Consider the following 57671-nt stretch of genomic DNA (forward strand, 5'->3'; position numbering starts at 1 on the left):
AGCGCTGTACATACTCATAGTTTCACTGAAAAACATCACTTGGCTGGCAAATATAAAAATAATAACCAACGAAACAGTAGAAACCGCGTTAAGTACTTTGGTAAATACAGAGCTGTCAATTACTGGCTTTGGAATGTCTTTAGCCTCAGCTGCTTGATATTCTTTAATATCACGTTGCTCTTGCTTTTCTGCTGCAATTTCTTGTGTGTAATCGTCACCAGCGCCGTATTTTTTAGCTAAAAGCGTGTAAACAACAATGGTGAAAATCCATGTAGGAATAAATAAGTAGTAAAACGACATTACATCAATTGCGTTTAAGCCAAAGCCAAACACAAGTGCTAACGCCCAAGATGCTATAGCCGGTACGCTGCGGGTAATATGTTTATATTTAGCCCAGTAACGTGTTAGGCCAATTTTAGGAAATAACACATGCTCAGCAAACACAATGCCGCCTACTGGTACAACTAATAAGCCTGCGTAAGTAAGTAGCGGAAGCATTTGAGAAAATACAAACGGGAAACATGCAATAATTACGGTTACAACACCTACAATAGCGGTGGTGCGTTCACGTGATTGATTAAAAAATATAGATTGCGCTGCAAGGCCTGCACGGTAAAGGTTTGCGTTAGCAGTAGTCCAACCGGCAATAATTACAATAACAAAACCAGTCCAACCTAATGCATGGTATGCAACATCGCCCGGATCAAGTGATGAAATAGTTGTTTTAAGTAATACCGCAACACCTGCGCCCATAATACCGGCAGAGATCCACGCTAAGTAATGACCAAAAAACATGCCCACACCTGAAAACAAACCATAGCTTTTGCGTTTAGCAAATCTAAAAATAGCCATGTCGATTAAACCAAAGTGAGTTATTGAGTTAGCAGCCCATGCAAAGCCAATCACTTCTAATAGGCCAATGCCCTTTTCACCATCGGCATTGTTGCCCGTCCATATAGAGGAGTCGCCTATGGTCATAAAGTCGCTAAAGCTAGTTAAAGAGGTAGAACCTAATACGTGATTTGAAAGCTCAGGGAATAACGCGAACGAGCCTGCAATAAATATAACAAATAGCCACGGCGCACACAGCTTTGAAAAGTCAGCAACCGTAGAAAAGCCATACATCGCAACAAATACAACAATAGAGCCAACAGCTAAAACAATGGCTACAAACCAAAAGCTATTTGGATACCAATCAAGTTGCGCAGGTATATCAAACAAAAACCGCACGGCGGTGGAGGATACCGTGATCATCGCGGCCGATATAACACTAAAAATAACCACGTTAGCCCAGTTATAGAGCTTGGTCATAGAGTTACCAGCAATTTTGTTTAAGTAGTTATATAAACTTAAGCGGGTTTCTACTGCAATGGGTGCAGTAATCAGCCACCAAGAACACATTGCTAACAGGTTACCTATTAATAAACCCAGTAGAATGTCGATGGTTGAAGCGCCTAATGCAACAAACGTTGCACCAATAACAAATTCAGTAGCCGCAACATGTTCGCCGGCGTATAGCCCTGCAAAATGCTTCCAGCCGTGAAGCTTATTATTAGCAACAGGAAGTTGCTCTTCGTTTACATCTTTAAATGTTTGTGTGTGTGGACTCGTTGCCATGGTATTTCCTATTGTTAACAGCAAAGCATTTGATACCAATCTGCATAACTATTTAGATAATTTAACGAGTTAAATTATCCCATAACGTCGTTAAAAATTTTATATTTAGAACAACTAGATATAAAAATTTTTGCCTAGTTACAGTGCAATTTTCTTATCGTTAAATAAACCCCATATTCAAGCAGATTGGTATAGAACCTAAATACTTTGCCTTTTATAATTTGGCTTATAAACGCATGATGTTTTGCCACGTTTTGTTTTATTTTTAGTAAAGCAAAACCATCTACATTTATATTTTGCGTTTGCTTGCCTGTCAGTGTGTAAGGCGAGCAAATCACGTTAAAAACTTTGTTTATTTAAAAAGCTGCGTGTTTACTGCTTTTTAAGTGCAGGGTATGCACTAAAAAAATCTTGCCAATGCGTTAAATGATCAACATTTGGGTAAGCACTGTGTACATGATTAACAGAGCCTTGCATATGTTGCCCACCGCTGTAATGCAGTACTTGCATATTGGCGTCAATCCCTGCATTTACGCCGGCTTTACTGTCTTCAATTACTAAGCAATGCTCTGGCTTTACACCCATTTGCTTAGCTGCATGTAAAAATAAATCAGGCGCCGGTTTACCACGCTTAACCTCGCTGCTGGTAAAAACCGTATCGCTAAAGTACTTACTTAAACTCACTACGCTCAACGCTTTTGCGGTGCGTGCTGGGCTGCTGCTAGTAGCAATACAAATAGGCACAGCTAAATTGTTAAGTACGTCTTTTATACCGTCAGTCGTGGTTAGTCCGGTTTCAAATTCGTTTAATAGTGCCTCGCGGTAGTCACCTTCAAAGCTCTCAGGAAGAGTGACATTAAATGCATCCGCTATTTTTTGGCTTACTGTTTTAAAGTTGCAGCCTAAAAAGTGTTGTTGTACATAAGCGCGGTCAATCTCAACGCCTTTTTCAACAAGCATATTAATGAGTACTTGTGCGCTTAAAATTTCGCTATCAATAACAACGCCATCACAATCAAATATCACTAGCTCAATATTAGTATTCATCTTGTCACCTTATTAACACTGTTTGGTTTAGCTAATTTAAATATAACGAGTTAAGCGCGATTAATATTGTGCAACTTTTTAGTGCAACCCAGTTGTGGGCATAAGCCCAATTGTTGAGCATATTCCCTTTATTGCGCGAATATGTCAACACACTGTAAGTATAAAACGCACCAGCTTGGTGAAAATACCGCCAGATAAAACTAAAAACCTTTGTATTTAATAAATTTTATAAAAGCGTGTTGCGACTAAGGTCGTAGTAAAAAAATTACATTAATGTAAAAAGTGTATCTGCAAATTCATTTCATCTGTTTTACAAATCACATCAATCTAATTAATCAGTTTTACCGAAGTTAATAAAATTAATACTATCGTTAACAGATTAACAGCCTGCATCACTGCCGGCACTTTTAAATAGATGAGGTCGACAATGAATACTCAAATAAATAAAACAAAATTAACACTAACTGCACTGGCACTTGCAATGGCATTACCGGCAAGCGCAGCAACAACTCTTACTAAAGATAACGGCGCAGCTGTTGGCGATAACCAAAATTCAATTACTGCTGGCGAACGTGGCAGTGTATTACTAGAAGACGTGCAACTAATTCAAAAACTGCAACGCTTTGCACGTGAGCGTATTCCTGAGCGTGTTGTGCATGCTCGTGGTACTGGCGCACACGGTGTGTTTGTAGCATCAAAAGAGCTAGATGATTTAACAATTGCAGCACCGTTTGCACAAGCTGGTAAAGAAACAGACGTATTTGTTCGTTTTTCATCGGTAATTCACTCAAAAGGCAGCCCAGAAACACTGCGTGACCCACGTGGCTTTGCAACTAAGTTTTACACAGACCAAGGTAACTGGGATTTAGTAGGTAACAACTTACCGGTGTTCTTTATTCGCGATGCGATTAAATTTCCAGACATGGTTCACTCGTTAAAGCCATCACCGGTTGATAACATTCAAGATCCTAACCGTGTATTCGATTTTTTCTCGCACGAACCAGGTTCTACACAAATGCTAACGTGGGTTTACAGCGACTACGGTACACCAGCAAGTCTTCGTAAAATGGACGGTTGGGGTGTACATGCATACAAAATGATTAACAAATCGGGCGATGTTAAATACGTTAAGTTTCATTGGGTAAGCCAACAAGGTATTGATAACCTTGACGCAAAAGAAGTAGCTAAAGTGCAAAGCCAAGACTTCCAACACTTAACACGCGACCTTTACAGCGAAATTGGCAAAGGCAACTTCCCTAAGTGGGATCTGTACATTAAAACGCTTGATCCGTCGCAGCTTGATGACTTTGATTACAACCCGTTAGATGCAACAAAAATGTGGTTAGACATTAAAGAAACTAAAGTAGGAACAATGACCTTAAACCGTATGCCAACTAACTTCTTCCAATCTACGGAACAAGTAGCAATGGCACCGGCAAACATTATTCCAGGTATTGAGCCATCAGAAGACAGACTATTACAAGGTCGTATGTTTTCTTACGCTGATACACAAATGTACCGCCTAGGTACTAACCACCAGCAATTGCCAATTAACCGTGCAAAAGTTGAAGTGGTTAACTACAACCAAGACGGCGCAATGAATATTGGTAACACAACAAGCAATGTGAACTATCAGCCAAGCCAAGAAAACGTAGCTGAAAACCCAATTGCACGTAGAAGTAACACAGAGCTAAAAGGCTTTGTACAACAAGCCGCGATTAAAAAGCAGCAAAACTTCGCGCAAGCAGGTGTTATATACCGTGGTTTTAGCAAGCAAGAACGTACAAACCTAATTAATAACCTAGCAGGCGATTTAGGCAAAGTGCAAAACAGCAGTGTTAAACACAAAATGCTTAGTCACTTTTACAAAGCTGATAGCGAGTACGGTACACGCTTAACTAAAGCTGTAAACGGCGACCTTAAAATGGTTAAACAACTAGCCGCTAACTTATAAGCAACTAGTTAAAAGCAATTAGTCCCAACTAAATAGCTATTTAAACCACAACCATGAGGAAGGAATAAACCCCTTCCTCTTTTATAAGAGACAATTGTTATGCGTAATTTATTAATTATAGTCGCTCTATTTCTGAGCTTTACCAGTAGCGTTTACGCTCAAAATACATCAGATACACAAACACCCAGTACGCAAGTTGAAAGCCAACATTCTGCAAAAACTCAATACGATAGCTTATTTGCTTATTACTTTGCCGCAGCACGCACAAACGACACAGCTGTAATAGAGCAGTTTGTAGATGCCGGTATTCCTATCGACAGCTACAACAATAAAGGCTACACCGCGTTAATGATTGCTACTTACCATGGTAATAAAAACACGGTTAATACACTTTTACACTTAGGCGCTAATGCCTGTCTAGAAGATAACCGTGGCAACACAGCGCTAATGGCCGCTATTTTTAGAGGTGAATTTAGTATCGCTAAAACACTCGTATCACTTGATTGCGACAACGCGCATCAAAACAAAGCCGGTCAAACAGCAGAGCAATTTGCACAAACATTTGGTCAACAAAAAGTTATAGAGTTACTAGCGCAGGTAAATAATGCAAAATAATCTGCACGCAACAAAAAGCCCTAAAATAATAGGGCTTATATTTAATAAAATTAGTCTTATGTTGCAGACGCTATTTGAGGTTGTTTAGGCTTTTCTCGCGTTACAAAGTAACAAATTAGCGAGCCCACTGTTACCAGCACAACCCCCTGCCAAAACGAAGCACTCAGCGTAATAGATAAATACAACGCCGAAATAATAGTAGAAAACACCGGTGTAAAGTACGAAAGCGTTCCCAAAAGCATTAAGTTACCGCCAATAATAGCTTGATTCCACAGTGCATAACCGCTCCCCACGACTACACCAGCTAATAGCAATGTTATGCTTGAGCTGAGCGAAAACGTTAATGGCGCTTCATTACTAAAACCATATTGCGCCCACAAACTCATTGCCGTAACAGTAAAAAATAACGTAATGGCATTTTTACCATTACTCAGCTTTTGCGTTACTACGCAATAAATAGCCCATATAAACGCTGCAGCTAATGCCATTAAATAAGTAGCAGGATTATCAGAAAAGTTAGTCACAAGCGTATCGAGTGACATTTCTTGATCGCCCGTAATACACCAAGCAACGCCTAAAAAAGCAATAATCATGCTTGGGTAAACCCAGTAACTTACTTTTTTACGGCCAATAATAATAGAGAGCAGTATAGTCAGTGTGGGCCATAAATAATTAATAACCGCCATTTCCATTGCCTGATGACGACTATTTGCCATACCAATAGAAAGCGCCAAGCAAATTTCGTACGCTACAAATAACAAAGTACCTATTACCAAGTAACGTTTTGAAAACCCACTAAACTTGGGCACTCCCATAACCAAAATTAAAAATACCGCACTGACAGAATACATAGCCGCCGCACCACCAATGGGGCTAAACAACTCAGAAATATCCCGTAGTAATGCAACTAAGCAACTCCACAGTAATATTGCAGCGACTCCATATAGTGTATATTTATTTTTGCTTATAAAATCCATTTGCCAATCCAAAAGTACTACTCGTAAATTTGAAACTAAACTAACAGTAATTATTTAATTAAACAATTAAAGTTAATAGCTTAAACCTCTCGCCTGTTTTTAACATTCACACTTTTTAGTAATTGACCTTTTGGTCAGTAAAGCTACAATCAATCAATACGTTAAACACGCAAACTTTATAATGACCACACAAATAAAGCCAAATAAAAAAGAAGTCACACGCGAGAAAAACCAAAAACTAATTTTAGATGCCGCCGAGCAATTGTTTTCGCAATTAGGTTACGACGGAGCAAGTATGAGCATGGTTGCTAAAGAAGCGCAGGTGCCAAAAGCTAATATTTTGTATTACTTTAAAAGTAAGGATGGTCTGTACGAGTCTGTAATTGACCGCATAATAGCTAATTGGAACTTAGGGCTCGATAACGTCACAATTAACGACGATCCAGCTACCGTGCTTTATAACTATATTAAAAGCAAAGTAATACTGGCCGTAAATCAGCCAATGCAATCTCGCTTATTTGCTAGTGAAATACTGCGCGGTGCCCCTTATTTACAAAACTACTTTAGAACCAATACCCGCCCTTGGGTTAAACAAAAGGTTGATGTACTTCAAGCATGGATGGACGCAGATAAAATGGATAAGGTTGACCCCTACCATTTGCTCTTTACTATTTGGTCTACCACGCAATATTACGCCGACTTTCAGGCTGAGGTTTTACTCGTAATGAACAAATTAGAGTACGACGAAACCGATGTGGCACAAATTACGCAATCAATTGCCCACATAATTTTAAAAGGTATTGGTCTTAAAATACCTGAGCAAAGTGAGACTTAACCCATGACACCCTTTACTACACCCGATTTATTTGACGATCATCGCGATAACGTGCAAGTAGCAGACAGCGGCCTTTACCACTTTGGTAAAAAAACCACGTTTTATGGCAAAGTAGTTACCGTTACCTGCCCAGAAGATAACTCTTTTGCCGCCGATATATTGCATGAAAATGGTGAAGGTAAAGTATTGGTTATAAACGGGTTTGCGAGCAAACGCTTTGCGTTTATAGGCGATATTATGGCTGAGCGTGCCTTAAGTAATGGCTGGGAAGGCGTAATAATAAATGGCTGTTGCCGAGATATAGAAATACTCGCCACGATGAACTTACCTGTAATGGCGCTAGGCTCTACACCGCGTAGTACCTTAAAGCGCGGCTTTGGTGATAAAAACCAAGCTGTTACCATGCTTAGCACCACCATAGAACCTAACGATTGGGTTTACGCCGATATTAACGGTTTAATCATCAGTAAAACGCCCCTTATTTAGCACTCAAAACTATATAAATAAAGACCAACTTGGTGCATCTGCGCACCAAATTGGTTTGTTTTAGCTCATTTTAATCTCACTATTTCTACAGCCCACATTTACAAATCTCATACAACCCAATAAAACCTGACCAGTTGGACAGGATTTTAATTTATGGCATTCCTCTTGCTTAGTCTAAGCACTATAAAATCAAAACTACCGATTAAAAAGCACAGCTTTAGCAATTGCATTAAATTAGTGATCTATTATAACGCGAAGAAAATGACGCAGTGAGTGCGCTATTTAATCCGATAAAATGATCATGTTTTTAATAAAATTGGTATTCATAATAATAACCAGCCCGCTTTTTAATCACTCTTAACTTAATAAGTAAGTACTTGGTCAGTTTTATAATAATGAGCTGCAAATGAGTGATAAAAAAAACAACAAAGGTATATTTTGCAATCACGGTCCTACCCTGTGGCAAACAAACCACTCTGGAGTGCTTGCAAACAATCGCTTAGCTGTAAAAGATGTATTTGCAGTAAAGGGCGAGCGTAACAGCGCAGGCAACCCAAACTGGTTTAAAACAGCTAAACCGGCTCAAAATACGGCAAGCTCGGTTAATAAGCTCATGACCGCTGGTTGTAACTTTATAGGCTTTACCCATACTGACGAACTGGCTTATAGCTTAGAGGGTAATAATATACATTATGGCGCTGCGCAAAATCCTAAATTAAAAGGACATGCTTGCGGTGGTTCGAGTATGGGGTCTGCTGCTGCAGTTGCTGCAAACTTAGCTGATATTGGCTTAGGCACCGACACCGGCGGCTCAATTAGAATACCCGCCAGCTATTGTGGTTTATATGGCATAAGGCCAAGCCATAACGTGATTGAAAAAGACGGCCTAATACCGTTGGCTCCCCCTTTTGATACCATAGGTTGGCTTACCCAAAGCGCCGAGCTATTAAGCAGCGTTGGCGATATATTATTACCACATCAAGCAATTAATAAAGTAAATACGCTGGTTATTTGCGAAGCACTATTTGAACTCGTTGACCCTGCTTTACAAGCCCCACTTAAACAATTGCTTGAAAAAACCAAGCCTAATTTTAAGCACCATAAAGAATTTGAACTACCTAACAGCAACTTATTAAATGAACTTGCTGATAGTTTTAGAGTACTGCAAGGGCGAGCAATCGCAAAAACGCATAAAGATTGGCTTCAATTGCCGGGGCAACTTCCCCAGTTTGCTCCAGCAATTGCGGCACGTTTTGATATGGCGCTTGCCCTAACTGATCAAGAAGAACAAGAAGCACTAAAAGTGCAAACCCAATGGCAAACACTAATAGCTAAAAACCTAAATACAAACAGCTGTTTATTTTTGCCAACCACCCCCACAACCGCACCTAAATTAGGCGCCGACACAAGCGCCTTACGCATGCAAATTATTACGCTTTCGGCAATTGCAGGGCTTAGTGGCTCAGCGCAAGTGCATTTACCGCTAGCTGATTTAGCAAATGATCATCCGTATGGTTTTTCATTAATGATGAGCCACGGTAACGATAAAAGCCTACTTGCTTGCGTTAAGCACCTAGCTGCACACTTTAAACAGGACACACCGGCATGACCACACACAACATTGCATTTACCGCGTCTCATTTTTCGGCCACTGAGGCGGGTATAAATATACTAAAACAAGGCGGTACAGCTACCGAGGCTATGGTAGCGGCTGCCGCTGCTATTAGCGTTGTATACCCACATATGAACTCAATTGGTGGCGACAGCTTTTGGCTTATCGATAACCCAAACCAAAAAACGCCCACAGCTATTGACGCCTGCGGCCGCGCAGCAACTAATACAACGGCATATAACTCGCTCACGCAAATACCAGAGCGCGGCGGATTAAGCGCACTTACTCAAGCGGGCACAATACGCGGCTGGCAAAAGGCGCTTGAACTAGATGAGCACGCAGCACTACCACTGTCACAAATTTTAGCACCCGCTATTGAGCTTGCGCGCGAGGGTTTTACCGTTACAAAAAGCTTGCAAGCAGGCTGCGAAAAGCTAGCCACTGCTAACAATACCAATGACGCGTTTAAAAACCTCTACATACCCAATGGCAAGCCCTTACAAGCAGGTCAACATTTTAAAAACCCTAAACTTGCAGCAATGTTTGAATACCTAGCAAAACATGGTTTAAACGCATTTTATGAAGGCGCACTTGCCAACTCATTTGCCGCCGACTTAGCAAAAGCAGGCAGCTCAATTACCGCAGGTGACATTGCAAATACTAAAGCCGAGGTAGTTACTGCGCTAAATGCAAACCTCAGTGGTATTGATTGCTACAACTTACCCGCGCCAACACAGGGCGTGCATTCACTACAAATAATTGGTGCCGTAAATAAGTTAAAGCATTTAGCTAAAACCGATGCCGACTGGACGCACTTAATTGTTGAGGCAACTAAGCAAAGCTTTACCCATCGCCCTACCCTTTGGGCTGACCCTGATGTGTTGGGGGATGATTATAAAAACGCACTAACCGATGATCGCTTAAGCGAACTTGCTAACAATATTGATATGAGTAAAGCCAAAAAATGGCCATTTAACGCAGAGCCTGGCGATACTGTGTGGATGGCAGCCAGAGATAAAAACGGGCAATTAGTCAGCTTTATTCAAAGTATTTACTGGGAATTTGGCAGCGGAATATTAATGAGTGAAGGCGGCTTTGTGTGGAATAACCGTGGTTTAAGCTTTAGTTTAAACAATCAAGATATTGCTGCGAGTAACAATAATAATGCCCTTGCTCCTAATAAAAAGCCCGCTCATACACTTAACCCAGCACTGGCAAAGTTTAGCGATGGTCGTCGACTTGCTTACGGAACAATGGGCGGTGAAGGGCAGCCACAAACTCAAGCCGCTGTTTTTGCAGGCTACGCATGGCGAAATAAATCTATTAAACAAGCAATTAGCGACCCTCGTTGGTTACTTGGACGCACATGGGGCGATACGAGTACAAATTTAAAAATTGAAAAAGGGTTAGTTTTTCATATAGAACATGAATTAAATCAACGTGACCACGATTGGGTAAGCGTTGATAATAATAACGAAATGATGGGGCACGCTGGGGCGATTTTAGATACACCTACAAGCCTTGAAGCTGCAACAGATCCTCGTTCAGATGGACGTGCAACAGTAACTACAGCAGGAACACAATGTCAGAAATAATAAATCAATGGCCAATTATAGTAGCCTTAATAGCAACCGGTATTTTTGCCGGTATTTTAGCAGGACTTTTTGGTGTAGGCGGCGGTATTGTTATCGTCCCTGTGCTGTATTTTTTACTGCAAGGTTTTGGCGTAAGCCCAGAATCGGCAATGATGATAGCCACCGCCACATCACTTGCAACCATAGTGCCTACTTCGCTTTCATCTATTCGCTCGCATCATAGCAAAGGGAATATTGACCTTGCGCTAATAAAATACTGGGCACCATTTATTTTAGTTATGGCCGTTGTAGGCAGCTACTTAGCGCACTCAATACGCGGTAATGCACTGGTACTTATGTTTGCCTGTATTGCTATTTTAGTCAGTTTAAACATGCTATTTAGAGCCGGCGCACCCGCGCTTGTAAAACAACTACCAGGTAAATTTGGTCAAGGCGTTATGGCAAGTATTGTAGGTGGTTTGTCGGTAATGATTGGCATAGGCGGCGGCACTATTGGCGTACCTATGCTAAACGCATTTAATGTACGTGCCCATGTTGCAGTAGGTACTGCGGCCGTTTTTGGTTTATTGATTGCGCTACCTGGCGTTATTACCTTATTAAGTATTGGCACAACGCCAACCGATGCTCCCCTAGGTACGTGGGGGTTGGTTAACCTCCCGGCCTTTTTTCTTATTATTCCGCTGACTATTTTATTTGCGCCTATTGGCGTAAAAATTGGTAGCAAGCTGGATCAAAAACAACTAAAACGCGCCTTTGCCGTTGTATTAATGATAACCGGCATACGCATGCTTATTCAGACTCTGGGAGCCTAAAATATGTTTAATAACACGCAAGTTCAAACCTTAAACCCACCACAGCGTTTATTAATGGGACCAGGCCCAATTAATGCCGACCCTCGTGTTTTACGTGCTATGTCGGCGCAGCTTATAGGCCAATACGACCCAGTAATGACCGGTTTTATGAACGAAACCATGGCACGTTACCGCGAAATTTTTAAATCTAAAAACGAATGGACCATGCTAATAGACGGCACATCGCGCGCAGGGATTGAAGCCGTATTATGCTCAATTTTACGCCCAGGCGATAAAGTACTTGTGCCAATTATGGGGCGCTTTGGCCACCTACTTGCTGAAATAGCAGAACGCGTTGGCGCAAAGGTGCACACAATAGAAGTACCGTGGGGCGAAGTGTTTACGCCAGAGCAAATCGAAAAAGCCATTGTTGATGTAAAACCCCATGTACTTGCTATGGTACAAGGCGATACATCCACCACCATGAACCAACCTCTTGAGCATATTGGCGATATTTGCCAAAAGCACGATGTACTATTTTATTGCGATGCCACCGCCTCTATTGTGGGTAACGAACTTCCTGCCGATGAGTGGAAACTCGATGCACTTTCGGTTGGTCTGCAAAAGTGTTTAGGCGGACCTTCTGGGTCTGCGCCATTAACGCTTAGCGACAAATGCGCTGATTGGATCCAAAAACGCAAAAAGGTAGAAGCAGGCATTCGCACGGCCGATCATACCGACGGCACAGAACCCTTTGTACGCTCTAACTATTTTGATTTAGGTATGATCATGAATTACTGGGGAGAAGAGCGCCTCAACCATCATACCGAAGCCACCAGCATGCTGTACTGTGCCTCAGAATGCGCCCGCATAGTCATTGAAGAAGGCGTGGATAACTGCGTAGCGCGCCACAAATTACATGGAGATGCCATGCTAACGGGTATTCAAGCGCTCGGCTTAAATGTATTTGGTGATTTAACACATAAAATGAACAACGTACTGGGTGTGTATATACCCGAGGGCATTAATGCCGATCACGTACGCGGACAAATGCTAACCGATTTTGGAATAGAAATTGGCACCTCATTTGGACCACTGCATGGCAAAATTTGGCGTATTGGCACCATGGGTTACAACGCCCGTAAAGATGCCGTATTACAAACATTGGCAAGCTTAGACGCTTGCTTGCATGCCAACGGTTATAAAGGCCCTAAAGGCGAAGCCGCTATTGCCGCCCTTGCCCATTATAAATAAAAAAAGGATTTAGCATGACGATTGAATGCCCACAACACAGCCCTTTATTAGATAAAGAACTTGCTGATGAATACGCAACACGCGCTTTATCTCGCTGTAAAACCCTCAGCGCGCTATCGCAAATGCAAGCCGGTATTCACCGCGTGTACTTATCAAAAGAGCACAAAGAGTGTAACGCTGTTACTGCATCGTGGATGGTTGAGGCAGGCATGCAATCGTGGCAAGACGAAGTGGGCAACCTTTGGGGTCGGCTTAAATCATCAAACCCACATGCTAAACGTTTAATTATAGGATCGCACCTCGATACAGTACCAAACGCAGGTGCGTTTGATGGTATTTTAGGTGTGTTACTTGGTATTGAAATAGCCGCCCTTGCACATAAGTTAAAGCTCGACCTGCCCTTTCATTTAGATGTAGTGGGCTTTTGCGATGAAGAAGGCACCCGCTTTGCCACCACTTTAATTGGCTCAAAAGCCCTCGCTAACGAATTTGACCCACAGTGGCTAAATATACAAGATACAAGCGGTATAACTATGCGCCAAGCCATGCTCGACTTTGGCCTAAACCCTAACGACTACGCAAAGGCCGCACTAAACAAAAACGAATTACTTGGTTACTGGGAAACTCATATTGAACAAGGTCCTGTACTCGAATCGGTTAATCAGGCGTTAGGGGTTGTAACGGCTATTGCAGGGGCAAAACGCGCCATGCTTACCCTAACAGGCCAAAGCGGTCATGCGGGTACAACCCCAATGAACTTGAGGCAGGATTCACTAGCAGGCTGCGCTGAATTAGTAACCGAAATTGAAAAACTAGCAAGTAATGCTAAAAATGGCGAAGTTGCCACCGTAGGGCAAATACAGTCTCGCCCTGGGGCTACAAACGTGATTGCAGGCAAAACAACCATAAGCCTAGACGCACGCGCACAAAGCGACACCGATCTCGCTAACTTACTAAGCGCCATACAAAGCAGCGCACAATCTATAGCAAGCAAACGCAATTTAACACTTGATTGGCAATGGACTCATGCCGCCGGTGCCGTAGCGTGCGATACTCAAATTCAGCATTTGTTTTCAAGCGCATGTAAACTCAATAACCAAGCATCGCCTCCACTTGCCTCAGGCGCAGGGCACGATGCAATGGCTATAGCTCCAATTTGTCCCGTTGGCATGTTGTTTATACGCAGCCCTGGCGGTATAAGCCATCACCCAGCAGAAGCGGTTATCGACAGCGATGTAACAAAGGCACTCAGTGTAATGTACAGCGCGCTTTTACTTTATGTGAAAGAGTGTGAGTGATTTAAGGTAATCGAGTAAACCAAGTATATTAACTTGGTATGCTTAGGGGCTTAAACCTCCTCAAAGTCATTTAGAGGTTATTACTGAAGGCAGGTAAATGCAGGAATATACGTTATTTAAAGTAGCTTTATCGGGCTGCCCTTTGCTCTTTTAGGCTAAGGCGTTTATGTGAGCTATATACATGTTGAATGCTTGTACCATTAACCAAATATGCATCCATTTCGACGGTAATTAAACCCGATAATGGCTTGATTTCTAGAACACCCAACTCACCTAAATTTGCAGATAGTAAAGTATTATTCCTAAAAGCGAACAAAGTTTTGTCAGTATCTCGTAAGTCGCCATTCACATATAATTTAGCACCACTAAACCAAGCGTTAATTATTTTAACTTTGATTGACTTAACAGTAAATTCAAAGGATTTTCTCATCAGATCTCCATACCCAGAAAATGTAATTATTATACTTTATGTTCTTATGTGTTTGGCGCACAACCATTTTCGTTTAATACCCGCTTAGTCGATGCTGGGTAATTTTTTAGTGCAGCCAAAGGGCGAATTGGCCGCTGAACCAAATTACCTGAGCAGTTTGGGCACACGTTATTTAACAGCGTTTGAGCACAGCCAGAACAAAACGTGCATTCAAATGAACAAATAAAAGCCTCACTGGACTCTGCAGGTAGATTCTTATCACAACATTCACAATTAGGTCTTAAATCTAGCATTTAGCGCTCCCTTTTATCCACCCAATGCTGAGTAAATATCTATTACCTTTTATAACTTTTGATACCTGATGCTCACTTACATCAGGGCGGAATAGCTTAACCCGCTTTGTTTCAAATATCGGATTACTGCAAATAAACTCACCACCCAAATCTGCTTCTTTAAGCACTATATTCAATCGATAGTGTTTACCAGATTCAACTTTGTCTGTGTGTGGTGCTATTTCACTTCCTTGTGGGAATTTAAGCAAGTAAGTATCAAATTTAATTGGCCACGTAGCACCACAAATCAACATTTTATCGTAGCCTGATTTTTGTCGGCCTCGCTCCCAACAAAATAATTTACTCAAAAAAAACATACAATCCCTCGAAACAGCTAACAAGCTGCAGGTTAACTCGTTATTTTATTTTTCTTGATAAACAAACCATAGCCGAGTTCATATTTTGATTCAATCGTTTACTGTATTTTACGTGGGATATAAAAGGGAGTTTTAATGGTGCTTTGATTGGCGTTTTAAAAGGCATTATGGTGGCTATAATTACCTAGCAAATCAAAATATAGCCACCCGTTTTACTTTAATGCTTATTTAAAGACTTATTTAATCGTTACCTTTGCATCACTTACCCATGTTTCAGTTATAGCTTCATCATTTTTATCAACTAAATACGCGCGTATGTTCACCGGATTATTGTTAGCTTGTTTGTAGTCAAATGCTAATCGCCATTGGTTTGTACCAACTACCGGATAAACCCCAATAGGCTCTAGTATTTCGCCGTTGCTGGCTTCAACAATCGGCTTTATACCACTTTTGTTATCTAAGCCTTTAAATACTGGACCTTCAAAATCAATCACCATCTTGTTAACACCTTCAGGAATAGGCTGGCCGGGAATTCCGCCTAAGCCTTGGCGAGTATTTACAACGCTTGCAAGCGTTTTTGATTTTGGATCGAGTGGACGCCATTCAATATCATAAGAAAAGGTAAACTCATCACCTTTGCGCGCCTCTTTTTCGGGCACCCAATAGGCAACAATGTTGTCAAACGTTTCATCTTTTGTTGGAATCTCGATTAACTGAACTGCGCCTTTGCCCCAATCGTCAGTAGGTTTTATCCACGCTGATGAACGCTTATCGTAAAATACGCCGTCGTCTTGGTAGTTCTTAAAGTCACGATCTCTTTGGATTAAACCAAACCCTTTTGGGTTCTCATCAATAAAACTATTGGTCGACACCGACTGAGGATTATTTAATGGGCGCCAAACGTATTGACCCGATCCTGTGTGAATAGCCAGTCCATCACTGTCGTGAATTTCTGGGCGCCAGTCTTTAGCTTCTGTTTTATCTTTTTGTGAGTACCAATACATACTAGTTAGCGGTGCTACACCTAAGCGTTCAACATCGGCGCGCATATACAAATTAGCGCTCACTGAGGTGATATGGCCTTTAGCTTCTTTGTTATCTTTACTTAAACCAAACCGATAAGCACCAGTGATAGAAGGCCCTTCAAGCAATGCCCAAACAGACACACTTTCACCTTTTCTCTCTGCGGGGCCAATCCAAAATGCAGAAAAGCGCGGAAATTCTTCTGGCTGATTCATACCCGTATTAATTGCAATACCTCGAGCCGACAGTCCATATTGCCCCTCTGGCCCATCAGTTCTAAAATAAGACGCGCCTAAAAAAGATATCCAATCTGGTTTCATATCTGGGCGCATTATTCTAAAGCCTGCAAATCCAAACCCTTCTGGGAGATCGTTAGCAGGGCTGTCATCAGGCATATCAAAAACATCATTACTAAAAGGTACATTTTGTACCTGATTTTCATCGTCTCTGATGTAAATACTTACTGGCTCAGGGAAGTATCGGCCAGGGTAAAATAATTGTACAGGTGCCTTTTTTCCACTTGGATATAAAGTTTCATCTTCTTTAAAGCGTATTTTCCAATGTTCGTCATACGTAATTTTATCGATTAACTCCGGCGCTGGTACTGCAGTTGGCGTATAGGGCTTTTCGGCTGAAGCTTTTGCTAGGGCTTTTAAGTCTTCGAATGAAAACTGCGTTTTATCTATTGCTTCTGTCGCGTAAGACGACATCGAAGTGCTAAAAATAATTGCGATAAATAACTTTAATTTCATAAAAAGAATGTCCAATAAATTGAGTCAAATAAAAATGGGAACGCTGCTCGAACGTATGTTTAACTTAAAGTTCTGTATGGATATTACGTGACGAAATATGAACTCGCGTTTACTAAAATATTGTTATTTGATTCTTAGTTAATTTGTTTTTGGGGCGGCGCGTTTGGTGATGTCACTGAAGTGAAAATAAGTGGGGATAGAGCAATTTATTACTAGATCGCTGGTATTCAAATGGATAAGGCTTGTATTTAGGTGGTGGAAAACGAAGAGGCTCACCACTTTTAAAACTTGCAATTAATGGCTGAATTTTACTTGGGCCTCACTTCAGGGCATGTTTTGAAGTTAATTTTTCAATGGCGTCTTTAGCTTCTTTCAAACTTACACCATGAACAGATCTATAATATTTTATTGCTCTAACTTTATGACCTGATTTTAAAGCAACAATAACATCACCTTCAGTTACGCTGCCATGTTTAGGTATTGAGTTACCAAATATTAATATAAATAAAACTGCAATAACCGCTAAAACACCCCAAATATATTCAATTTCCATAAATATCCTCGATGTTCGAAAAATAATGAGCCTGTAGATTAACTCGTTTTTTATTTGTTTTTATTGATAAACAAACCAGAGCTGAGTTCCTATTTTGTTTGTAATAATGTTCACCAAGAGCAAAATGTATTTTTATCTTATTTTAATTATTCTTATTGGCTACTGGTTAAATAACCTTTCGCATTTTATTTAATAACTCGTAGCATGCTTTATACAACAGTATTTCCATGTCTTCGTTATGGTACAAAGGACCCCAACGAAAAAAGCCTCTTAAGCTAAATTTTTTAGCTATGAATTCGAGCCACGTAACAGATTTAGAAACGCTGAACGTTTTAATCGTCTTATTGTGTTTAATGTTATACAAGCGCGATACTAACTTAACTTTTGGTCGCCAAAATAGCGGAATAATAGCTGTATCAAAATCTATAGTGAATGCATCACCACCATGCAAAGTAACTATAACAACATCTAAACCAATATCTGACTTTTTAGGATCTTTAATAGACGAAATGCTGTGAAGACAAAAAATATCTTCAAGCTTCTTGTGCATATGATCTTGTAGTGAATCGCCCGTTATATAAAAAAACGACTCTACCTTAGAAAAATGGCTGTTATTAGCTACAGCTAACGATCCCAAATAAACATTTGGCTTTTCAGAGCTAAACCAATCGAATAGCAAATTTAAATTCCTTTTTATTTATGCCGAATAAATAGTCCGTAAGGTTGTTATCTAAGGTTAGGATGAAGGCGCAAAAACCAGCTGTTTTTGTTCTGCTTTACGATTTATTATTTACGCTCAACTCTTTTACGACGTAATTGAATACCAAGTAATGTACCTAATAAAACAGCAATAACATGCAGCAAAGCTGAAATTAAATATATCAAAAGCTCCATTGGTATTTTTAACAAAATGTATAGTAAGGCACCCACACTCAGATCAATAAACCAATAAACCGCCGCAACTAAAAAGGCTTGCTTATAGGGACTCACTGTTTGCTTATAGCCTAAGTAACAATACACGATTAAAGAGGTTAAAAATCCGAGGACATAATGAGTAAAAATGTATGATGTACTTTGAGTCATCTCATCAAAGCCAACAATATTTGTTGCTATTGTTGATAAAGCAATTAGCAATAAATACAAGCCTACTGAAAAGAGTACAATCCTAGAGTATTTCACGATAATCCTTTAGCAATACAACGAGGCTGTAGAATAGCTCTAACAGCCAAATTTAATTAAATAATGAGTTTCTTTAATTAACTCTAAGCATGTTAATACAATATGTAATAAATGTATTACCGATTAAACAGGCTGTTTTCTTAAAAAGAGTAATTCTACAATCTCAACGCCCGCATAAGGGGCTGATAATAACTTGTAGTAATGTGTAGCAAAGAGTACTAAGCAAACAGTTAGTAGTCGCTTGTTAGTAGTTTATACCACTAACCTCACGTAGAAATTTTTAATAAAAACAAACCTAACCCGCCGAATAAAGTTAAAAATACCACCAACATTATAATCAGCGTTTTGGATTCACCTAATGATTGCATTAATCCCATTTCAGTCGGTAATACTTGCTCAAGCAGACTTGGCTCTTTAATTTTGTTTTTTTGACCTCTATCCATAATACACATTCCATATAGAACTAATACTGCTAACGAGCTTGTAGATTAAATCGTTTTTTATTTGTTTTTATTGATAAGCAAACCATAGCTGAGTTCCTATTTTGGTTCAATCTTTTACTGTATTTCACGTGGAATATAAAAAGAGTTAGCTGTTGTTTTAATTGGCATTTTGGAAGGTATTACGGGAAAGTTTAGTGTGGTTGGCTTTTTACTCTTTCTTTCATTGTAGCTCAGCTTTTTGCGTGACAAATAAAACCTAACCAACTGATATAATTTATTATTTATGTAAAAGTTAGAATGTATTTCATCCTAACTCTTTAGCTTTTTTTTAACTCTATTTTTGAAACGTAAAATACAATACCAGCAACAAGACCTACTATAGAAAATAAAAACAATTGTAAAAAGCTATATCCATAACCTATTAACGTAATTGAACCATTTTCGACCAATACCTTACCATTAATAATTGAGCTATCTAAACCTGAAGGGAAAACAAAAAAGAAAGAAACTAAGCAAGTAGATATAACTGAAGATTTGAGCACTGTATTTAGCGAATAACCACCGCTTTTAGTGATAAATTTATAAATGGGAAATGCTGTTACTGGAACCAAAATTAGAACAACTATTAACGTCCAAATAAATATACCAAAAGGCATAATAGTAAATTTCATTTCAATTGCCATTGGCACTAAAAATACAACAATTAAAGAGGCTAAAATAAAGCTAAATATTGTTCTCAACTCGAAACCTTCTTAGAAAGCCAACGCCTGCCATAACCGATTTGTGGCGCTCTTGCACAAATCCGGTTAATGGTTTTGTTGTGTAACGTCACCGTCAAGTCCAAATTTTTTCCTGTTCAAAACTAGCGCTGCCAGCACAGTTACTCCTAACACTGTACCCACAGGGAACATGAAGAGTAACAATGTTGAATATATTATTAGTGCCCAAAAAAGCCACTCAGTTCGATAGTTTAAGCCCACAACGGAAAATGTTAAAAAGCAAAGCGCAACTAAAAATAAGATGAACCCTGTTACTGTAGACAAAGCTGTTGATGACATTTCTTCTTGTGATATTTTAGGTTCATTATTACCAAACAGCGTTATCTCTTGAAATGAAGAGGACATAATTAAATACGAATCAACAATCCCCCAAAGTGGTGCCCAGAAAAGCAATAATCCCAAAACTGCGACGTATTTCCCTATAGTTTCCTTGTTCATCATCTCTCCTCACGTAGTTATATAACGAGCCTGTTAACAGGCAGAAAATAGTTGGTTAAATTAGTAAAAAAGGAGCAAAATCAACTATTTTTGTCCTTGTTTAACAGCCTGTTATGCATTGTTTACCCTACAGTCAATTGTTGCGTTAATCTTTGGTGGGTAGACAGAACCAAACTGACTATGCGAGCCATAAGTACCCATTTTATATTTTTTTACGTATATATCACTTGGTTTGCATAACTCTTTTCCTTTGAGCTCTACCAATTCGAGCATATCTGTTTCATTGAGATCGGTATGACCAAGAACCTCAATTGAATACGTCCCATCAGAGTTTTTGCTTACATCGCTATATTGGACTATGACACCTTTATAAGTTTTCATACCAACACAACCAGAGATTATTAATATGACTAAAGGTAGATACTTTTTCATGCTTATCCTTAAACACCTAACAGCTTATTGAACACCACTTTGGGGATTTATAGCACCCCAAAACGGCGTATATTACAGTGTTCAATAATTCCACTAAATAACTTTAATGTAAACAAGTAATTAAATATGTTACAAAAAGCCCTTTATTATTTTTCACCAAAACGGTGTTTAATAATGTTATTGGACAAAACAAAAATAGAGCTTTATTTATGTAGCTACCTTTACAACCATAATTTACAAACGGACGGATACTAAGGGCTAGTTAAGGCTTATTGAGGCTTACTTATACTGGTTTAGCATTTTTATACGCTTTAATAGTTGGCGTTTAGACTTGTTCGGTGAAAAACTCGAGTAAAGAACAAAAGAAAGTTGTAGGAAAATTTTGGCTTTATGTATTTAGCGCGTAATTAGCTAAAGCATTGGTGAGATAAGCGAGCCATAAACATATTGATTGATACAGACTCGCTGAGATATTTATGATAAAAACGAATGAGTGAGGTATTTACTTTACTTCAAAATTCACATGATCAAAGTATGGGTTTTTCTCACGCGCTTTAAGTATACTAATTGTAGTGAGCACAATGAGTTGCAACTCGCTATTTACGCTAACAACTATGCATTCGTCTCTATTAGCATTGCGCTTTGTGTCAGTTGCTATCCCGCATACACCATCACCATTTTTTAATATAAGCTCAATGCTTAAATGGTGCATACAAGCAATTTCGATGTAGTCGTATTGGTTGCAACTGATCATAACGTCCTCTTTATTTAGTCGGTTTAAAAACCATTAAAAAAGCAATAACAACAAGGTTGGCTATATACCACAAATCTTTAATTACAAATTGCCCTAAGCGTTCCAGTAAAGTGGAAGAGCTAAATGCACCGGTTGCAGTAATTAAGAATGTTTGGGTCATCATAAATACGCTAAGCCACTTACAATAATTAGCTTTTTATTATTTAAAAATAACCCTAAGCCCAATAACACAGCAAATAATACATCAAACCCGCCAATCACGTTAGACGCGCCTTGTACGCTAAATACCGTGTATAACCATGACATAAACGGTGAGGTTTCTACTAAACTTACAATGCCTTTTGCTTCAAATTCATAAAACTTCATGCCGCCAATCCACAATAAAACCATAGCAACCGGTATAAAGTTTAAAAGTACGTGTTGTTTGTCGGTAAGTTTGTCTTTATAAAACAAAAACAAATACAAAGGCACTACAGCAAAGTATTTAATTATGCCCTGCCCGCTACCAATGATTGGAAAGCCGCCAAGTTGAGCCATCCAACGGTAACTGGCAAACAAGGTAAGTAATGCAACTAAACTTATAATTGCTGCAAGTAAAAGTGCTGGCGTAGGTTTCATTAGTTTAAGGTGAGCGAGCACGGTGGCAAACGCTAAGGCAATCATAAAGGAGCCACTAATTAAACCTAATGCAGATACAGACATTAGCGAGTCAACGCCATAAAAACTAAACGTAGCCCTTAACGTATTAGGGTTTGATCCTAACGCAAACGACAAGCCAAGTAGCAAAAAGCTAGTCGTTAATAAAAAAGTAATCACGTTATTGGTTAGTTTTAAGTTCATTGTATTTCCAAGTATTCGTTGAGGTTTATAAAGACCTTACGAACCTATAAAACAATTCAAGCTAACTCTTAAAAATCAGAGTTAATTAAGCACACTGTAAGCTCTTATCGGGTAATGTAATCAATCACTTTAGTTTATAGTTTATTTCCTCTTTATTAATAAAATTAAATAAGTCTAATATTCATATGATGTGCGTCATCTTTTTTATTATTAAATGAAGTAGAATAACGTCGCCTTTTCAATAAACAGAATGCAAGCATTTCTAAAACTTAGGGATATTTTAATGAAGGGTACTGATATTCGAGTTACCTCTGGACTGATTTCTATAGCCATTGTTTTACTACTTTGGTTTGCTGTACCGCCTCCGCAAGGTGTTACCGAAAACGCATGGCATTTGCTCGCTTTATTTATTGGTACTGTTGTTGCCATTATTGGTAAAGCAATGCCTATTGGCGCCATTGCTATTTTAGCTATTACTTCTGTTGCGTTAACCGGCGTAACTAATGACAGCCCATCTGGCGCTATTAAAGATGCATTAAGTGGCTTTTCTAATTCATTAATTTGGTTGATTGGTATTGCTATTATTATTTCTCGGGGTTTAGCTAAAACTGGTTTGGGAAATCGTATTGGCTATAATTTTATTTCTCTTTTTGGTAAAAAAACAGTTGGTATTGGCTATGCACTCGCACTTTCTGAACTTGTTATAGCACCTGTAACGCCAAGTAATACCGCGCGAGGCGGCGCTATTATTCACCCAATTATGAAGTCGATAGCAACAAGCTTTGGCTCTTCCCCTGAGGAAGGCACCTCTCGTAAAATTGGGCACTACCTTGCTTTAGTTAGCTACCATATAAACCCTATTACATCAGCTATGTTTATTACAGCGACTGCGCCAAACCCTCTAATTGTAAAACTGATTGCTGATGCTACCGGTGCAAATATCAGTATTACTTGGAGTACGTGGGCGCTGGCAGCGCTTGTTCCTGGTTTGCTATGTATTGCCCTTGTGCCTTTGGTTGTTTATGCCATTTACCCACCTGAAGTTAAAAGTACGCCCGACGCTAAAACCTACGCAGAATCTAAATTAACTGAAATGGGCCCAATGAGTTATGGCGAAAAAATAATGGTGGGTGTTTTTGCTATGCTGCTTGTTTTATGGGCCGGCGTACCTGCAATGATTTTAGGGGCTGACTACGCAGTTAACACAACCGCAGTGGCCTTTTTAGGTTTATCGGTTTTATTAGTGACTGGTGTATTAAGCTGGGACGATGTACTTAAAGAAAAGTCTGCGTGGGATACCGTTGTTTGGTTTTCAGCATTAGTAATGATGGCCACTTTTTTAAATAAACTAGGTTTGGTAACGTGGTTTTCAACACTTGTTGAGAGCAATATTGCGCAACTGGGCTTTGACTGGATTGTATCGGCCATTATATTGGTAGCTGTATATTTTTACGCTCATTACTTTTTTGCGAGTACTACAGCACATATTACTGCTATGTTTGCCGCATTTTACGCCGCAGGTTTAGCGCTTGGCGCTCCGCCTTTATTTTTAGGTTTACTGTTAGCTGGCGCTTCATCACTGATGATGTCGTTAACGCATTACGCAACAGGCACATCACCCATAGTGTTTGGCTCAGGCTATGTATCGTTAAAAGACTGGTGGGTAATGGGCCTTATAATGAGCGTTATTAATTTAAGTGTATGGGGAATTGTTGGCGGGCTTTGGTGGAAAGCACTTGGGTATTGGTAGTATTGCCTTTGTTAGCTTGGCTTGCACATTTAATACTGCGCACTTATCTTGATTAGTTCTACAAATATAAACATTAAGGCTGTTGCAAGGGAGCACTATGGTTTTTAAATTCATAAAAGCAGCATATTCAGACAGAGACTACTTATTAAGCCTCAGAAAACTAACTATGGTTGAACACTTAGAAAATGCCGGGTTATTTTTAACAGATCAACAGCATGTTTTAAGGCTTAATGATCAATATGACTGCTCCCATCTTATAGTTATAAATGAGGTACCAATTGGTACTTTAAAATACCAAACGCACGCTCAACACGTTGAAATAATGCAATTACAAATACATCCATTGCACCAAAATAAAGGGTATGGGAAAGCGGTTATTGAACAAGTTATTACAAGTGCGCAGTCAAAACCCATTAAACTCACCGTGCTTAAAAACAACCCAGCATTAGGACTTTACAAGCGGCTGGGTTTTACTATAACGGATGAGGATAATTACGAGTACCACATGCAAACGCGAGCTACTCGTAGCTAAAATTAGTCGCTTTGATCTCTGAAGTCTTTTTTTCTGAAAATAGTTAAATGCCAACCCCAATGCAAAGAGCCTAATCTTAAAAAGATAGTCGTGAAAAATGAGCCTAAAATACACCAAATGTAATCTACATTAAGGCTAAATAAAGCGGCATAAACTGCACCACCCGCTAAACACGCAGAGGCGTAAGGTTCGCTGCGCATAACAGTTGGCACCTCACGGCAAATTACGTCGCGTATTAGACCACCAAATATACCTGTAGTGATACCCATGGTAATTGCGACCACCATGCCAGAGCCATTAATGAGTGCTTTTTCTATCCCCATAATATTAAATAACGCCATACCCACAGCGTCTACCAATAAAAAGTAGTAGTTATTAACGCGCGGTAAGTATCGAATAAATGCAATTGTTGCTATAACGGCCCCATAGGTTGAATATAAATACTCTGGGGTAGCAATCCAAAATACTGGTTTGTTTAAAAGTATATCTCTGAGGGTACCGCCCCCTAATGCTGTAACGGTTGCAACCACTACGACGCCAAAGCCACTAATGTTTTTTTCATACCCAAGCAATGCCCCTGCAACAGCAAAAAATGCAACACCGAGTAACCCTAGTACCATAAAGTATTCAGCAGTCATGGTAATTCCTTTTTAAAGTTTATTAGGAGTTGTATCAACTTACGTGCCAAAAAACTAAGTAAATACAAATAAACTCATAATTTAAGTAACTGAAATTTATAAGCTTATTTCATTTATTAAAAAATATTAGCTATGTGATATTTAGTGAAGGATTAACAAGAGTAATTATTTTAATTATGGGTAGTTTTTACACGTTAAAGTACAGAGGGATTTTGTTACAGAGTTGCAGTCGAGCACTTTTAAATTTTAAGCAAAAATTAAATGAACAATAAAGCTATTACCAATATTACAAAAATAATAGGCAATATTGCATGTTGCCAGTTTTGTTCTTTATTTTGATTATAGAGTGTTTGCATTGAGCTTTTATCATTATTGGTAAAACTATGCTGGCACTGCATACAGTTTTGGGCTTTTATGCTCACCCAAGTACCACATTTAATACATGCGTAACACCTCGACAGTTTATCAAACTCGTTTGTGTTCCTAAATATTCTCATTTATCACCTCATTGATTTTCGCCGCAGTAAGAAACCCAATGAATAATATATGCTCTTTAAATTCATTGTTACTTCTTTACTTTATTCAATAATTTTTACATTTGGAATGTTTTGTAAAAGGTAGGATTTTAAAGATTCAAACGCATCTTTATTAAAAATAAACTCAGTTGTTTTACCATCAACTTGATTATACGGTAGTGCAAATACACCGTGCCTTTTAGTTTTGTCGATGACAACTTTGTTAATATCGTTAATATTAAACACTTGCTTATAAACGTATAATATTTGCCCCTCAACGCGTACAGCCTTTAACGGGCTTTGCTCAACATTGCGCGAACGAATAAACACAAAATATAAAATAACGGGAAATAAAAACAGGTTAAGCGCTTGCAAACTAAAAGGTTTATCTATCAATACAATATATGTTGAGTAACAAATTAAAGAGGCCGCTAGTGCTAAAATTAGCTGTGTGTTGTTTTTCATAATCATCCTTGGTTACTAGTCAAAAAAATCGGTAAGGTTTTTTAATTATATTACCAATTTAGCGAAATACGCCATTGTGTAACTTTTGCTAATCAAACAGCGTTTGATACATTATTAAATCCGCAATAAAATATTATGCTCTCGCTGATGAGTAAAGTTCATCTAAAGTGTAGGTAGAAAAATCTATTTCAGAGTCCATGAAAAAAATCCGTCATATAGTGTTATTAAAAAGCAATCTAACACAACTAATTTAAGCTATTCAATTGTTTAAGATTATCAAATAAAAAAACTACTAAAAAGTAGCCTTTAATTATTAATTACCCTTCAGCTTTTTAACTGTGCTGCCTTTTTAAGCGCCCACCAACCAATTACTAAGCTCATTAATATACGTACAGGAAAGTAAATAACAGCTGGTAGGCCAAATAACCAATTGGCAAAGCCTTGTGGCATTACATAAAATGCGACCCGCTTCACCCAAAATATAAACTCAACATACTGCGCTAAAAAGTCATTAAGCGATAAGCTTAGTAGCGCTAATTCATTACTTATTAGAACACATAAGGCATATAAACCAAGCAGACCATCACCCATACTACCAATATAAGATGAGTAGCCTATAAATAATAAAAAACTGCGCATGGTAAGTCCTTCTTAGCTGTACCAACAAGTTAAAATACAAACTAGCTAATCCAAAAAATATTAAAAATGGCTTTGTTAATTGCACCCTTTAGACGTTTTAACTAATTGAATATTATTAACACTTGCATGTACTCCACAGTAAAACATGTAGTTAGAGCAATGATAGTTTTCATCCATAATATTCAAACCATTCTCATCAAATTCTAGCTCAAACTTACAGTTAATATCGTATTCGGGCTCTTGCTCTTCAAACACCAGTTTTTTACCCTTTAGTACTAAAGGTAATGGTTCTGTCGTCCCTTCTAACGGAGCTGTGATAGTGCAAATATGAAAGTTAAAGCCCCAGATAAGACCTTCTGTAAAATATCTATCGTCTTTTTTAAATATATTTATATAGCTCGTTTTTAATTTAAAACGCTCATCACTTTCGCTACCATCGTCGTTGAGCATAGGGGTCGCGCTAGTTATTTTGTCTGTTCTTGAATAGCATCCTTCAAATGAGTCTGCATGTGAATATCCACTAAAGACCGCACTTGCTAGCATAAAAGCTGTTTTAATCATCACTCGCTCCTTGCTGTAACGTTAAGTTCGCTCAAAAAAACGCCCTGTATCGTCTGTCATTTTTACTGGTAAACCGTTACCAACCATAAAGTGATAAAAACGCAAATCATCAATCAAGTCAGGGGCTGATATTTCTATGTCTCGGTAAGTCGCGTCTCTAAATTTAAACCTTAAGGTATGCTCAAACCGCTTCGTTTGACAGTAAAGTAGTTCTTCTAGCTCAGATACCTTTATATTTATACCAAGTAATTTAAATTCACCATTGGCAATATCAATAGCTTGTGATTGCTTATTATTTGTAGATAGCCATTCAATAACCACTCCTAAAGAAGATAATCCAAACAAATATAAAAACTGATGCAATAAAGGTTTTTCGTTAATTACTTCCATGTAAAATAGCAAAATGACAATAAATAATGCTGATAAAGCCAAACTATAGACTATTTTAAATCCGGGTAGTTTTTTTGCCTAGGCAAAGCTGCCATAATTAATATCCTGATTAATCTACATAACTCACTTTTGTTCCCGCTAAATGATCATGTAAACATCGTTTATCTTTTCCAAATATAAATAATGGATTAACAAAACCAGCTATAAACTGACCTACCGAAGGGACAAGTGATAATAGTTGCATACAAAGCATCCGTTTAAAGTAAATTGTAGTAAAGCTTGCTTGTGTACCATCTAAATTTTCAATACGGATAGACATTAAAGATTTACCAATTGTTTGTCCGCGTTGGTACATAAGGTAACCATGAAGCACTAACGTGCTTAATATGCCATAACCTAACAAACCTGCAGATAAAGTAAGTGTTGGTTGGCTTAAATTATCAAACCCTACAAGTATGAATACAGGTATAAAACAAGCAACACCTAAAACGCCATCAACAATAGCAGCCACTAGCCTATCTGAGCGCGTTGCTTTTTCTCCTGCTACTTTTGATACAATATTTTCAGATGGGTTCTGTGCTTCTCGCGTTTCAATTAAGTCGTCTATTTCTTTTGCTCGTTCTGGGTAAGCTTCGCGATCTATAGCTCTCGCTGATGAGTAAAGCTCATCTAAAGTGTAGGTAGAAAAATCAATTTCAGAATCCATGCAAAAAATCCATATAGTGTTATTAAAAAGTAATTTAACACAATTAATTTAAGCTATTCAATTATTTAAGATTATCAAATAAAAAAGCTACTAAAAAGTAGCCTTTAATTATTAATTAAATACCATTCAATTTGCTGTTAAAAATGCCATTTAACTAGTAAGTTTGGATTATGTTCGGTTTGCCCATCTACACCAAATTTATTTTTCCAATATACATACTCAACACCCACATCAAGGCGGCCTGTATCTAAGCCGAGCATAGGAGCAATGTTGTATTTAATCTGTGAGGTAAAGTTAAAGCCACCTTCACTTTTACCAAACATTGTGTCGGTGCTATCTACAATATCTAAAAAGCCATCGTATCTAAAGTTACCTTTGTTATAGCCCCACGTGACTGTTATTTGGTTATTATCTTCACGTTGAATACCTATATCATCTTGAAAGCGACGATAATAAGCCACATTAAAATATTGAAAGCCAGGTACATCAAGTGATACACCGCCCCCTAATAAATAGTTATTTTGATCCGTATCTCCCGAGCCATACTCTGTTTGTAGGCCTAAAAACACCTCTTTAACAAAGCTATTTTGTGGCTTGTAAAGAGTAGGGTTTATGTTTAGCTCACCGTACACTTCATCGGGATTACTTAGCCTATCCATAAAGAAGAACGTACTGCCCCATGTATGTCCCGATGCATGCTCTATAGTAACAACACTTCTATCATCTTCAGTACCTGAAAACGGCTCTAGGTAGTCGGCTCCTGTCATTGCGGTAATACTAAAATCAGACCAAAGCTCTTTAGCCGATATACCTGTAGAGCACATTGCAATTGCAGTTACTAATGCTAATTTTTTTATTGTTTTGATTTTCATTGTTAATCCCTTTTATGATTTTTATTAGTTTAGTTAAGATGATCCGTACTTGCTGAGTAATTTTCTGGTAGTACCAACGTCATTATTATTGCGGTGATACCCGACACCGTCACTGCGCTACCAAATATGGCAGTAACTAACTTAGGTGCGTTTGCAAACAACTCCGGTACAAAACTAACACCTAGCCCTAGTCCCAAACTCACCGCAATAATAAGTAAGCTTCTGCGATTTATTTTTTCGCTGGCTAGTATTTTGACCCCTGCAGCTGCTACGGTGCCAAACATTACAAGCGTTGCACCGCCCAAAACGGGTTTAGGTATATTTTGTAATACAGCGCCAATCACAGGAAACAAACCAAGGATGATTAAAATACCGCCGATCCACAGGCCTATGTACCTGCTGGCAACACCTGTTAGCTGAATAACCCCGTTGTTTTGACTAAAAGTAGTATTTGGAAAAGTGTTAAATAAGGCCGCAATCATCGAGTTAACGCCATCACCTAGAATACCACCGCGTATGCGTGCTAAGTAAGTAGGCCCTCTAACAGGTAACTTAGAAACAGCACAATTGGCAGTAATATCGCCTGTCGATTCAATTGCAGTAATAAGGTATAAAAAGCCAAAGGCTATGAGTGCACCAAAATCAACATTAAAGCCGTATTTAAAAGGCAGTGGGATAGCAATTAGGTCAAATTCACCTAATTTAAAATTAGCGATACCTAATACAAACGCAAGTAACCAGCCAAGTATCATTGCAACTACCACAGCCGTTAGCCTCACCCATTGGTTTTTACTTGCATTAAGCAGCACCACTAAAGCAACAACCGAAAAACCAACAATTAAGTTGCTCGTTGAAGCAAATTTTTCAGGCATATTAGTAAGTAGCCATTGCCCGCCACCTATATCAGTCATGCCTACTTTAATTAGGTAAATACCAATAGTAGTGATGACCACACCAGTAACTACTGGCTTAATTATTTTGCCTAATTTACTAATAAAAAAACTAATAAATACTTCAACAAAAGCGGCCAAAAAGCACACTGCAAATATAGTGGCAAGGACCTCGTCGTTATTGCCTCCGGTGGCTTTAACGGTAAAGCCTGTTGCTAAAATAGTCCCTAAAAAGGCAAAGCTTGTACCTTGCACACATATTAATCCTGAACCCACAGGGCCAACACGCCGCGCTTGTATAACCGTGCCCACACCAGATACAAATAATGCCATACTAATTAAATAAGGTATTTCAGCAGCTAAACCAAGCACACCACCAATAATAAGCGTGGGTGTAATAATACCTACAAAGCTTGCGAGTACGTGCTGTAGTGCGGCAAAAAATGATTCAGTTACGCCTGGTTTGTCATCAACTGCATATATAATATCGTCAGACGAGCTTGTATTTATTGACATATAAACCTCTACGTTTTGCGAGTTAGCCACTGTATTTGTCTAAGTGATTAACTCATTGTTATTGCGTTAACCGCTTATTTAAGCTGCCCTTCAACGCCCTCAACATAAAAATCCATACCCAACAACGTTTTGTCGTCTATTGTTTTACCCGCATCAATAATCAGCTCACCTTGCTGATTTTTTATAGGGCCAGTAAATGGATGAAATTCACCTTTACCAATTTTCTCTGAAATAGCATTTACTTCACTTACTACATCACTTGGAATGTCTTTACTTAGCGGCGCTAAGCGAGTCATCCCTGAGCCTATCCCTTTCCATATATCTTGCGATTGCCATTTATCGTCAAGTACTTGCTGTACGCGCTCTGCATAAAATTCATCCCAGTGATGAACCGCAGCTGTTAAATGTGCTTTTTTACCGTATCCGCTCATATCTGAGTGGTAGCCAATAGCGTAAATACCAGCGGCTTGCGCTGCTTGAAGTGGTGCAGGCGAATCAGTATGTTGGGTAATAATATCAACGCCTTGATCTATTAGGCTATCGGCAGCTTCGCGCTCTTTACCCGGATCAAACCAGCTATTAACCCACACTACTTTTACTTTTGCATTAGGCTTTACTGAGCGCAAACCAAGCGTAAATGCATTTATACCGCGTATTACCTCCGGAATAGGAAACGCAGCAATATAACCAATGCTGTCGGTTTTACTCATGTGCCCTGCAATAACACCTGTTAAGTAGCGTCCTTCGTAAATGCGATCAAAGTAAGTGCTTACGTTTTTTGCGCGTTTATAGCCTGTGGCATGCTCAAACTTTACATTAGGAAATCGTTTAGCCACTTTAAGTGTTGGGTTCATGTAGCCAAACGACGTGGTAAATATTAAATCGTGCCCGCTTTTAGCCAGTTGCGTAATAACACGCTCTGCATCCGCCCCTTCTGGTACGCTTTCGACAAAAGTGGTTCCTATTTTGTCGCCAAACTTTTCTTCAAGGTAGTGGCGGCTAGAGTCATGTGTATAAGTCCAACCGGCCTCACCTATGGGGCTTACATATACAAAGCCAACTTTTACGCTATCTTTTGCAATAGCAGATGCGCTTATGCCTAAGCTCAATGCAACCCCGAGTGCTGTTATAAGTTTTTTCATTGTTATTCTCCGTGTTATATTTTTAATATCCTGTTGAAGCAGGTGATTTACCTTATTGATTTTGTAATTAATTTAATGACCCTTGTGCCAAGGCTTACCTAGCCACATGGGTTCGTACATTTTTAATTTTTGTTTATTTTTGCTGAGCATAATCAGTACTATAAGCGTTGCACCATAAGGCAACATGGCCAGTAAGTTAGACTCCACAGCCCACCCAAAAGCCTGTGCCACTAAGTGCATAATGCTGGCAAAGCCAAATAAATAAGCGCCAAGCATTACGCGCTTAATACGCCAGCTTGCAAACACCACTAAAGCAAGGGCTATCCAACCTCGCCCTGCCGTCATGTTTTGAGTCCAAAGTGGTGTATAAGCCAACGACAAATATGCGCCCGCAATGCCAGCCAGTGCGCCGCCAAACATTACGGCTAAATAACGTGTACGCATTACAGGTAATCCTAAGTTATTACCCACACTTGGGTTTTCGCCAATAGCTCGTACTGCAAGCCCTGCTCTGTGGTATTTAAAAAACAAATACGCACCAAGCACTAAACCCCAACTTAAATACACAATGGCGTCTTGCGAAAATAGCGCTTTGCCTAAAACCGGAATATGCTCAAACCCTGTAATTGCTAAAGTAGGTAACGCATTAATGGTTTTTCCCTCATAGTCGGCCCCTAAAAATGCCGAAAGGCCTGTACCAAAAATAGTCAGCGCCAAACCTGCCGCTACTTGGCTAGCATTTAAATTAAGTGCTACAAAAGAAAAAATAAGTGAGGCCATAACCCCGACCAAAGCAGCTACTGTAAAACCAATAAATAGGTTGTCGCATTGGTACATAGTTATAAACCCTGCCACTGCGCCAAGTAGCATCATGCCTTCTTGCCCTAAATTTAAGGTGCCGCTTTTTTCGCATACCATTTCACCCAGCGCCACCAGCAATAAGGGGGTGCCTGTACGAATAGTGGCGTATAAAATATTAGTAATTACATCTAATTCCATGATTTAAGACTCCTGTGCAATATGTATTGGCTGCGCTTTTTGTTGTTTAAATGGCAGCGTAAATCTAAGGCGATAAGTAATAAGCACATCGCACGAGAGTAAATAAAACAGCATTAACCCCTGAAAAATACCGGTTATAGCGTTAGGTAATCCCATGTTAATTTGCGCAAGTTCACCTCCCATATAAATAAGCCCCATTAGTAAGCCCGCAAACGTAATTCCTACTGGGTGGAGTCGCCCTAAAAAAGCAACAATAATGGCGGCATAGCCATAACCAGGTGATATTTGCGGAACTAGCTGCCCAATAGGCCCAGCTACTTCGCCCGCTCCAGCAAGCCCCGCCAAGCCCCCGCTAATAACTAGCACTCCGGCAATTAATAATGCTCGCTTGTAACCCGCCATTTTGGCCGCGGATGCATCAAGCCCAAGTACTTGTATTTGAAAGCCTATAAAGGTTTTACTAATAAAAACCCATGTGGCGCATAGCGCTAATAACGCAAACGCCAGGCCTAAGTGCAATCGAGTACCGTCGAATAAAACAGGCAATAGCGTGCTTTCGCCAAACAATGCACTTTCAGGAAAGTTATAACCGTGAGGATCTTTGAGTGGCCCATGAACAGCCCACAGCAATACATTTACTGCTATGTAGTTGAGCATTATGGTGACTAAAATTTCATTGGTGTTTAAACGCAGCTTCATAAAAGCAGCAAGCCCCGCCCACAACATGCCACCAGCAATACCAGCGAGTAATGTAAGTGGCATTGCAAAAGCACTTGTTGAGTCAACAAAGTTAACGGCTACAGCACTTGCACATACACCACCAATAAGCAGTTGCCCTTCTGCGCCTATATTCCAAACCGATGCTCTATAACAAAGCGCTAAGCCATAGGCGCATAGCAAAATAGGAATAGTCATTACAAGTAGCTCAGTTACACCATACCAATCGGCAACAGGTGCTATAAGCAATGTATACAGGGCATTTAAAGGATCATGCCCTAATAAGGCAAACACCACGTAACCGGTTATTAATGTGAGTAAAATAGCTAAAACAGGAGAGAGATAACTCCAAGCCGGTGAGCGTTCAACACGTGGTTCTAACTTAATCATACGAGTGCCCCTTGTGGTGTGTGTACTTTAGGCTGGTTATTAAAAACATCGCTAAAGTCGCCAGCCATCCACTGCCCTAACTGCACAAGCGGTACGGTATCGGTATTTATAATAGGAGACAGTTTGCCATCACAAATTGCGCCAATGCGGTCGCAAATTTTATAAAGTTCGTCTAAATCTTCTGAAATAACGAGTACCGCACACCCTTCATCGCGAAGCTTTAAAATAGCTTCATGTATCGCCACTTGTGCGCCTATATCTACACCCCAAGTAGGGTGCGACATAACGAGTAGTTTTGGGCTTTGCTCTACCTCGCGACCAATAATAAATTTTTGTAAATTACCACCTGAAAGGCTAGCTGCATGAGTGCGAAAACTTGGCGTTTTAACCTTGTATTTTGTAATGATTTTATTAGCAAGCTCAGTAATTTTTTGTTTTACTAAAAAGCCATTTTTAACCAGCCCATTATCAAAACTAGTAAGCAGTGCATTTTGTGCTAAATCCATAGTGGGCACAGCTCCTCGCCCAAGCCTATCCTCTGGCACACATGCAAGCCCAAGGCGGCGCCTTTTTAGCGGGCACAGTGCATCAACTAAGGTATTTTTAAATTTAATGGCGTTACTACTAGCTTGAATTTGCTCCCCCGAAAGCACTTTTAATAACTCTTCTTGTCCGTTGCCAGCAACACCCGCAATCCCCACTATTTCGCCTTGCTGTACTGCAAAGTTAATGTTTTTAAGGGGTGTTTCAAATAACGCTTGTGCGGCGGTGGTTAGATTATTAACGGTTAAAAAATCCGCAGTACCCAAAGCTCTGCGAGTTTGGTTACTAATTGGCGTGTTGTCGCCTACCATCAGCCTAGCAATTGACTCACTAGTTTCGTTTTTAGGAATACAATGCCCGCTTACTTTCCCGCCTCTCAAAATGGTCGCACTGTCACATAGCTCAATCACTTCGTGCAGTTTATGGCTAATAAACAGCACAGAGCAGCCTTCTTTTTTTAGTGACTTTAGGGTTTTAAATAATGCATCGACCTCTTGTGGAGTCAGTACTGAAGTGGGTTCGTCTAAAATAAGTAACTGAATATCTAATAATAAGCATCTAACAATTTCTACTCGTTGGCGCTCGCCAGTTGAAAGTGTTGATACCAGTCTATGGGGGTCTAATGGCATACCATAACGTGTTGATGTTTTCGTAATTCGACCTGCAAGCGTGCTGCTATGCCCTGCTAAATCACCTAACGCTAGTTCAATATTTTGGGCGACCGTAAGTGTTTCAAATAACGAAAAGTGCTGAAACACCATTCCAATGCCTAAATCACGCGCATCAGCAGGCTTTTTTATATTCATTATACGGCCGTTGAAAAACATGTCCCCTTGGTCAGGTTTAACCACACCATAAAGCATTTTCATTAATGTGCTTTTACCTGCACCGTTTTCACCTAATAAGGCATGCACTTCACCATGCTTAATTTTTAAGGTTACGTCATTATTGGCTATACATCCGGGATACTGCTTTGTCATTCCCTGCATAGTAAGGCGGTATTTATTATTCATTATTAGGGCCTATTTGTACTTAATGAGCAATTTAACCTACTCAAAACATCAACTGACCAACCGGTCAACAATGGCATGGTAACTGCAATATACTTACCAAGATGAAAAAGTATTTTTCTTACCCGTGCGCAAACAACAAGAAAAAACATACGCCAAGCCTTTATGTATCAGGGCTTTATAAAAATTAAGGGGGTCTGTGTGATTCAGTTTTTATTAAATAACACGCCAATTGAAGTACAAGAATGTTCGCCAAGTCTCACCATTTTGGACTGGCTACGCACCAAAAAAGGGAAAGTGGGCACCAAAGAAGGGTGTGCAACTGGCGACTGTGGCGCGTGCACAATTTTAGTGGGTGAAGAGCGTATAAATGCAAACGGGCAAACTAGTTGGCAATACAAAACAATGAACAGCTGTTTATTGTTATTAGGTAATGCGCATGCAAAACATATAGTAACGGTAGAAGCTGTGACTACTGGCTTATACCCAAACTTAACCGATTTACACCCCGTACAACGTGCACTGGTGGAGTGCCATGGTTCGCAATGTGGTTTTTGCACGCCCGGTATAATAATGAGTTTGTTGGCTCTTTATATTAATGAGCCTACGTACCCCGGTAAAAAAGCGGTTATTCATGCACTTGGCGGTAACTTGTGCCGTTGTACAGGTTATAGCCCAATATTACTTGCAGCCGAAAAAGCCTATAGCTATGAGCGTAAAGCTGAACCTTACTCAGCAATGGCCGCCCAATTTAAAGCATCACTTAATACGCAATATGATGGCGATATTCCATTTTTAAAAAATGGTCCTCGCAAATTTTACTTACCACAAACTGCTAAGCAGCTTGTTGAGCTAAAAGCGCTTTATCCTTATGCACATTTAGTTGCTGGTGGCACCGACTTTGCCATTGAGCTTAGCCAAAACATGCTCTTACCGGATGTAATTATCTCCCTTAGCCAAGTAAAGGATCTTTGCACCTTGGCAGATAACAACGGTGAGTTACACATTGGTGCAGCACTACCTTATAGCCAATTTGTTGAGGTGTTTTATAACCATTACCCAGAGTCAAAAGAGCTATTTGAACGCTTAGGCTCAAGCCAAGTACGTAACAGCGGCACACTCGGTGGCAGCATAGGGAATGCCTCTCCTATTGGCGATCCAGCTCCCCTTTTAATCGCTCTTAATGCATCAATGGATTTATTAAGCAGCGCTGGTACGCGCACTATTAAAGTTGCCGACTACTTTATTGATTACAAAAAAACGGTTCTTAAAAGCGATGAAGTAATTAGCAAGTTCACCATTCCAAAGCGCCCAGAGTCACTAAAACTGGCGTGTCATAAAATATCAAAACGCTTTGAAGACGATATATCTACCGTGTGTTTGGTGCTTGCTATAGAGCATTCACAAAACATGATTACTCAAGCCCGCTGCGCTATGGGCGGTATGGCAGCTATTCCTAAGCGCGCGCAGCATATTGAGCAAAAGCTGATATCTCAATCATTACAAGTGAGCACTTTTATAGACGCAGCAACGGCTATTAACGATGACTTTACGCCCATGAGCGATGTAAGAAGCAGTGCGCATTACCGCACCACGGTAAGCAAAAACTTATTACAACGCATTGGTATTGAGTTTTGTGAGCCGCAAGCAAGCAACAATAACAACATTGCCATTACGAGGATCTCACATGCGTCACTTTGAAATGGATAAACTAAAAGCGCAAGGTGGTAGCGTTGGAGAATCTAAATATCACGAAAGCGCTATTAAACAAGTTTGTGGCAGTGCAAATTTTGCCGACGATAACCCTGAGCCTTACGGTTGCCTGCATGCATACCCAGTGCTCGCCCCTATTACAAGCGGCTTTATTAAATCAATAGATACCAGTCACGCACTGGCAGTTGAAGGCGTTAAACGTATTTTATCGGCCGAAGATGTTCCGGGTAAATTAGATATTGGCCCGGTATTTCCTGGTGATGTACTGCTGACCAGCCATGAAATTCAATACCACGGGCAACCTGTATTAATTGTCGTTGCCGACACCTATGAAATAGCGCGCCGCGCGGCACGCTTGGTGGTTATAGAGTGCGAGCAAACTACTCCAATACTTGATATTAAAGAAGCCATTAGCAAAGAGCATTGGGTAAGGCCGCCGCATTCACTTAACCGTGGTAACAGCGAAAACGCCATTAATAACGCAGCCCACCAGCTTAAAGGCGAAATAAGCATAGGCGGGCAAGAACACTTTTATTTAGAAGGCCAAATAGCGCTGGCGCAACCTGATAACGACGGGGGCATTCATGTTCAGTGCTCTACGCAACACCCTACTGAGGTGCAGCACTTAGTTGCTAAAATTTTAAAAAAGCCATTTAGCTTTGTAAACGTAGAAACCCGCCGTATGGGCGGTGCTTTTGGCGGAAAAGAAACCCAAGGCGCACCATGGGCATGCCTTGCAGCTCTTGCGGTTTACCACCTTGGCTGCGCAGTAAAAATGCGCCTAGCCCGTAGCGACGATTTTAAATTAACCGGTAAGCGCCACCCGTTTTATAATCACTATCATGTTGGTTTTGACGAAAATGGTTTAATAGAAGGTGCCGACATTACCGTAAACGGATTTTGTGGCTACTCGCCTGATTTATCAGATGCAATTGTAGACCGCGCCATGTTTCATGTCGATAACGCCTACTACTACCCAGCCGCCACAATTAAGGGTAATCGCTGTAAAGTAAATACCGTAAGCCATACCGCATTTAGAGGATTTGGTGGCCCGCAAGGCATGATTATGGGCGAGCTAATAATGGACGATATAGCCGCCAAATTAGGTAAAGATCCGCTTGAGATCCGAAAACTCAATTTATACAAAAAAGGCCGCGATACCACGCCGTACCATCAAACCGTAGAGCAACATATTTTAATAGATATGATTGCTCAGCTTGAGGAGTCGGGTGACTACTGGGCACGTAAAGAGGCTATTAAAGCATTTAACGTATCGTCACCTATTATCAAAAAAGGCCTTGCGATGACGCCGGTTAAATACGGTATATCGTTTACCGTACAGCACTTAAACCAAGCCGGTGCACTCGTACATGTTTATAGTGATGGCTCTATACATTTAAACCACGGCGGCACCGAAATGGGCCAAGGGCTGAACACCAAAATTGCGCAAATTGTGGCCCATGGCTTTGGGGTCGATTTTAACGCGGTAAGTATTAGTGCTACGCGTACCGACAAGGTGCCAAACACATCAGCAACAGCGGCCTCAAGTGGTACCGACTTAAACGGCATGGCGGCGCTAAATGCAGTAAACACAATAAAAGAGCGCTTAATAAACTTTATTACCGAGCACTTTGAAGTAGACAGCAACACTGTTGTATTTAAAGATAACCTCATTACTTTTAGTAAAGGGGAAATTAGCTTTAGCGAACTTGCAAATCTTGCTTACATGAATCGTATATCGCTTTCATCTACCGGTTATTACGCCACACCAAAAATTCATTACGACAGAGCCAAAGGCGAAGGCCGTCCGTTTTTTTACTACGCTCACGGCGTGGCACTCAGTGAAGTAGAAGTAGATACCCTAACTGGCGAAAACACGGTAACTCGCGTTGATATACTGCACGATGTAGGCAGTTCAATTAATCCAGCACTTGATATAGGGCAAATTGAAGGCGCTTTTGTGCAAGGCATGGGCTGGCTAACAACCGAAGACTTACAATGGAATGATAAAGGCCAGCTAGCAAGCTTTGGCCCAGCCAACTACAAAATACCAGCCATTGGCGATACCCCGGCCGAATTTAACGTCAATCTTTATAACTCAGCAAATCCAGAAACCACCGTGTTTAGATCAAAAGCCGTAGGCGAGCCGCCATTTATGTTGGCCTTTAGCGTGTGGAGTGCCATTCGTAATGCCATAAGCAGTGTGGCTGATTACAAATACACAGCCCCACTGGATACACCCGCAACCCCAGAGCGAGTATTGAGTGCAATTGAGCAAACCGCTAGCTGGTTTAAGGAGCATCAACATGACTAATTTAAATGAGTCGTTTCAGGGTTTTCATACGCAAAATTGGGCGCAGGCTATAAACGAGCACGAACAAAGCGGCACTAACTATGTAATTGCCACGGTACTTGGCACCAATGGCTCAACCCCACGCGGCACAGGCTCTAAAATGGTAATAAGCGGCGAGCATATTTACGACACCCTTGGCGGTGGCCATCTTGAGTACGTAGTAATAGAAAAAGCCCGCGAACTACTTTCCAAAGGCGAAGCCGCCCAAGTAATAGAGCAATTTAACCTAGGTGCAAATTTAGGCCAGTGCTGCGGCGGGGCTGCCACCGTTATGCTTGAATGCATGCAATGCGAGCGCTTTACCCTCGACATTTATGGCGCAGGCCATGTAGCACAGGCGCTTGTTGGTATATTGGCACAGCTGCCTATGCGCATACGCTGGATAGATAGCCGCGCAGATGTATTCCCACAAGCTATTCCAACTAATGTAGTAAAAGTGATTGATGAAGAGCCAACAGAACAAGTAAAACGTGCGCCTAAAGCTAATAACTACTTAATACTTACCCATAACCACCAGCTCGACTTTGCACTCACCCAAGCCATTATTAAACGCGCTGATGCCAATTGGCTGGGCGTTATTGGCTCTGACACTAAAGCAAAACGCTTTAAGCAGCGCCTAGCACATCGCGATTTTACAGCCGATCAAATACAGCAAATGACCTGCCCTGTTGGGCTTAATAACATTACGGGCAAATTACCAATGGAAGTGGCTATTTCGATTAGTGGACAGCTAATTGGCCTTTATCAGGCTATGCAAACCCAAGCACCAAAACGCCAAGGCTTGCAATGGCGCACACTAAAAAATGCCTTAATTAGCACCACACAGGAGGAAGTAGGCGCATGAGCAGTTTACAAATAAATACGCTAAATGATGCACAAGTAAAACAAGCACTTGAGCATTGCTGCGCGGCCCCTAACTGGGTGGCGGGCATGGTAAAAGCAATGCCATTTAAAAGTGCTCAGCAGCTGTTTGAATGCGCACAAAGCACATGGGATAACCTCGGCGAAAGTGACTATTTAGCTGCCTTTGAAGGCCACCCGCAAATAGGCGACTTATCAACCCTTAGCAAAAAATACGCTGCTACCGCACAAAAAGCGGGGCATGAGCAATCGGGTATGAGCAAAGCAAACGAAGCCGTACTTACCAAAATGATTGCCCTCAATAAAGAGTACCTGAACAAGTTTGGCTTTATTTTTATTGTGTGCGCCACCGGTAAAACGGCCGAACAAATGCTCGAACTCATAGAGCAGCGCATACACAACACCCGCAGTACAGAGCTAAATATAGCCGCGGGCGAACAAGCCAAAATAACAAAAATAAGATTGGAGTCACTGCTATGAGCAAAAGCCCTATAACTACCCATATACTTGATACAAGCACCGGAAAACCAGCAGCAAATGTTGCTGTTAAGCTATTTAAACTTACAAATAACGAATGGGTACAACTAACCCAAGGCAAAACCGATTCCGATGGGCGAATTACCGATTGGCTAAATACAGAAGTAGAATTTACAACCTATAAGCTAGTATTTGATTTAGATAGTTATTACCAAAACCAACCTACCCCTGCGTTTTACCCAGAGGCGCAAATAACGTTTAGATTACAAGATACTAAACATCACCATATTCCGTTGTTGCTTAGCCCGTTTGGCTACTCTACATACAGAGGTAGCTAACTATGAGCACACAAAACAATAATGACTTAACAGTAGTTTGTGCCGATATACTCGACTTTGTTGACGACCCTGCCATTTCTGGCGAAAACGCCCATCGTTTTTTTGAAAAGGGCGCATTAGTTATCAAGCACGGCAAAGTAGTTAAACTTGGCTACGAGCAAGACATATTACCAACAATTGATAAATCAGCGCGTGTTATCCGCCACGATGGCAAACTCGTTATGCCTGGTATGATAGACACCCACATACACTTACCACAAACCGAAATGGTGGGTGCGTACGGCGAGCAACTGCTAAGTTGGTTAACCGAGTATGCGTTTCCGACAGAGAAAAAGTTTACATGTAAGCATTATTCAAAAGAGATCTCTAATCGCTTTTTAGACGAGCTACTGCGCAATGGCACAACCACTGCCCTTGTATTTGGCACTGTGCATCCGCAATCGGTTGACGCGTTTTTTAAAGAATCACAAAAACGCAATTTACGCATGATTGCCGGTAAAGTAATGATGGACCGTAACTGCCCAGACGACTTATCTGATTGCGCGCAAACAAGTTATGACGAATCTAAAGCCCTCATCGAAAAATGGCACAATGTTGATAGGTTAAGCTACGCAGTTACACCGCGTTTTGCTCCCACATCAACCCCTGAGCAACTTCAAAAATGTACTCAGTTGCTTGAAGAATACCCAGACACCTACCTGCATACACACTTATCTGAAAACAAAGACGAGTGCGAATGGGTAAAAGGGCTATTTCCAGAGTTTGATGATTACTTAGGCGTGTACGAGCAAGCAAAAATGGTACGTAAACGCTCGGTATTTGCCCATAGCATTCATTTATCTGAGCGCGAGCTTTGCTGCCTTGCAGATAACAATGCAGCAATATCGCACTGCCCTACCTCAAACCTATTTTTAGGATCAGGACTTTTAAATTTAAAAGCCTGTGAAGAGCACGGCATAAACGTAGGCATGGGTACCGATGTAGGCGCAGGAACAAGCTTTTCTATGCTACAAACAGGTAACGAAGCGTACAAAATCCAGCAATTACAAGGTCAAAAGTTTTCAGCATTTAAAGGGCTGTATTTAGCAACTCTCGGCGGTGCCAGAGCACTTGATTTAGAAGGGACAATTGGTAATTTTGAAGCCGGTTGTGAGGCCGATTTTATTGTGATGGATTGTTCAGCAACTTCATTTTTAAAATTTAGAATACAGCATGCCAAAACCCTGCACGAAAAACTGTTTGCAATGATGATGTTAGGCGACGACCGCTGCGTTGAGCAAACCTACATTATGGGTAAAAGTGTGTATAAGCGCGATGATAACAATCAATTTTCAGACACCCGCTCACCGGTATTAGAAGAGGCTTAACCGTTATGGAAAACTATTTATTTGAGCTTGCTCATTTAGTACTGCGTTATTTTCATGTTATTGCTGGTATAGCATGGATTGGCGCTTCATTTTATTTTGCATGGCTTGATAACAACCTACAAACACCACCGCAGTGGAAAATAGACAAAGGCATAAAAGGCGATTTATGGGCCGTGCATGGTGGTGGCTTTTACGAAGTGGCTAAGTATCAAAATGGCCCTGAACAAATGCCTCACACCCTGCATTGGTTTAAGTGGGAAGCCTACACAACGTGGATCACCGGTATATTACTATTTAGCTTACTTTATTATGTTGGCGCCGATGTGTATTTAATTGATAACAGCAAAAGTGAGCTAAGTAAATTTGCCGCTATTGGCGCATCCCTTGGTTTTATTGGCTTAGGCTATGGTGTTTATCGTTTATTGTGTAAAACCCCACTGGTCGAAAACGGCAAAGTGTTTATTGCTGTAGTTATTGGTTTATTAGCTCTGTGGACTTTTGGGGTTGATCAATTATTTAGCGACCGCGCTGTGTATATTCATGTAGGTGCACTTATTGGCACGTGTATGGTGGGTAATGTGTATCACATTATTATGCCAGGCCAACGCTATATGGTAAGTGAAGTAGAAGCCGGTAGAATCCCTGATTCAGCGCCAGGTTTAAAGGCAAAGCTGTGTTCTATTCATAATAACTACGCCACGTTACCTGTGGTATTTATAATGCTTAGCAATCACTTTCCTTACACGTATAGCCACAACTTTGGCTGGCTTATTTTAATTGCGCTGTTTGGTATTGGTATGTGGATACGCCATTACTTTAACTTAAAACATCAAGGTATTAATAAACCCTCAGTGCTTGTAAGCGGTATTGCAGCTTTCTTTGCTCTTATGCTCGCCATAGCCCCTTGGCCCAGTACTCCAACAAATGCAGGCGAAAGCGCGCCTTTACAAGCAAGTATTACCGACGCACAAGCGTGGGATATAATTAGCAAACACTGTACTCGGTGTCACAGCGAAACACCCACCTCTGAGCTTTTTCAAACAGCGCCGCTAGGCTTTAAGCTCGACTCTATTAGTGATGTAAAAAAATCCAGCACGCTTATTCATACTCGCGCGGTTATAACCAAAGATATGCCACTGGCTAATATGACCAAAATGACAGACACAGAGCGCGAAACGCTCGGGTCTTGGCTCACAGCACTTAAAAAGGAGCAATAAAATGAGCGAGCAATTTAAAAACTACCCGCGCGATTTAATTGGTTATGGTCCAGATGTACCCCATGCAAATTGGCCCAATAAAGCACGTATTGCCGTGCAAGTAGTATTAAATTACGAAGAAGGCGGCGAAAACTGCGTGCTGCATGGTGATGCAGCCGCTGAAACGTTTTTATCTGAAATAGTCAGTGCTCCCCATGTTGAAGACCGCCATATAAGCATGGAGTCTATTTACGAATATGGCTCGCGAGCGGGTGTGTGGCGTTTACTTAAACTCTTTAAAAAATACGATATACCGGTCACCATTTTTGCAGTTGCAATGGCCCTTGAGCGCCACCCCGATGTAGCTAAAGCTTTTGTTGATGCAGGGCACGAAATAGCAAGCCATGGCCTGCGCTGGATTAATTATCAACATATAGACAAGCAAACCGAGCGCAAGCATATGCAACAAGCCATTGAGATTATTCAAACGCTTACGGGTAAAAAGCCCAAAGGCTGGTATACCGGCCGAACTAGCCCAAATACCGCAGCACTAGTAGTTGAAAATGGCGCATTTTTATATGACGCCGACGATTACAGCGACGACCTACCTTTTTACAGTATTAAAGAAGGTAAACCACAGTTAATAGTGCCCTACACGCTTGATGTAAACGACATGCGCTTTGCTGCCGTGCAGGGTTTTAACGCAGGCGATCAGTTTTATAATTATTTAAAAGATGCCTTTGATACGCTATACGAGGAAGGCGACCCAGAAGGTGAAAACGCCCCTAAAATGATGTCGATAGGGCTGCATTGTCGCTTAATTGGCAGACCAGGAAGAATAAAAGCATTAGCACAGTTTTTAGAATATGCCCGCTCGCATGAGCAGGTTTGGTTTGCCACGCGTGAACAAATAGCCGAGCACTGGCTTAAAACACATCCGTATAAAAAAGCATAGTTTATATTTTTTTAAAACATAAAAAAGCCCAGCAATGCTGGGCTTAAAGTCACTTTAGGAGTAGTTAGTTAAATGAAACCGTAATGATGTTAGAACATACATTTTCAGTTACACATAATTGGTAATCGTACGATGGTAATGTAGCTCCACGTACGTAATCACGATAGCGACCTCGGTCAGCAGTAGTATCTACAAGCTCACCATTACGGTAAACACTTAGTGATTCAGCGCCAACACTTTCCCAACTAAGCTCTACACGCATAGTATCAAGGCGAGACTTATTAGCACGTTTTAAGGTAATTTCTAGCTCTACATCACTTACAACAACCGTTTGAGTTGATGTACTTGTATTGCCTTCACTGTCTGTTACCGTTAGTTCTACATCGTAATTACCTGATGCTGCATACACATGCATAGGGTTTTGATCAGATGATGTTGCACCATCGCCAAAGCTCCAGCTCCACTGTGTAATATCGTTATTTGAATCAGTGCTTGAATCAATAAAGTTAACTGTTAAGCCTTGTGTCTCAACGTCAAAACTAGCACGTGGTGGTTGTGGGCTAACTTCGCCAATAGCGCTTAGCGTTAATGACCAGCTATTAATTGTGCCGGTATCGGCTGCGGCAGTATCTTCTACTTGTAGTGTCCAATCGCCTGTAGCAACTTCGCCGTTAAATGATTCAGAAGTAAAGCTTCTAACTATGTCGTCGTTTGAACCACCCACATTGCTTTGTAGCGTTACTTGTGTGCCTTGAGCAGATACTAACTTAACCACTAAGTCGCCTGAGTAGGTATGCGAAATATCTACATCAGCAGTAGTGCCAAATACTGTTAAGTCATCAGGAACATTAATTACTGACACTGCACCTACTGGCGAGTTATCAGGAATATCAACACTTGTGTTACTGCTGTAAGTAAAGTCGTTTAAACCAACAGGTTGAACCATTAATTTAACTGACTGCTCTTTAACAATATCACCAGCTGTAGCTGTTACAGTAAGCTCGTATTCGCCCCACTGAGTGTTAGTATCGGTTTCAACATTTAGCATTACTTCATCGCCTGGGCGCGCTGTAAGCGATGATAAATAAGCGCCGCCTAATGTTGTTGATAACTCAAGCGTTACTTCTTCATCCCATTCGGCAATTGAACCAATTGTAAATGTGTAGTTTGTAGCTTGGCCTGCTTCAATTTGTTGCGTAAGTGGATCGGCTGATATTTTAAAGCCAGGTGTAGGGTCTGCATCAATAAGCGCTTGGTTAACATTAAGACGAGTACCTGCAACCGTTACACCTTGTAGCGCAGCATTTACATCGCCAGAGTTCATTAGTAAATCTTTCAGCTCTTGAGTGCTAAGCTCAGGATTAATTGACAACACTAACGCTGCAGCACCTGCTACATGAGGGGTTGCCATAGATGTGCCAGAGTAAGATGCATAGCTCTCACCTGGTGTAGTAGATAAAATAGCGCTACCCGGCGCGCCCATATCAACGCTTGTTAAACCATAATGTGAAAACCATGAAATACCATCGGTTTGATCTGTACTTGCAACCGATAATACACTTGCGTTTTCGTAGTTAGATGGGTAATGCGGGTTAACATCGTTATCAATAGTATCGTTACCAGCTGCGGCTACAAAGAGTAAATCCGCCGCTTCGCTTGATGCAATTGCATCTGCTAGTGCTTGGCTGTAACCGCCACCACCCCAGCTATTATTTAATACGCGTAAGTTAACGCCTGAGTTTTTAAGGCTAACCATGTAATCAATACACTTAATGGCGTCTGATGTTGAGCCACTCCCCGCAGCATCTAAAAACTTACAACCAACAAGTGATACTTCATGGTTAACACCTACAACACCAATACCATTGCCACCACTTGCGCCAATAGTACCTGAAACGTGGGTACCATGGCCTTCGTCATCCATAGGGTCGCCACTGTCAGTAATGGCATTTATACCATGCACGTCATCTATAAAACCGTTACCATCATTATCAATACCATCTCCTGGTATTTCGCTGCTATTTACCCACATATTGCTCGCTAAATCACTGTGGCTGTAATCAATACCCGTATCGATTACACCTACCACTACATCGCGGCTACCTGTCGAAATATCCCATGCTTCTACTGCATCAATATCAGCGTCTGCTGTACCACCCGTTTGGCCATCATTATTTAAGCCCCAAAGCTCATCAAAACGAGGATCATCTGGCGTACGTGCAATGCTTACTTGGTAATCAGGCTCTACATATTCAATAGCTTGATGAGACTTTAAAAGCGCAATTGCGTCTTTAGTGCTCATTCCCGACACTTTAAACTTAGCTAAGCGACCTGAAAGTAAAGACGTATAGCTGTCATCAAGTTCATCTTTATTTAGATCAGTAATTTTAGCTTTAACTAATGAACGAGCCTGCTTACGCATTTCTTTCGTTGCATTACTTTTATATTTAACAATTATAGAATCACTGCTAGCAGTTACAGATTGCTTTACACCCACATCAGGAACTTTTGCAGCTGCTAAGCACGGAAGTAAGGCAAGAGTAATAATAGATAATTTTGTTTTCATTGTTCTATCCATAGTTTTGTTGGGTTAGCTTAGATGCTCTAAGCACGTTCTTTCACTATTTCGAGTACAAGGGATCACATGGCATACCCTAAGGAAACAACCAAACTAATCATTTAACAAGTTAAAAAATAAAAACGTTGTTAAAACCAACAATTTTGACCAGTTAAAGTATAAAAAAAACACTAAAGACAGACCTTTTAATGAAATTCACGCAAAGCCATTTACCTAATAAAGGGTCGGAGATTTTTACTGCTTTTAGATTGAATTAATAAAAAACCTCAACAACCGCACCATAACCCACTGAAAAATAAAAATTAAAAAATTGGTAAAAAATGATGATTTCAGAAAATACATTTGAGGAATACAGTAATTAGGTACTTAATAATTAACAGTTATTAAACGTAAGTTAAAAATAATGACAAAGCGTTTAGTGATAATTATTAACTACATCGAAAAATTTTACTTTAAGAGCTTTTCAAGCGGATCACAAAACATTATATCGGCACGGCATGCTGACACAGCAAATACCTTATAAAACCTATAAAATTTAAGGTGTTTGGTTTTAATATTTCAAGGAGAAAATAATGAAGTTGAACAAATCACTTTTAAGCTGCGCAGTTGCAATTGCAATGGGTACTAGCTTTGCTTCTTATGCAGATACTAACAACAAATCAGCATCAAGCTCAGAACTTGCTACCAACGTTTCTGTAGCAAGTGTTGAAAACTCAATGACTCTTATCCAAACTTTTAATGAAAATACTGCACTACTTACACAAGATGGTGATAGCAACACCATGCTTGTAACAACAACCGGTAATAATAACGAAACTGAAGTTGTGCAGAGTCAATTTGGTAATTATGCTGAAGTAACCACCACAGGTGACAACAACCTGCAAGTATACAGCCAAGATGGCGTTGCTAATGGTTTTATCTCTGAAGTGACTGGTAATAATAATATGTTATTTGTTTCACAATTTGGCCAAGGCTTTTTTGTAAATAATGAAGCGATTAATATTGTAACTGGTGATGATAATATCATTGATGTTGAACAAGGCACTGGTGGTCACTGGTTTTACAACATGAATATGCAAGGTAACGCAAATGAAATTACCTCACTGCAAACCGGTGAATGGCATGAAGCAGAAATTACGATGCTTACAGGCGACGAAAATACTCTTGATTTAGTTCAAGACGGTTATTGGAGTACCTTTAAAGTAAGTAGTTTACAAGGCAATGACAACGAGCTTGAAGTTGAACAAGTAGGTGATCGTAATGCTGTAGCATTTAGTGCAATTTCTGGTGATGCAAATGAAATTGAAATTGAGCAAGATGGCTTAACTAATGCGGTAACGTTTGCAACTGTAATTGGGGACGACAACCAAATAGATTTAGATCAAGAAGGTTCACTTAACACAATTGAATCAAACTTATTTGAAGGTTCTAATAATGAGGTTTCAGCAACACAAGTTGGCGCTGAAAACTTAATGACAGCCGATTTAATTGGTGACAACAACGAACTAACTTCAATGCAAAACGGTGATTTAAACGAAGCCTACATGGGTGTAATTGGTTCAGACAATGAATTTACATCAGCCCAAATAGGTGATTTAAACTCGATTCACTTAGCTAACTTTAACGGCTCTGGCAATGATGTTGATTTAGTACAAGCTGGCGATGAAAATGCCGTACTTGTTCAATCTTCATACCCAGATGTAACGCTTACATCTAACGATAATGACATCGATATTGCTCAAGACGGCTCTCAAAATGAAGCAATTGTTACCCTTGCTGGCATTTTAGATAGTAATAATAACCAAATTGATATTGCACAAAGTGGCACGTTAAACCTTATTGATATGATGGTTGAAGGCAATAACCACAGCATTGATATTTCACAAACAGGTGAAGGTAACTGGGTTACTGGCGTTGAACAATCAGCATTTTTAGTTGGTGGTGAAAACGTATCGTTTAGTGTTACTCAAATTGGTAACGACAATATTGTTGAAGGCTCAGTAATTGGCTTTGACAGCACTGTATCTGTTACCCAAATTGGTGATGGAAACGCAGCAACAATTACTCAAATGTAATTGTTGAGGTGGGGAGAGCGACCCTCTCCCCTTTTTAAATTATGAAAAAAAATATTAACTTTAATCGTTACCTACTCACACTTTTCCTATGTTTTTCTGGGGCAACTCATGCTGCGGATGAACTAGAAATAGATGGCTTATTACTTGATAGAAGTATTAGCCGCTTTGGTCATCAATTTTATTATGAATTTTCAAACTACTGGCGAGATCTCCCTTCAACAGCTGGTTTTAATATTGAAATAAAAGAAACCGTAATACCAAAAGCGGGTACACAACTTTCTTTAATAATGAATAACCAACTTGTTTACGCGACTTATTTAGGTCGCAGATTAGAACCCCTCGATGAACGTGTTGAGCAAGCTGTTTATACAGTAATAGATGCAATGGCTCGCTCAAACATGGCTGCATCAACACCAGATATGGCTAAAGATGGATGGTAAAATGAAAAAAATAGCCCTTATAATAATAACAATATTAAGCTTTTCAGCTTCCGCGACTGAAATAATTTACACCCCAATAAATCCAAGCTTTGGTGGTAATCCACTCAATGCAAATATGCTGCTGAGCAAAGCACAGGCTCAAAATAAGCACAAGGCTCCGGTAATCGAAAAAGGTTACGCTGAACAATTTCAAGACTCTTTAGAGCGCACATACTTAAACCGCATGGTAAGAGAAATTACCGATATGGCTTTTGGTGAGGATATTGAAGATAGTATTTTTAATCAGGACTCAATTTTTATGAGTGGTGATTATCAAATTGAAGTTATAACCAGCACAACCGATTCTATTACAGTAAAAATAACAAACATATTAGATGACTCTGTTGTGATCATTGAAGTACCGAGGTTTGGATAATGTATAAACTACTAATAACAATAACATTACTGGGTTTGAGCGGCTGTACAAGTTTAGGTAAGCTTATTCCACCATCACAGCAAAAAGCAATTAGCCTAGAACCAACTGAATTATTTGCAGATTTAAAAAATTTACCAAAACCTGTTGGCAGCATTCCTGTATCGGTCTACTCATTTAGAGACCAAACAGGTCAATACAAACCACAAACTAACGTTAGTTCGTTTTCGACTGCCGTTACACAAGGTGCTAATTCAATACTCGTACAAGCACTGCATGAATCTGATTGGTTTACACCTGTTGAGCGTGAAGGTTTACAAAACATTTTAACTGAGCGAAAAATTATTCGTGCAGGCCAAACTGATAATCCTAACCAGGCTGAGTTACCTCCACTTACCACAGCTAAAATCATTTTAGAGGGCGGTATTATAAGCTATGACACCAATGTAAAAACGGGTGGGTTAGGTATGGAATACTTTGGTATAGGCGCATCTGAGCTTTACCGTGAAGATGCTATTTCAATTTATCTACGCGCTGTGGATGTTCGTACAGGTCAAGTGTTGCTTAGTGTGGCCACCAGCAAAAAAGTATTAAGCCAAGAGATGCGTGCAGGCTTTTTTAGATACGTAAGCTACAAACGTCTAGCTGAAGCTGAAGCCGGCTTTAGTGACAACGAACCTATGAGTATTTGCGTAACTCAGGCAATAGAAAAAGCACTGACAGACCTTATAACAAAAGGCATTGATAAAGGCTTATGGGCTAAAAAAGTGAGCTAATTACACAGGCCGTCATAACAAATAAAAAAGGCTACTAACAGTAGCCTTTTTTATGGGAGAAATTGAGATTATATATGCTATTTATTTAGCCATTGGTAATAAAACAGAAACGTAACGCTGAGCCCAATTCGCAAGCTCTACCCTGTTACGTGAGTTAGTTTTTTTAAACGCACTGTACAAATGTGTTTTTACAGTGTGGTCGCTAATATTGAGCTTATCAGCAATTGTATTGTTACTCGCACCTTGTGCAATTAAATGAATAACGGACTTTTCTCGCTTTGTTAAATGATCGTAATCGTCCTGCTTTAATTCAATGTCGTCATGTAGGTTATTAAATGATGATGCCACGGCTAAAATGTCGTTAAAAGCTTTTGAAATTACTTTACGCGTAAACCAAAGCTCGCCAGTATCAACACGAACTAACCCTTTAAAAATATCTTCTGGCGCATCAGATTTATAAAAAACACCATTAAAATGGTTAAGCAATAAGTTTTGCTCGCACACATCTTCTTTATCAACATTAAAGATAACAACACTATGGTGTTTAGCTAAACAAATAAGGTCTGCGGGAATGAGATCTTGCCATTTGCTTTTAGCACCATCTATTAAAAACAAATCATAATTTGCACGCTGCTCAGCTTTAGGAATAACATCGTCCATTTTAATATCACCAAACAAGGCCTGTAGTGTTCTTAAAATAGCTGTGTAGTTGTGTGAATGAAAAGATGATTGAAATGTAGTTTTTACGAATACTGAGTTTTTATGGGGCATAAATTTCGTCCTTGAAACATTTACACTACATTACCTAAATCAAATACAACTTACAATGAGATTTTGGTATTAAAATAAAGTTATCATTTCTCATCCTAAAACAGATAAAAATCTATTAAATCAATACATAACCTACATTACTTTTGTTTTACAATTGATTTTGTAAGATAAATAACAGTTCGGATTAGTAGTTTAGTAATTTATAAAATCGAGTCGTTACGCCATTAGTCCAACCAAAACCCTGCTGTACTTGATATTCACCACCACCGGCTAAAACCGCTGGTGTGCACACATTGTATTTTTCGAGTAAGCACTTATTTACTGCAAAATTTTGCTCAACCATATTTACCCAATTTTGCATTATATGTGTACTCAATTGAGTAATACCGTAGTTATTAAGCCCTTTTACCGCAAGCCATTGGAGTGGAGCCCAACCATTTGGACTATCCCACTGCTGAGGCGTTTGAGTAATAGTTGTAACAATGCCACCCTTTTTTAAAAATTCATTGGCTAATATTGTAGCTACCTTGATTGCTTGCTCATTACTGGCTAAATTAACAAATAAAGCAGTAGTTGCCGCTGCACTAAGTATTGGAGATTGAGTCGTTGTACGGCAGTTATAATCAACAAAAAAACCGGTTGGTTCATTCCAAAGGTAAGCATTAATAAGTGCCTTGCGATTGCTGGCAAGTAATTGGTAATGCTCTGCTTGTTCACTATTGCCGAGCAATTGAAAGAATTTGCTTAATTGATTCTCTAAGTTATACATAAGGCAGTTTAAATCTATAGGAACAATATCAGTTGTTTGAATAGAGCTTAGTAAATTAGACTCACCAAGCCAACGAGAACTAAAGTCCCAACCCGACTCACATGCAGCGCGAATATTACGATAAAAATCAGATTTTTTCTCCTTCGCCAACCCTTCCGCTAGCGCTAAATCTTCACGCAATGACTCTGCTCTTGGCTCACTTACATCGTCCCAATAACGATTTAAAACACCACCACAAGGCATTCTTACTACCCGCTTTGAGCCCAATAAATCACTCGAAAGCAACTGCGCGTCTTGCATCCAAAATATATATTCTTTTTCAAGTGCTGCAACACACATAGCAAGCCATTGCGCATTAAGTGATTTGCTATGCGTATGTTCCCATAATAACTCGACCATGAGTGCTAAAACCGGTGGCTGCGAGCGTGATAAATAATAGCGACGGTTACCATTTGGAATACAACCATAATCGTTAATTAAATCTACAAAGTTAAGTAGCATATCTTCAACTACATCACCTTTATCTGCATCGATTAAGCCCAATGCTGTAAAATAACTATCCCAATAGTAAATCTCTTGAAAGCGCCCGCCAGGCACAATATAGCTGTGCTTTAGTGCTAATAATGAATCTTGCTTCGGGGTATCCGCCTCTCTTCTAAGGCCACTCCATAACGAGTCTATATAATGTTTAACCGATGACGTATCAGCCTCAGTGCCCATTGCTAGCACTGGAGAAGTAATAAAGTGTGCGTTTACAAACTCACTAAGCTGCGTATTAGTTAAAGGCGCTAATTGTTCATAGCTTTTACATGCACTTTGCCAATTAACACGCGCAATTGCATCTGCGAATGTTTTACAGTCGCTAAATACATGCTGCATTTGAACATCTTTAAATAATTGGCTGTCAAAAAAACTCATAACTTTCCTTACTGTTAAGCTGTCGTTGCGTGTTGTGAGATAGCGTCGGTTCGTTTTTTGAAAAAAATCACGCTAATAAAAATCAAACTAATGGGAACCAAAGAAAGGTAAAACGCATGCTGGCCACTAAAGTGCTCAAATACATAACCAGTTATTATTGAGCCTGTTGTTCCACCAAGTGCTGAAAAAACTACAATTAAGCCAGTCATAGCGGCATGACGATGTTTTTCAAGAGCGCTGAGCATAACTGAGTTAAGTACCGGATAAATAGGCGCCATGAAAAAGCCAATTAACGGTAAAATAAATGCAGCAAGTGGTGCATCAAATAAGCTAATTACTGTATTTTCAGTAACATTCTCAGTAAGCGGTAGGGTAATAAGTATGAGGCCGGCCATCGCAATTAAACAACTGCTCAATACAACAAACCAGTGAATGTGTTTAAGTACTTGCCCTGCGACTAAGCGCCCAAATGCAAGTGTCGCAGCAAAAATACTGGCCAGCTGAATACTAATAGCTATAGGAAGTTTTAAAACTTCATTATTGAATGTGGGTAGCCAAGTACCTACGCCCTGCTCAATTAATACGTATAAAAAAGCACTAATTATAAATATGAGTACCAACGGTTGATATGTTAGCTTAAGCATGGCGATAAAATCGAACCAACAGGAGCGTTTAGTTTTACTTATAATGGCGGGCTTTATAGGCGCAGCAATTACGCTCGCTATAACGATTAGGGCCAGAGCTGCTAGCAAGTAATAAACGTTGAGCCACGCGGTTGAATCGTTTGGATCTATAAAAGCAGTAAAAATCCAATAGCCACTTAACACACCAACCATGAAAATGCCCTCAATGGTGTTTAACAATGAAGAGTGGCTATTTGCATCATCTGTCACTTGGCCGATAATAGAGTAAACCGACACTTTAACCACAGCAAAGCCACAGCCAATGGCGGCAAATAAAATTTTAAACGCATAAAAGTCACTAATTAAAGCCGTACTTACACAAGCAAGGGCAACAACAGTAAGTGCCCCAAGCATAGCCAGTTTATAGCCTAGGCGAGGAATAAACGAAGCCACTACAAATGACATTATCGCAATGGATAAATCTTTAAACCCCTCAAGCACTGAAGCTTCTGTTTTACTTACCCCAAGGGTATTTATTGCCTGCAAAATAACGGTGCCCACGCTATTTAACAAAATAGCGAAAATAAAGTAACTTGCTGCAATTGCCAGTGTGACTTTTGTTTTACTCATAATTGCCCTCGCTTTACAGCGTTATTTAAACGCTATAACGACCTTTATTGTATGCCCATAACGAATGCATACACAGTGTGTGTTTATATCAGTGAGGTTTAAGTTTAGTTTAGAATAGCCCTCAATGCAATCGTTTGCATTTTAAATTTAACATTAACTCAACATGATTTATAAACTATCTTTTACTTGATTGGCGGGTAATCAGTTCAATATCAATTACTTGTGATTCAACTTTTTCACCAGCTAGTTGCTGCATCAACTTTTGAACTAATAGCGTGGCTGCGTACTGTGTGTTTTGTCGGATAGTTGATAATGAAGGGTGGCTAATGTCGGCCATAGCAATATCATCAAAACCTACTAGAGCGACATCATTAGGAATGCTTACATAACGCTCTTTTAAGGCTTTCATGGCACCTAAGGCAACCATATCACTACATGCAACTATAGCATCAAAATAAAGACCTTTTTCACGCAGTAATTGGTTAATTGATTGATACGCTGAGCTACTTGTAATATCAATAGATACAACATGTTGCTCTAATTTATGGGATGCTAATGCGGCAGAGTACCCTCTATGACGCTCACTAATTTCACCATGTTCTGGGTCGCCTAAAAATACAATGTTTTTAGCTCCGTGCTCTATTAAATGCGTTGTTGCTTGCAAGCCTCCCAAGTAATTATCACTTCCTACAATGGGATAGTTGCTAGGTGTTTTAGGGTCTCCCCATACCACCAGCGGAATACCTGCGTTAGCTGCATTTTCTATATTGGTTTGGTTTTTACCTTGACCTACAACAATAATACCGTCTGCACGGCGGCTATTAATAAAATAATTAGCCCAATCGTCTTGCGCCATGATGGAATTAGATAGTAAAAGCTCTAACCCTTGCTGATTAAGTGCAAGATTAATTTCGCTCACTACTTTAAGTAAAAACGGATCGCTAATCGACTGCTCTGTTTGTTCGTCAAGGTTAATTATAACCGCAACTACATTGGTTTTTTGTGTCCGCAACCGACTTGCAGCCGTATTAAGACTAAAATTATGCTCTTTAGCTAAGCGCTGAAGTTTATCGCGGGTTTCTTGCTTAATTAGCGGATTATCATTAAGCGCACGCGAAACTGTAGAGGTAGACACGCCTGCTAGTTTCGCTAAATCAGTTAATTTAATTTTTTTGTTATTCATGATCTTCCTAAATAGTCGCTTACCACTGATCAATACAATTATCTAACTCGCTGACAATATAGCATTATTATTTTTTGCTGGCGCGAACAACGACCTAAAAAGTGTTTAACATATAAATAAGCTCAATAAATAAACTATATAAATTCATAAATAATTTACAAATAAATATTGCAAACGTTTGCATTTATCTCTAAGGTTTCAATATACACAGCCTATTTACAATGATTTTTAGTAAAAAGGCTGCTGAAATACACTGTTTAATACACTAAAAACGGGATCACACACATGAAAATCAATAAAGCAAAAAGTACATTAGCGTGTGCAATTACTTTAGCGCTTAGCACTCAATGCGCATTTGCAGCAGAGCAAACACAAGAAAAACAGAAAGTTGAGCGCATTGTGGTATCGGGAACACCTACGGGTGTTGGAGTTAGAAAAATTGATGCCAGCTATGCGGTAACTAATATCGATAGTGAACAAATTATTAAACTGTCTCCAAAAAGCACCGCTGACTTGTTTAAAGCAATACCTGGTGTTTGGGTAGAAAGCTCAGGTGGTGAATCGGGCGCTAATGTATTTGTTCGTGGTTTTCCTGGTGGTGGTGATGCCCCATTTTTAACACTCAGTATTGAAGGCTCACCTATTTATCCTGCTTCAACATTGTCATTTTTAGAAAACTCATCAATGTTTCGTGTTGATGAAACCATTGAGACAGTAGAAGCCCTGCGTGGTGGACCTAATCCTGTTTTATCTAACGGACAACCAGGATTAACAACCAATTTTAGATTAAAACGTGGTGGCGAAGAAACAGAAGGCTTATTTAAATACACAACTTCTGATTACGACTTACAGCGAGTTGACGCTGTGATGAGTGGTGAAATTACTGACGATTTATACTTTATGGTTGGCGGTTACGTAAAAAGCTCACCGGGTATTCGTGATGCGGGCTTTACTTCTGAAAAAGGTAGCCAATTTACAATCAACATTACTAAAGATTTAGACAACGGTGAGCTTAACTTTTATACCCGCCAAACAGACGATCACGGTGCATGGTACTTACCAACACCCCTTAATGTTGATGGTATTGACGCAGAATATACGCAACTTGGTACGCTAAATCGTCAAGCAACAATATTTACAGGCCCCGATGCGCAAGCACTTAATATTGACCTAGGTGATGGCCGAGGGTGGGACGGCCATGTTTCGGGCGGTAGTATTAAGCTAGAGCTAAAAGGTGGTTGGCATTTTTCAGATCGCTTTAACATTACCAAAGGCGATGCAAATACCTACGGTTTAGTACCTAGTGGCTCAGCAACAACGGTTGGAGCAGTTGCTGATAACGGCCAAACTGCATTTGGAGCAGTTACAAACACTGAATACGCAAGCGATACCCCAGTCCAACAACTTGGTCGATGGGTAGTACTTAAAGAAATCAGCTCATTTACAAATGATTTAGCTTTTTCGAAAAAATTTGGCGACCTATCAACAACCTTTGGATATTACACTGCAAGTACTTCAGCAAAAGATTGGTGGAGCTTAGGTAACACTGCATACCATGTACTTGAATCAGGTGGCGAAGCATTAACCGGTATTGAATGTAATCAAAAC

At 40.0% G+C, this 57671-nt stretch carries 56 protein-coding genes and 1 pseudogene (2 of these 57 cut by a window edge); 24 read left to right on the forward strand and 33 right to left on the reverse strand.

Annotation, left to right across the window (positions count from 1 at the left end; genetic code table 11):
• Together H5122_RS08875 and H5122_RS08880 are read right to left on the reverse strand one after the other, a co-directional pair.
• Positions 1-1617, reverse strand: the 5' portion of a protein-coding gene (locus H5122_RS08875) for a cytosine permease (RefSeq protein ID WP_182681509.1). It extends 105 nt beyond the left edge of the window; only the first 1617 of its 1722 coding nucleotides appear in the window; it begins with the start codon at positions 1615-1617; the stop codon falls past the left edge of the window.
• 372 nt (positions 1618-1989) lie between these two features.
• Positions 1990-2664 (reverse strand): HAD family phosphatase, encoded by a 675-nt coding sequence (locus H5122_RS08880; RefSeq protein ID WP_101216367.1) that lies wholly within the window; start codon positions 2662-2664, stop codon positions 1990-1992.
• Between the two features lie 427 nt (positions 2665-3091).
• Between H5122_RS08880 and H5122_RS08885 the strand changes: the two genes are divergently transcribed.
• Together H5122_RS08885 and H5122_RS08890 are read left to right on the forward strand one after the other, a co-directional pair.
• A complete protein-coding gene (locus H5122_RS08885) occupies positions 3092-4618 on the forward strand; it encodes a catalase (RefSeq protein ID WP_182681508.1) in 1527 nt (508 codons plus the stop codon).
• A 99-nt stretch (positions 4619-4717) separates the two neighbouring features.
• Positions 4718-5233, forward strand: coding sequence for an ankyrin repeat domain-containing protein (locus H5122_RS08890; RefSeq protein WP_182681507.1), 516 nt, complete (start codon positions 4718-4720; stop codon positions 5231-5233).
• Positions 5234-5289: 56 nt separating this feature from the next.
• Here the strand turns inward: H5122_RS08890 and yddG are convergent, their stop codons facing one another.
• Positions 5290-6210 (reverse strand): aromatic amino acid DMT transporter YddG, encoded by a 921-nt coding sequence (gene yddG / locus H5122_RS08895; RefSeq protein ID WP_182681506.1) that lies wholly within the window; start codon positions 6208-6210, stop codon positions 5290-5292.
• Between the two features lie 181 nt (positions 6211-6391).
• Between yddG and H5122_RS08900 the strand changes: the two genes are divergently transcribed.
• The 7 genes from H5122_RS08900 (at position 6392) to H5122_RS08930 (ending at position 14081) form a co-directional block, all read left to right on the forward strand.
• The gene (locus tag H5122_RS08900; RefSeq protein WP_004334664.1) at positions 6392-7045 is read left to right on the forward strand and encodes a TetR/AcrR family transcriptional regulator; all 654 of its coding nucleotides are present in this window, start codon (positions 6392-6394) and stop codon (positions 7043-7045) included.
• 3 nt (positions 7046-7048) lie between these two features.
• On the forward strand, positions 7049-7531 hold the full coding sequence (locus tag H5122_RS08905) for a putative 4-hydroxy-4-methyl-2-oxoglutarate aldolase (RefSeq protein WP_165729003.1): 483 nt from the start codon (positions 7049-7051) through the stop codon (positions 7529-7531).
• A 406-nt stretch (positions 7532-7937) separates the two neighbouring features.
• Positions 7938-9140 carry an amidase family protein gene (locus H5122_RS08910; RefSeq protein WP_182681505.1) on the forward strand — a complete coding sequence of 401 codons (1203 nt, stop codon included), beginning with the start codon at positions 7938-7940 and terminating at the stop codon, positions 9138-9140.
• Positions 9137-10738 (forward strand): gamma-glutamyltransferase family protein, encoded by a 1602-nt coding sequence (locus H5122_RS08915; protein WP_182681504.1) that lies wholly within the window; start codon positions 9137-9139, stop codon positions 10736-10738. The genes H5122_RS08910 and H5122_RS08915 overlap by 4 nt, the downstream gene beginning before the upstream one ends.
• The gene (locus tag H5122_RS08920) at positions 10726-11550 is read left to right on the forward strand and encodes a sulfite exporter TauE/SafE family protein (protein WP_007378545.1); all 825 of its coding nucleotides are present in this window, start codon (positions 10726-10728) and stop codon (positions 11548-11550) included. The genes H5122_RS08915 and H5122_RS08920 overlap by 13 nt, the downstream gene beginning before the upstream one ends.
• 3 nt (positions 11551-11553) lie before the next feature.
• Positions 11554-12783: an alanine--glyoxylate aminotransferase family protein gene (locus tag H5122_RS08925; protein ID WP_182681503.1), complete on the forward strand. Its 1230-nt coding sequence runs from the start codon at positions 11554-11556 to the stop codon at positions 12781-12783.
• A 14-nt stretch (positions 12784-12797) separates the two neighbouring features.
• Complete coding sequence (locus tag H5122_RS08930) at positions 12798-14081, forward strand: allantoate amidohydrolase (protein ID WP_182681502.1); 1284 nt, start codon at positions 12798-12800, stop codon at positions 14079-14081.
• 127 nt (positions 14082-14208) lie between these two features.
• Here H5122_RS08930 and H5122_RS08935 read toward each other — a convergent pair whose 3' ends face one another.
• The 13 genes and pseudogenes from H5122_RS08935 to H5122_RS08995 all read right to left on the reverse strand — a co-directional run bounded on the left by H5122_RS08935 (position 14209) and on the right by H5122_RS08995 (position 22353).
• On the reverse strand, positions 14209-14511 hold the full coding sequence (locus H5122_RS08935; protein WP_182681501.1) for a hypothetical protein: 303 nt from the start codon (positions 14509-14511) through the stop codon (positions 14209-14211).
• Positions 14512-14555: 44 nt separating this feature from the next.
• A complete protein-coding gene (locus H5122_RS08940; RefSeq protein ID WP_182681500.1) occupies positions 14556-14804 on the reverse strand; it encodes a DUF1272 domain-containing protein in 249 nt (82 codons plus the stop codon).
• Positions 14798-15160 (reverse strand): 2OG-Fe(II) oxygenase, encoded by a 363-nt coding sequence (locus tag H5122_RS08945; RefSeq protein ID WP_007584341.1) that lies wholly within the window; start codon positions 15158-15160, stop codon positions 14798-14800. The genes H5122_RS08940 and H5122_RS08945 overlap by 7 nt, the downstream gene beginning before the upstream one ends.
• A 236-nt stretch (positions 15161-15396) precedes the next feature.
• Entirely contained in the window at positions 15397-16935 is a 1539-nt protein-coding gene (locus H5122_RS08950) for a glucan biosynthesis protein (RefSeq protein ID WP_182681499.1), read from the reverse strand.
• Positions 16936-17254: 319 nt separating this feature from the next.
• The gene (locus tag H5122_RS08955; RefSeq protein WP_182675012.1) at positions 17255-17488 is read right to left on the reverse strand and encodes a ribosomal protein L7/L12; all 234 of its coding nucleotides are present in this window, start codon (positions 17486-17488) and stop codon (positions 17255-17257) included.
• Positions 17489-17654: 166 nt separating this feature from the next.
• A complete protein-coding gene (locus H5122_RS08960; protein ID WP_182681498.1) occupies positions 17655-18167 on the reverse strand; it encodes a hypothetical protein in 513 nt (170 codons plus the stop codon).
• 107 nt (positions 18168-18274) lie between these two features.
• Positions 18275-18622: a hypothetical protein gene (locus H5122_RS08965; RefSeq protein WP_182681497.1), complete on the reverse strand. Its 348-nt coding sequence runs from the start codon at positions 18620-18622 to the stop codon at positions 18275-18277.
• Positions 18623-18933: 311 nt separating this feature from the next.
• Positions 18934-19110: a hypothetical protein gene (locus H5122_RS08970; protein WP_182681496.1), complete on the reverse strand. Its 177-nt coding sequence runs from the start codon at positions 19108-19110 to the stop codon at positions 18934-18936.
• A 317-nt stretch (positions 19111-19427) separates the two neighbouring features.
• Positions 19428-19850, reverse strand: a complete 423-nt coding sequence (locus tag H5122_RS08975; RefSeq protein ID WP_182681495.1) for a hypothetical protein — start codon at positions 19848-19850, stop codon at positions 19428-19430.
• A 66-nt stretch (positions 19851-19916) separates the two neighbouring features.
• Positions 19917-20327: a hypothetical protein gene (locus H5122_RS08980; protein WP_182681494.1), complete on the reverse strand. Its 411-nt coding sequence runs from the start codon at positions 20325-20327 to the stop codon at positions 19917-19919.
• A 111-nt stretch (positions 20328-20438) separates the two neighbouring features.
• Positions 20439-20759, reverse strand: coding sequence for a hypothetical protein (locus tag H5122_RS08985; RefSeq protein ID WP_182671972.1), 321 nt, complete (start codon positions 20757-20759; stop codon positions 20439-20441).
• A 502-nt stretch (positions 20760-21261) separates the two neighbouring features.
• Positions 21262-21513 (reverse strand): Rho-binding antiterminator, encoded by a 252-nt coding sequence (locus tag H5122_RS08990; protein ID WP_033028485.1) that lies wholly within the window; start codon positions 21511-21513, stop codon positions 21262-21264.
• 10 nt (positions 21514-21523) lie between these two features.
• Positions 21524-22353, reverse strand: a pseudogene (locus H5122_RS08995) (DUF417 family protein).
• A gap of 283 nt (positions 22354-22636) precedes the next feature.
• Here H5122_RS08995 and H5122_RS09000 point away from each other — a divergent pair.
• Both H5122_RS09000 and H5122_RS09005 read left to right on the forward strand, forming a co-directional pair.
• Positions 22637-24103 (forward strand): DASS family sodium-coupled anion symporter, encoded by a 1467-nt coding sequence (locus tag H5122_RS09000; protein WP_033038247.1) that lies wholly within the window; start codon positions 22637-22639, stop codon positions 24101-24103.
• 97 nt (positions 24104-24200) lie between these two features.
• A complete protein-coding gene (locus H5122_RS09005) occupies positions 24201-24635 on the forward strand; it encodes an N-acetyltransferase (RefSeq protein ID WP_182681493.1) in 435 nt (144 codons plus the stop codon).
• A 2-nt stretch (positions 24636-24637) separates the two neighbouring features.
• On the opposite strand, the gene H5122_RS09010 is transcribed toward H5122_RS09005, so the two are convergent.
• From H5122_RS09010 to H5122_RS09065, 12 genes are all read right to left on the reverse strand, one after another.
• Entirely contained in the window at positions 24638-25273 is a 636-nt protein-coding gene (locus H5122_RS09010; protein WP_004334621.1) for a trimeric intracellular cation channel family protein, read from the reverse strand.
• A 578-nt stretch (positions 25274-25851) separates the two neighbouring features.
• Complete coding sequence (locus tag H5122_RS09015) at positions 25852-26253, reverse strand: hypothetical protein (RefSeq protein ID WP_024595034.1); 402 nt, start codon at positions 26251-26253, stop codon at positions 25852-25854.
• 324 nt (positions 26254-26577) lie between these two features.
• The gene (locus tag H5122_RS09020; protein ID WP_182681492.1) at positions 26578-26892 is read right to left on the reverse strand and encodes a hypothetical protein; all 315 of its coding nucleotides are present in this window, start codon (positions 26890-26892) and stop codon (positions 26578-26580) included.
• A 75-nt stretch (positions 26893-26967) separates the two neighbouring features.
• Positions 26968-27453 (reverse strand): hypothetical protein, encoded by a 486-nt coding sequence (locus H5122_RS09025; RefSeq protein WP_259395761.1) that lies wholly within the window; start codon positions 27451-27453, stop codon positions 26968-26970.
• Between the two features lie 21 nt (positions 27454-27474).
• Entirely contained in the window at positions 27475-27843 is a 369-nt protein-coding gene (locus H5122_RS09030) for a hypothetical protein (protein WP_182681491.1), read from the reverse strand.
• Between the two features lie 109 nt (positions 27844-27952).
• A complete protein-coding gene (locus tag H5122_RS09035) occupies positions 27953-28549 on the reverse strand; it encodes an RDD family protein (RefSeq protein WP_149603507.1) in 597 nt (198 codons plus the stop codon).
• A 137-nt stretch (positions 28550-28686) separates the two neighbouring features.
• On the reverse strand, positions 28687-29421 hold the full coding sequence (locus H5122_RS09040; RefSeq protein ID WP_182681490.1) for a DUF5020 family protein: 735 nt from the start codon (positions 29419-29421) through the stop codon (positions 28687-28689).
• 29 nt (positions 29422-29450) lie between these two features.
• The gene (locus tag H5122_RS09045) at positions 29451-30827 is read right to left on the reverse strand and encodes a uracil-xanthine permease family protein (RefSeq protein WP_182681489.1); all 1377 of its coding nucleotides are present in this window, start codon (positions 30825-30827) and stop codon (positions 29451-29453) included.
• 74 nt (positions 30828-30901) lie between these two features.
• Complete coding sequence (locus H5122_RS09050; protein WP_182681488.1) at positions 30902-31969, reverse strand: BMP family ABC transporter substrate-binding protein; 1068 nt, start codon at positions 31967-31969, stop codon at positions 30902-30904.
• A gap of 72 nt (positions 31970-32041) precedes the next feature.
• Positions 32042-32968 (reverse strand): ABC transporter permease, encoded by a 927-nt coding sequence (locus H5122_RS09055; protein ID WP_182681487.1) that lies wholly within the window; start codon positions 32966-32968, stop codon positions 32042-32044.
• 3 nt (positions 32969-32971) lie between these two features.
• Entirely contained in the window at positions 32972-34075 is a 1104-nt protein-coding gene (locus tag H5122_RS09060; protein ID WP_182681486.1) for an ABC transporter permease, read from the reverse strand.
• Positions 34072-35631, reverse strand: coding sequence for an ABC transporter ATP-binding protein (locus tag H5122_RS09065; protein WP_182681485.1), 1560 nt, complete (start codon positions 35629-35631; stop codon positions 34072-34074). Before H5122_RS09065 ends, H5122_RS09060 begins: the two co-directional genes overlap by 4 nt.
• A gap of 198 nt (positions 35632-35829) precedes the next feature.
• Here H5122_RS09065 and xdhA point away from each other — a divergent pair, with 198 nt between their 5' ends.
• The 8 genes from xdhA to puuE are packed head-to-tail and all read left to right on the forward strand — an operon-like array spanning position 35830 to position 44888.
• Positions 35830-37329, forward strand: a complete 1500-nt coding sequence (gene xdhA, locus H5122_RS09070) for a xanthine dehydrogenase small subunit (protein WP_182681484.1) — start codon at positions 35830-35832, stop codon at positions 37327-37329.
• A complete protein-coding gene (gene xdhB / locus H5122_RS09075) occupies positions 37316-39655 on the forward strand; it encodes a xanthine dehydrogenase molybdopterin binding subunit (RefSeq protein WP_182681483.1) in 2340 nt (779 codons plus the stop codon). Before xdhA ends, xdhB begins: the two co-directional genes overlap by 14 nt.
• Positions 39648-40538 (forward strand): xanthine dehydrogenase accessory protein XdhC, encoded by an 891-nt coding sequence (gene xdhC / locus H5122_RS09080; protein ID WP_182681482.1) that lies wholly within the window; start codon positions 39648-39650, stop codon positions 40536-40538. Before xdhB ends, xdhC begins: the two co-directional genes overlap by 8 nt.
• A complete protein-coding gene (gene uraD, locus H5122_RS09085) occupies positions 40535-41035 on the forward strand; it encodes a 2-oxo-4-hydroxy-4-carboxy-5-ureidoimidazoline decarboxylase (RefSeq protein WP_024606698.1) in 501 nt (166 codons plus the stop codon). Before xdhC ends, uraD begins: the two co-directional genes overlap by 4 nt.
• Positions 41032-41370, forward strand: coding sequence for a hydroxyisourate hydrolase (gene uraH / locus H5122_RS09090; RefSeq protein WP_182681481.1), 339 nt, complete (start codon positions 41032-41034; stop codon positions 41368-41370). The genes uraD and uraH overlap by 4 nt, the downstream gene beginning before the upstream one ends.
• A 2-nt stretch (positions 41371-41372) precedes the next feature.
• The gene (gene guaD, locus H5122_RS09095; RefSeq protein WP_182681480.1) at positions 41373-42737 is read left to right on the forward strand and encodes a guanine deaminase; all 1365 of its coding nucleotides are present in this window, start codon (positions 41373-41375) and stop codon (positions 42735-42737) included.
• 5 nt (positions 42738-42742) lie between these two features.
• Positions 42743-43954 (forward strand): urate hydroxylase PuuD, encoded by a 1212-nt coding sequence (locus H5122_RS09100; protein WP_182674982.1) that lies wholly within the window; start codon positions 42743-42745, stop codon positions 43952-43954.
• 1 nt (position 43955) lies between these two features.
• Positions 43956-44888, forward strand: a complete 933-nt coding sequence (puuE, locus tag H5122_RS09105) for an allantoinase PuuE (RefSeq protein WP_182681479.1) — start codon at positions 43956-43958, stop codon at positions 44886-44888.
• Between the two features lie 64 nt (positions 44889-44952).
• Here the strand turns inward: puuE and H5122_RS09110 are convergent, their stop codons facing one another.
• Complete coding sequence (locus tag H5122_RS09110) at positions 44953-47454, reverse strand: S8 family serine peptidase (protein WP_182674979.1); 2502 nt, start codon at positions 47452-47454, stop codon at positions 44953-44955.
• A gap of 584 nt (positions 47455-48038) precedes the next feature.
• Here H5122_RS09110 and H5122_RS09115 point away from each other — a divergent pair.
• From H5122_RS09115 to H5122_RS09130, 4 genes are read left to right on the forward strand one after another with little or no spacing between them, the layout of a single operon-like run.
• Positions 48039-49541, forward strand: a complete 1503-nt coding sequence (locus H5122_RS09115) for a curlin (protein ID WP_182674977.1) — start codon at positions 48039-48041, stop codon at positions 49539-49541.
• A gap of 41 nt (positions 49542-49582) precedes the next feature.
• Positions 49583-49981, forward strand: coding sequence for a curli production assembly/transport protein CsgE (locus H5122_RS09120; RefSeq protein WP_024595596.1), 399 nt, complete (start codon positions 49583-49585; stop codon positions 49979-49981).
• Positions 49971-50396 carry a curli assembly protein CsgF gene (locus H5122_RS09125; RefSeq protein WP_024595597.1) on the forward strand — a complete coding sequence of 142 codons (426 nt, stop codon included), beginning with the start codon at positions 49971-49973 and terminating at the stop codon, positions 50394-50396. The genes H5122_RS09120 and H5122_RS09125 overlap by 11 nt, the downstream gene beginning before the upstream one ends.
• A complete protein-coding gene (locus tag H5122_RS09130; protein WP_182197166.1) occupies positions 50396-51169 on the forward strand; it encodes a CsgG/HfaB family protein in 774 nt (257 codons plus the stop codon). Before H5122_RS09125 ends, H5122_RS09130 begins: the two co-directional genes overlap by 1 nt.
• An 81-nt stretch (positions 51170-51250) precedes the next feature.
• Here H5122_RS09130 and H5122_RS09135 read toward each other — a convergent pair whose 3' ends face one another.
• The 4 genes from H5122_RS09135 to H5122_RS09150 form a co-directional block, all read right to left on the reverse strand.
• Positions 51251-51940, reverse strand: a complete 690-nt coding sequence (locus H5122_RS09135) for a LuxR C-terminal-related transcriptional regulator (RefSeq protein WP_024595599.1) — start codon at positions 51938-51940, stop codon at positions 51251-51253.
• 184 nt (positions 51941-52124) lie between these two features.
• Positions 52125-53627: a trehalase family glycosidase gene (locus H5122_RS09140; RefSeq protein WP_182681478.1), complete on the reverse strand. Its 1503-nt coding sequence runs from the start codon at positions 53625-53627 to the stop codon at positions 52125-52127.
• A gap of 14 nt (positions 53628-53641) precedes the next feature.
• Positions 53642-54880: a sugar MFS transporter gene (locus tag H5122_RS09145; RefSeq protein WP_182681477.1), complete on the reverse strand. Its 1239-nt coding sequence runs from the start codon at positions 54878-54880 to the stop codon at positions 53642-53644.
• Positions 54881-55055: 175 nt separating this feature from the next.
• Entirely contained in the window at positions 55056-56063 is a 1008-nt protein-coding gene (locus H5122_RS09150) for a LacI family DNA-binding transcriptional regulator (protein ID WP_007378432.1), read from the reverse strand.
• Between the two features lie 285 nt (positions 56064-56348).
• On the opposite strand from H5122_RS09150, the gene H5122_RS09155 reads away from it, so the two are divergent.
• Positions 56349-57671, forward strand: partial view of a TonB-dependent receptor gene (locus H5122_RS09155; protein WP_182681476.1) — the 5' portion only. 930 nt of this gene lie beyond the right edge of the window; 1323 of the gene's 2253 nt are visible here — the first part of the coding sequence; its start codon is at positions 56349-56351; its stop codon lies off the right edge, out of view.

Source organism: Pseudoalteromonas sp. SG43-8, from assembly GCF_014164245.1.
GTDB classification, from domain to species: Bacteria; Pseudomonadota; Gammaproteobacteria; order Enterobacterales; family Alteromonadaceae; genus Pseudoalteromonas; species Pseudoalteromonas distincta.

What these genes read in the sequence shown, in the direction of transcription:
- H5122_RS08880 (WP_101216367.1), bottom strand. Translation starts at nt 2,664, where the DNA reads ATGAATACTAATATTGAGCTAGTGATATTTGATTGTGATGGCGTTGTT.
- H5122_RS08885 (WP_182681508.1), top strand. Translation starts at nt 3,092, where the DNA reads ATGAATACTCAAATAAATAAAACAAAATTAACACTAACTGCACTGGCA.
- H5122_RS08890 (WP_182681507.1), top strand. Translation starts at nt 4,718, where the DNA reads ATGCGTAATTTATTAATTATAGTCGCTCTATTTCTGAGCTTTACCAGT.
- yddG (WP_182681506.1), bottom strand. Translation starts at nt 6,210, where the DNA reads ATGGATTTTATAAGCAAAAATAAATATACACTATATGGAGTCGCTGCA.
- H5122_RS08900 (WP_004334664.1), top strand. Translation starts at nt 6,392, where the DNA reads ATGACCACACAAATAAAGCCAAATAAAAAAGAAGTCACACGCGAGAAA.
- H5122_RS08905 (WP_165729003.1), top strand. Translation starts at nt 7,049, where the DNA reads ATGACACCCTTTACTACACCCGATTTATTTGACGATCATCGCGATAAC.
- H5122_RS08910 (WP_182681505.1), top strand. Translation starts at nt 7,938, where the DNA reads ATGAGTGATAAAAAAAACAACAAAGGTATATTTTGCAATCACGGTCCT.
- H5122_RS08915 (WP_182681504.1), top strand. Translation starts at nt 9,137, where the DNA reads ATGACCACACACAACATTGCATTTACCGCGTCTCATTTTTCGGCCACT.
- H5122_RS08920 (WP_007378545.1), top strand. Translation starts at nt 10,726, where the DNA reads ATGTCAGAAATAATAAATCAATGGCCAATTATAGTAGCCTTAATAGCA.
- H5122_RS08925 (WP_182681503.1), top strand. Translation starts at nt 11,554, where the DNA reads ATGTTTAATAACACGCAAGTTCAAACCTTAAACCCACCACAGCGTTTA.
- H5122_RS08930 (WP_182681502.1), top strand. Translation starts at nt 12,798, where the DNA reads ATGACGATTGAATGCCCACAACACAGCCCTTTATTAGATAAAGAACTT.
- H5122_RS08935 (WP_182681501.1), bottom strand. Translation starts at nt 14,511, where the DNA reads ATGAGAAAATCCTTTGAATTTACTGTTAAGTCAATCAAAGTTAAAATA.
- H5122_RS08940 (WP_182681500.1), bottom strand. Translation starts at nt 14,804, where the DNA reads ATGCTAGATTTAAGACCTAATTGTGAATGTTGTGATAAGAATCTACCT.
- H5122_RS08945 (WP_007584341.1), bottom strand. Translation starts at nt 15,160, where the DNA reads ATGTTTTTTTTGAGTAAATTATTTTGTTGGGAGCGAGGCCGACAAAAA.
- H5122_RS08950 (WP_182681499.1), bottom strand. Translation starts at nt 16,935, where the DNA reads ATGAAATTAAAGTTATTTATCGCAATTATTTTTAGCACTTCGATGTCG.
- H5122_RS08955 (WP_182675012.1), bottom strand. Translation starts at nt 17,488, where the DNA reads ATGGAAATTGAATATATTTGGGGTGTTTTAGCGGTTATTGCAGTTTTA.
- H5122_RS08970 (WP_182681496.1), bottom strand. Translation starts at nt 19,110, where the DNA reads ATGGATAGAGGTCAAAAAAACAAAATTAAAGAGCCAAGTCTGCTTGAG.
- H5122_RS08980 (WP_182681494.1), bottom strand. Translation starts at nt 20,327, where the DNA reads ATGAACAAGGAAACTATAGGGAAATACGTCGCAGTTTTGGGATTATTG.
- H5122_RS08985 (WP_182671972.1), bottom strand. Translation starts at nt 20,759, where the DNA reads ATGAAAAAGTATCTACCTTTAGTCATATTAATAATCTCTGGTTGTGTT.
- H5122_RS08990 (WP_033028485.1), bottom strand. Translation starts at nt 21,513, where the DNA reads ATGATCAGTTGCAACCAATACGACTACATCGAAATTGCTTGTATGCAC.
- H5122_RS09000 (WP_033038247.1), top strand. Translation starts at nt 22,637, where the DNA reads ATGAAGGGTACTGATATTCGAGTTACCTCTGGACTGATTTCTATAGCC.
- H5122_RS09005 (WP_182681493.1), top strand. Translation starts at nt 24,201, where the DNA reads ATGGTTTTTAAATTCATAAAAGCAGCATATTCAGACAGAGACTACTTA.
- H5122_RS09010 (WP_004334621.1), bottom strand. Translation starts at nt 25,273, where the DNA reads ATGACTGCTGAATACTTTATGGTACTAGGGTTACTCGGTGTTGCATTT.
- H5122_RS09015 (WP_024595034.1), bottom strand. Translation starts at nt 26,253, where the DNA reads ATGAAAAACAACACACAGCTAATTTTAGCACTAGCGGCCTCTTTAATT.
- H5122_RS09020 (WP_182681492.1), bottom strand. Translation starts at nt 26,892, where the DNA reads ATGCGCAGTTTTTTATTATTTATAGGCTACTCATCTTATATTGGTAGT.
- H5122_RS09025 (WP_259395761.1), bottom strand. Translation starts at nt 27,453, where the DNA reads ATGATTAAAACAGCTTTTATGCTAGCAAGTGCGGTCTTTAGTGGATAT.
- H5122_RS09030 (WP_182681491.1), bottom strand. Translation starts at nt 27,843, where the DNA reads ATGGAAGTAATTAACGAAAAACCTTTATTGCATCAGTTTTTATATTTG.
- H5122_RS09035 (WP_149603507.1), bottom strand. Translation starts at nt 28,549, where the DNA reads ATGGATTCTGAAATTGATTTTTCTACCTACACTTTAGATGAGCTTTAC.
- H5122_RS09040 (WP_182681490.1), bottom strand. Translation starts at nt 29,421, where the DNA reads ATGAAAATCAAAACAATAAAAAAATTAGCATTAGTAACTGCAATTGCA.
- H5122_RS09045 (WP_182681489.1), bottom strand. Translation starts at nt 30,827, where the DNA reads ATGTCAATAAATACAAGCTCGTCTGACGATATTATATATGCAGTTGAT.
- H5122_RS09050 (WP_182681488.1), bottom strand. Translation starts at nt 31,969, where the DNA reads ATGAAAAAACTTATAACAGCACTCGGGGTTGCATTGAGCTTAGGCATA.
- H5122_RS09055 (WP_182681487.1), bottom strand. Translation starts at nt 32,968, where the DNA reads ATGGAATTAGATGTAATTACTAATATTTTATACGCCACTATTCGTACA.
- H5122_RS09060 (WP_182681486.1), bottom strand. Translation starts at nt 34,075, where the DNA reads ATGATTAAGTTAGAACCACGTGTTGAACGCTCACCGGCTTGGAGTTAT.
- H5122_RS09065 (WP_182681485.1), bottom strand. Translation starts at nt 35,631, where the DNA reads ATGAATAATAAATACCGCCTTACTATGCAGGGAATGACAAAGCAGTAT.
- xdhB (WP_182681483.1), top strand. Translation starts at nt 37,316, where the DNA reads ATGCGTCACTTTGAAATGGATAAACTAAAAGCGCAAGGTGGTAGCGTT.
- xdhC (WP_182681482.1), top strand. Translation starts at nt 39,648, where the DNA reads ATGACTAATTTAAATGAGTCGTTTCAGGGTTTTCATACGCAAAATTGG.
- uraD (WP_024606698.1), top strand. Translation starts at nt 40,535, where the DNA reads ATGAGCAGTTTACAAATAAATACGCTAAATGATGCACAAGTAAAACAA.
- uraH (WP_182681481.1), top strand. Translation starts at nt 41,032, where the DNA reads ATGAGCAAAAGCCCTATAACTACCCATATACTTGATACAAGCACCGGA.
- guaD (WP_182681480.1), top strand. Translation starts at nt 41,373, where the DNA reads ATGAGCACACAAAACAATAATGACTTAACAGTAGTTTGTGCCGATATA.
- H5122_RS09100 (WP_182674982.1), top strand. Translation starts at nt 42,743, where the DNA reads ATGGAAAACTATTTATTTGAGCTTGCTCATTTAGTACTGCGTTATTTT.
- puuE (WP_182681479.1), top strand. Translation starts at nt 43,956, where the DNA reads ATGAGCGAGCAATTTAAAAACTACCCGCGCGATTTAATTGGTTATGGT.
- H5122_RS09110 (WP_182674979.1), bottom strand. Translation starts at nt 47,454, where the DNA reads ATGAAAACAAAATTATCTATTATTACTCTTGCCTTACTTCCGTGCTTA.
- H5122_RS09115 (WP_182674977.1), top strand. Translation starts at nt 48,039, where the DNA reads ATGAAGTTGAACAAATCACTTTTAAGCTGCGCAGTTGCAATTGCAATG.
- H5122_RS09120 (WP_024595596.1), top strand. Translation starts at nt 49,583, where the DNA reads ATGAAAAAAAATATTAACTTTAATCGTTACCTACTCACACTTTTCCTA.
- H5122_RS09125 (WP_024595597.1), top strand. Translation starts at nt 49,971, where the DNA reads ATGGATGGTAAAATGAAAAAAATAGCCCTTATAATAATAACAATATTA.
- H5122_RS09130 (WP_182197166.1), top strand. Translation starts at nt 50,396, where the DNA reads ATGTATAAACTACTAATAACAATAACATTACTGGGTTTGAGCGGCTGT.
- H5122_RS09135 (WP_024595599.1), bottom strand. Translation starts at nt 51,940, where the DNA reads ATGCCCCATAAAAACTCAGTATTCGTAAAAACTACATTTCAATCATCT.
- H5122_RS09140 (WP_182681478.1), bottom strand. Translation starts at nt 53,627, where the DNA reads ATGAGTTTTTTTGACAGCCAATTATTTAAAGATGTTCAAATGCAGCAT.
- H5122_RS09145 (WP_182681477.1), bottom strand. Translation starts at nt 54,880, where the DNA reads ATGAGTAAAACAAAAGTCACACTGGCAATTGCAGCAAGTTACTTTATT.
- H5122_RS09150 (WP_007378432.1), bottom strand. Translation starts at nt 56,063, where the DNA reads ATGAATAACAAAAAAATTAAATTAACTGATTTAGCGAAACTAGCAGGC.